Raw genomic sequence first — 57,671 nt, 5'->3', positions numbered from 1 at the left:
CGATTAGGTCCCTTTATCCCTAGGATTTAATATGTATTTTTGCCATCTCTTCAGGGAATATGATGGAAAAAATTAAACAGCGCTGGGAAATACAGCAAAATTGGCAACTTCTATTTCCAATCCTAGGCATCATATTGGTTTTAATAACCGCGTACACCATAGCCAGACGTTTTTTACATGTATTCGATTTGAACAATACTTATTTTGAATGGCCATTCACTATTGGCATAACCGCTATTTTGTACTATATAATGGTTAAATTTTTTCTTTGGTGCTTCAAGAAACTGGAACATAAGTGGAAAGTATCCTACAAATGGGAAATGATTGCCATTTTTATTGTCTTTGCAATTACAGGAAGTGTATCTGGCAAATTAGCCGGGCCAGTTACAGAGTGGATTGGCATTCAGAAAGATGTTACCTCTGCATGGATTTATTGGCCAATTAGAATTCTATTGATTTTCCCACTTTATCAAGTCCTTTTAGTGGCCTTTGGTTGGATTTTTGGACAATTTCGATTTTTTTGGGGGTTTGAAAAGAAAATGCTCAAACGAATGGGGTTAGGTTTTCTCATTCCTTAAATTATGATTTTGTTAACATAATGCTTCTATTCAAATTGTCTAGATTTGTGCGGTAATGTCGGTTATGAGGAAAATTATTGGCCTTCTTTTTTTTACTTCCTTGATGCTCATCAAGGTTTCCGGCTTTCATGCGTACGCACATCATGATGAGGATTCTGATGCCATAGAAAATTGTGATATCTGCGATTTGGCTCTTGAAAACCAGACCTTGGATTTTCATGTGCCCCATAATTCTTATGAGATAGCTGATACAGAATTTTCCATCAAATACCTAAAAACACCCAAGGACGAACAGCTCAAAGAACAATCATTCCATTACTATCTCTTTTCAAGGCCTCCTCCCTATTCGATGGTCTAATCTGTTCGCCCAACATCTTTCTGTTTCGTAAAGAAACAACCCTATTATAAGCAATTTTATTGATTTGATAATGAAAACATTGTTTTTCATAGCATTTTTAGTAGCGTCCCATTTCTTTGTGACCGCCCAAGAGTGCACTAATGTTCTTAAAGGTCGAGTTACCGATTACCATAGCAAATTGGAGTTGGACAATGCGACCCTATTGATCATTGAAAATTTAAAAGAAACCAAAACGGATAAAAACGGCAACTTCAGATTTGAAAATCTATGCGTTGGTGCATACCAAATTGAAGTTTCCCATCCTGAATGCACTACCATTATTGTAGATGTACATGTTCTTCAAGGTACTACCAATATTGACCTTAAACTTGAGCACCATTTGGAAGAATTGGATGAAGTGGACGTAGTTGGCGATGCCATCAGAAACAAAACCAAAAGTGCTCAGGAAGAAAAACTTAGACTTAAAACTCTAGAACAGTACAGTGCCGGAAATTTGGGAGACGCCTTAAAGGAACTAGGTGGGGTTTCTTCCCTAAATACTGGCGCCAATATCGTAAAACCTATCATTCATGGCTTAAACGGTAGTAGGGTTCTTATTCTTAATGACGGTGTTCGTATGCAGGACATGGAATGGGGAGATGAGCACGCTCCGAACATTGATATCAACTCTGCAGGGTCCATTGCTTTAATCAAAGGAGCTTCCGCACTTCAATATGGTGGAGATGCCATTGGCGGAGTCATTGTCATGGAACAGGCCAGAATACCTGCTAAGGATACTCTTTATGGAAAAACCTTGTTGAGTGGAGTTTCAAATGGAAGGGGTGGAAATATAACCTCCGAGTTGACACGTGCTTTTGACGGTGGCTGGTTTATAAAAGGGCAAGGATCCTATAAACGTTTGGGTGATCATGAATCGCCTGATTATATTTTATCCAATACCGGGGTACAAGAAATTGGCACATCACTCCAATTTGGTAAAAATCAATTTACTTGGGGTTGGGATGCGCGCTACTCCTATTTCACTACAGAAATAGCTATTCTAAGGGCTTCCCATATTGGAAATGTAGACGATTTAATCCGAGCCATTAACAATGGCGAACCAGAAATCATAAGACCTTTCACCTATGATTTGCTAAACCCAAGACAAAAAGTAAAACATCATTTGGCAAAACTTAGGCTTTACAAACGTTTTGAAGGTTTGGGCAAATGGAATGCACAGTACGATTTTCAAACTAACCGAAGGTTTGAATATGATATTCGACGCGGGGATGATGATGACAAAGCCTCCATAGACCTAGAATTGACAACCCATACATTATCTACTGACTTTAAATGGGATGCCAAGGAAAATCATAAGCTACATGTGGGTTTGCTAGGTAGGTACCAAGACAATTTTGCCAATCCCGATACTGGAGTAAGGAGGCTTATCCCTGATTATGAAAAATTTGATATGGGTGCCTTTGTTACAGCTGAATACAGAGCCTCTGATCAATTAATTTTAGAAGCAGGGTTTCGTTACGATTTTAGCCGTATTGATGCTCAAAAGTTTTACAGGACTTCTCGTTGGGAAGAAAGAGGGTACGACTCGGAATTTCAGGATTTGATAGTGGAAGACCGGGGTACCGATTTACTGGTCAATCCAGTTTTTGATTATCATAATCTTTCCTCAACAGTAGGATTGAGCAACTTTTTTGAGGACGGCTCTAACCTAAAGTTCAACTATGCACTGGCCCAAAGAGCTCCAAACCCATCAGAACTGTTCAGTGATGGATTGCACCACTCCGCTGCACGCATTGAGCTTGGGGATTTGCGAATAGATAGTGAAACGTCCCATAAGTTTTCAGCATCCTATCGCAAAAGCTTTGACCACTGGGGATTTAGCGTGGAACCCTTTGCTAATTGGATCAAGGACTTCATCCTACTGGAACCTTCGGATGTAGAATTTACTATTCGTGGAGCATTCCCGGTTTGGGAGTATCGTCAGACCGATGCTAGTCTAATCGGTGTAGACTTGAATTTTGATGCCTTTTGGCTTCCCAATCTAGCTTCAGAGCACAACTTCTCGTTGGTAAAAGGAAAAGATATAGAAAATGATGATGAGTTGATCAATGTCCCAGCGGCCAATTTTCGAAATAAAATTACATTCACTAAACCAGAATGGAACAGCTTTGAGGTTTCTTTGAGCAGTAACTATGTGTTCCGACAGAATGAATTTCCAGAAAATATTATGGTCTTCTCCCCAGAACAACAGCAAGAGGTCCTTTTAGAGATAAATACTCCTCCGGACGCCTATCATCTTTTAGGATTAGATTCCCAGATGAAATTTCCATTGGGCAATTCAACAGTTTTGACTACGGCATTACGGGTGGACAATATTTTAGATACCAAATACAGGGATTACTTGAACAGACAACGGTTCTTCTCAGATGATTTGGGAAGAAACATCATATTACAATTAAAATTGAACTATTAACCTTAAGTAAATTATTATAATTCAAATCCTTTAAATCATGAAAACTATTAAATTTTTAGCCGCATTTGTTATAACCAGTTTGGTTTTTGTCTCGTGCTCAAGTGATGACAATTCCCCAGAACCTGTAAACGAGGAAGAAGTCATTACAACAATGACCGTTACCCTACAACCCACAAGTGGAACTACAATTACGTTACAATCCAGAGATTTAGATGGGGATGGACCCAATGCCCCTACCATTACTGTTTCTGGAAATCTGGCTGCCAATACAACCTATACTGGTAGTGTGGCATTATTGAATGAAACTGAAACTCCTGCAGAAGATGTAAATGAAGAAATAGAAGGAGAAGCAGATGTGCACCAATTCTTTTTCGAAGTTGGTACAGGCTTGAATGCGACTACTGACTATGCTGATGACGAATCTGATTATGTGTCCGAAGAAACTGGGGAGAACTTTACAACCACAAATCCTGTTGGTCTGGCATTTACTCTAACCACCTCAGATGCTGGTTCGGGAAATTTCACAGTTACATTACGTCATGAACCTAAGAAGCCAAATGATGGTTCTTTGAGTGATGCTGGTGGTGAAACTGACATCACACAAACTTTTTCACTAACTGTAGAGTAACAATGAATTGTTTTCTGTATGCGTGGAAAATTGGATTAAAATGATCCAAAAAACTAAGGATATAAATATAAGGGTGTTGTTGACAGTCATTTGGCTGTCGCAACTCTCCTTGTATACTTATCATATCCTTACCACACATACGCACAGTAATGAAGAACATAAGAAGTTAAGTACAAATTTTGATGATATAAGTGAATTAAGTTCAAGTTGCGACTTGTGCGTTCATTTTATCATCAAGACTACAGATCTTAATTTCTTTACCATTTTTCTTTTTGTTTTTGTCCTTTTCTTTTTTGTTCCTTATTTCAAGGAAAATAACCTGCCTTTCTTTGTTGCTTCGTATAAATTCCAGAGAGGCCCTCCACTATAGTTTTTTACTTTTTTCCTATTTCACTCAATAGATTTGGGTGAAAATCAGTGTTTTTTACTCAAACTTGTTTTTGAGGTGTTCCGCCATATCTAATCTTAAAACCACTATTATGATAACAACCAATAACCTTACTAAAAAATACGGTGCACAGACCGCACTTGATAACCTTAACCTAAATGTAAAAGAAGGAGAGATCTATTGCCTTTTAGGTGCCAATGGTGCTGGTAAGACAACCACTATAAACCTTCTTTTGGGATTTATAGAACCCACATCAGGCAATGCAATCATCAATCAATTGGATGTTCATAAAAACACAAGGGCAACCAAACAGTTTTTGGCATATATACCTGAAAATTTAATGCTCTACCCTAGCCTCTCTGCTGTAGAAAACTTGGATTATTTCTCAGGAATCGGTGGAAAAAAACTCTCCGCATCTATTTTAAAAGAGTTTTTAGAAGAGTCTGGTTTACAATCAGAAGCTTTTGATAAGCGAATTTCTACCTTCTCTAAAGGAATGCGCCAAAAAGTGGGCATTGCCATTGCGCTGGCCAAAGACGCTAAAGTACTCCTGTTGGATGAACCAACCTCAGGTTTAGATCCAAAGGCAAGTAATGAATTTGGACTGCTCTTACAAAAATTACGAGAAAAGGGAGTTGCTACCTTAATGGCAACCCATGATATTTTTCGAGCAAAAGAAGTCGGTACACACATAGGGATAATGAAAGGGGGACAGTTAAAGCAACAATTCGTTGTCGATGATATTTCACTCAGCGAACTTGAAACATCGTATCTAGAGACCATGAACTATAAAGAGGAAACGGTATGATTTTCAAAACATTTTTAAAGGAAACTAAGGAGTTGTTCCGAGAGGGCAGGGTTAGAATCTCTTTTATAATTGTGTTGCTACTTTTAGGTGTCGCCATATGGATAAGTGCAAAACAATACCAAAACGTAAATGAGCAATATGAAGTTGCGAGAATAGCAGAACGGGATATTTGGGATAATCAAGGCGAAAAAAACCCACATTCCGCGGCCCACTATGGCACTTATGCCTTTAAGCCCAAATACCCACTCGCTTTGGTTGACCAAGGTGTGGATAAATATGCAGGAACTTCAATTTTTCTTGAAGCCCACAATAGAAACGAAGCACAATTCAGTGCTGCGGCAGATCAAACGGGCTTGGCACGTTTTGGGGATCTGACACCAGATTTCATTCTATTGTTCATCATCCCTTTACTCATTATTTTATTGGGGTATAACAGCTTTACCAAAGAAAGGGAAATGGGAACTTTAACACTCCTAAAAAGTCAGGGTATCACCGGTTGGAAATGGTTGCTCGGAAAATGGAGTGCACTCTTCCTACCCATATTTACTATTACGGCGGTTCTTTTTCTTATAGCAGGGATTCTTTTAGGCAATCTTGAGGATTATGGAATCTTCAATTTGAGTTCACTATTGCTAATGTTTTTAGTCTATACCATCTATTACATCATTTTTATCAATATCGTTTTACTGATTTCATCTTTGGCCAAAAAATCGGGTATTTCCTTGGTGGTTTCATTATGTATATGGATTCTCGCCTGTTTAGCAGCTCCAAAAGCGGCAAGCAACATTGCTGAAAATAAGCACCCCTACCCGACTAGGCAAGAGTTTGCCGCCAATGTGCTCAAGGATAAAAAAGAGGGGCTGGATGGGCACAACCCATGGAGCGAAGAGGCCAGGCTATTAGAAGAACAAGTACTGAAAGAATACGGTGTAGATAGTCTACACCAACTTCCCTTCAATTTTGATGCATATCGTATGCAAAAAGGCGAGGAACATGAGGCTGAAGTTTATTTTAAACACTATAATTACTTGAAAGACCAATTTGGTAATCAATCAAGAATATACAGAGGTTTGGCCGTAATTTCTCCCTATCTACCAACTCGTTTTTTAAGCATGGCAATAGCCCATACCGATTATGCCACCCATTGGGATTTTGCCGATGCTGCGGAAGCGTACCGCATTTCTACTCAAAAGTTCTTAAACGATAATTTTAAGGATAATTCCTCCTACGGCGAATGGGGTTATAGGGCTAATGCTGATACTTGGAAAAATTTACCCACTTTTAGTTATGACCCACCAGAACTAAATATAGTTCTTAGTAGAAATGCTTCGAATATGGCCATTTTAGGAATTTGGCTTTTAGCTTCCTTTGGATTATTATTCTTCACCACAAAAACTATTTAACCATGCTATCCTATAATTTTAAGTACGAACTAAAACTGTTACTTCGTAGTCGTTGGATACAGTTATTAAGCATTATTTTACTCCTACTATTCGGGTTTTCGGCATACAATGGTCTACAAAAGGTAGAAAAACGGCAAAAAGGTATAGCTGCGGCTAAAAATGAGGTTGAGCAAAGTGATGCCATGATGCTGAAATTGTTGGACTCTGTGGAGCGTGGTTTGGAAGTCAGTGTTCCCTATTGGACCGTTCCCACAAGTCCTATGGCCGTTGGAAACTACTATCCAAGGGTTGCTGCTATGGATTCAAAGCCCATGGCCTTTATTTCCACAGGTCAGGCAGATATGTTCACGCATTATGTAAAACCTGCGGTCAGTGGTGATGATTTTGCACTCAAGTTTACAGAAATGACCAGCCCAGTTCAATTACTGTTCGGAAGCTTTGATCTGGCCTTTGTTATTATTTATCTGCTACCACTGCTAATCATTGCATTTTCATATAATGTTCTTTCTGCAGAAAAGGAAAGTGGTTCCCTTCGTTTATTGGCTTCACAACCTATTGGTATCCAAAATTGGGTGCTACAAAAATTAGGACTTCGTTTTTTTTGGTTGTCGCTTTTAGTAGTAGGGTCATTGTTGGTTGTTTTCTTCTCACTAGGGCTCAATCCTTTCGATGACACCCCTGTTTTTCTGAGTTTATTGGGTTTAATATTGGCCTATATGCTGTTTTGGTTCGCAATTGCATTTGTTGTTAATCTATGGGTTGGTAGTTCTGCAAAAAATGCTGTTGCACTTTTGGGGCTTTGGGTGGTTTTTGTGCTTTTGGTTCCTTCCGTATTAAACCAATTGGGAAATACATTATATCCCATGCCCTCTCGTAACCTCATGATTAATGAAATGCGAACTTTGAAGGCCGAAGTGACCAAAAAACAAGATGAAATCTTGGATAACTTCCTTAGGGACCATCCAGAATATGCCATTAATGACACTACCCAAAACAGGAGTTTTTGGCACGGTTACATGGCCTCTCAAAAATTAATTCATGAAGAGTTGTCTCCTTTGGTGAATTCCTATGAAGAACAGCTACAAAACCAACAGGGATGGATCGATAAGTTCAAATGGATATCACCTACCATTCTTGCACAGGAATCTTTGAATAAGATGGCGGGGACATCCAAGAAAGACTATGAGGAATACAGAAAACAAGTCGTGGACTTTGCCGAAAAATGGCGTGGTCATTTTATTCCCTTTTTGTACAATAACCAAAGTTTTTCACAGGCTGATTATGATGCACTGCCATCATTTGATTATCAGACCAAGGCAAACAATTATTGGAGGGCTACGTTGGTTATTTTTTTGATTGCCTTTACAGTCTTTGCGGTAGGTATGCTACTTTCTATAAAACGTAGCCGAGTTGGAATCTTAACTCAAGAATAACGAAAATGGCACCTATCAAGAACAAATACATCATTCCCATGGCCATGAACATGGTATTTCTGCTATTGCTCCATTTTGGTATGGTGAATGCACAAGAAAAACCCAAAACAATGGATTGGGAAACTGCAAAAAAAGCAAGGCTAGAAGGTACCAAAAAGTTAGCGTTTCTCATTGGGGAATGGAAAAGTGAGACCTGGTTTTATAAAGAAGGGAAACGGCCCGAGCAGCCCGAAGTGGGAAGTTATAAAGCAGAATGGTCCTTAAATGGAGCTTTCATCTCCGATGACATATCAGCAACGCACCAAGGGAATGTTTATTTGGGCAAAAGCTATCATTCTTTTAACCCATATACCCAACTTTTTGAGACCTGGTATTTTGATAGTGATGGCTTAGTGGTACTATATCCCAATGGCAAATGGGAAGACTCCAATACACTTGTTTTTAGTGGAAAAGATGTAAACCCCAGTGGTATTGTAGCGAAGAAAACCTATTTCAAAATCAATTCTCCTGATTCCTTTGATTTAATCGAAAAGCAAGATTATGGGGATGGTAAAGGGTTTGTCGCAGTACTAGAGGTAAAATATAAAAGGATTTCCAATGAGAAGTAAATATAGTGTGGACAAAAGCTTTTCTTTAAAGCTTCTCCCTTACGTTATTATTTTATTTCTGTCCTCCACGATCATAGTATACGCCCAACAGAATGAAACTGACAACTTCCCTCCTCCTGAAGTACCTGTTAGGATAACGGCTTCCAAAGTTACAGGTATAATAACAGTGGACGGTCGGTTAGATGAACCCGATTGGGATTTGGCCGAACCCATTACCGATTTTTTCCGTGTAGAACCCGTTCAAGGCGGTATCATTAAAAACCCTACGGAAGTACGCATTTTATATGATGACAAGAATCTGTACTTTGGAGTCTTTGCAAAGGATTCTTTGGGTAAGAAAGGGATTCGCATGCAGGATTTGAGTAGGGATTTTGATGGTCGTGAAAATGATGTTTTTGGAATTCAAATTGATGCACAGAATACCAAACAATATGCCGTTTCTTTTCAAACTACCCCCTACGGAAACCAACAGGATGTTCAGAATTTTAATGACAACAATCGTGATGAGGATTGGAATGCTTTGTGGCGCGTTCGTACCCAACGAACGGATAAAGGATACTATGCTGAATTTGCAATTCCCTTTAAATCCATTCGATATGACAGAGCCGTGGAAGGTGAGCCGGTTCAATGGGGCATCACCTTTTTTAGATTGGCACGAAAGGATTATGAAAAAACGGTATTTCCAGACATACCCCAATCGTTTTCAGAAAATCGAATGATCTATGCTGCAAAACTTACAGGACTTGAGGTGCCACCGCCATCTGCAAATATTCGCATTGAGCCTTATTCACTTTTTCAGTATGACCAGAATAAGGAAGGTAACAATTTAATAGATAAATCCAATGACCCAAAGATTGGTGGCGATGTAAAATGGGCCATTAATCCCAACGCAGTGCTGGATTTGACTATTAACACTGATTTTGCCCAAGCAGATGTAGATCGTGCCGTAAACAACCTGGAGCGCTTCAATATTTTCTTCCCGGAACGCCGGCAATTCTTTTTAGAAAACTCTGGAATTTGGGCAGGTGCGAGCAACGAAAGGGTGCGTCCCTTTTTTAGTCGAACAATTGGTCTATCCAATAGTTTTAATGCCACACCGGCACCTTTAGATGTTGGTGCACGATATACCGACCGTACCGAAAACCGTACCCTTGCAGCTTTGGCTGTTAGACAGCGAGAAACCGATAATTCTCCAGGCAGTACTTTTGGAGTGGCACGATATACCAAAAATTATGGTAAGGAAAACAATATTGGAGCCATGGTCACTTACCGAAGGGATAATACTTTAAGTGCTTTGGATATTGAAAATCAAAACAATACCACCATTTCAATTGATGGATTGATTCGTCCAAGGCCAGATATTGAACTAAACTACCTAATATCGACCTCTGTGGATAGTGAAACAGGTGATACAGGCTTTGCAGGGAGAATATCGGCCACATCAACAACAAACAAATATTACGCAGGTTATATTTCTGATATTGTTAGTTCTGACTATACCCCGGGAATGGGTTTTGTTTTTCAAAAAGATGTAGTGGTTCACAGTCCCGGCGGATACGCTATTGTTAGACCCAAAAGCTTACCTTTTATTAGACGCTGGGATCCTGGCGTTTTCCTTAATTATTTTCATGATTTTGAAGATTTTGGGAATTTCCAACAAGCCAACATATACATCTTCCCTATTTTCATGTGGTTTAAGGATAATAGTTTTTTAGAAGCTTCCCTAACCCCTACCTGGCAGAACATAAATTTTGACTTTGACCCTTTGGATATTGATATAGCACAGGGAAATTATAGGTATACCCGATATAAGCTTAACTACAACTCCGACCGATCAAAAAAGTTTTCGGGTTCAATTCAATATGATTTTGGAAAATTTTATAATGGAACAAGAAACACAGTTACTTCTGGATTGCGCTATGCTCCATTTCCCCACACCGCCTTTGCTGTAGATTATGAACACAACAATATTAATGGTTTGGGAATCCTATCTGAAGATTTAAATACAGATTTGTATACCGCAAGTCTCAGATTGGCACTGAATCCACGAGTTCAATTGTCCACGTTTTACCAATACAATAGTTTTGATGAACAAGGTCGATGGAATGTTAGGTTCAGTTGGGAATATATGCCGCTATCGTTCATTTATTTAGTGTTCAACGACACCCAAACCGATGTTTTTGACCCTATTCAGCGAAGTACTCAGTTCATCAGCAAGATTACCCTGTTAAAACAGTTCTGAAATGTAATTGAGAAAGATGAAAAGGGAAGCTAATTAATCAATATTGATGACTTTCTTGCCCTTCTTTCCTGATAAAAGATAAGTATACACCCACATGATGGTAAACGTTGGAATAACGTCCAAACCGGGAACCAACTCTTCCACAAATGCAACTACACCAGCGGCCTGGCCAATTTTTCCTTTGTACAAACGGGTCATGAGCCATCCTGCTACGGGAGCCCAGATTACATCAGAAAACTCCCCTATTCCCGGAATGGCGAAAGAAAGCATGCCAATCCCATCAAATAGTAACCCCAATAGTAGATTACGGTACTTGTTATCCTTTTCTTTTGTCATTGATGAAAAATAGGAAATAGGAATGAGATGAAGAAATTATGTCTAGGATAAATCGGAACTTATCAACTTTAAGAATTCGTTCCTGGTTTCAATTTTCTCAAATTGTCCTCTAAACCCCGAAGTGGTGGTAACTGAATTTTGTTTTTGCACGCCACGCATCATCATACACATGTGAGCGGCCTCAATTACAACGGCAACGCCTTTAGGTTTTAAGGTACTGTTGATGCACTCCAAAATATCATGCGTCAATCGTTCTTGTACTTGCAAACGTCTGGCAAAAACATCCACTACCCGTGGTATTTTACTGAGCCCAACTATATGACCATTGGGGATATAAGCTACATGGGCTTTTCCAAAGAAAGGCAGCATATGGTGTTCGCAAAGTGAATAGACTTCAATATCCTTGATGATCACCATATCGTCATAACTTTCCTCAAACATGGCTCCTTGCAATATTTCAACTGCATTTTGTTTGTAACCCTGAGTAAGAAACAACATGGCTTTGGCTGCTCGTTCTGGAGTTTTAACAAGCCCTTCCCTTGAAACATCTTCTCCTAGATCTTCAACAATTTTTGAAAAATGTTCCTTTACCTCATTCGTGATTTCAATATTGTATTCCTCTAAGTTCCTATATGGTGACATATTAGTTAATGGTATTTAGCTTTTTTGAAAAATGCTTTCTAAGCTTTTTGATTTTTGGATCAATAATGAACTGACAATAAGATTGGTTTCTATGGTCGTTGTAATAGTTTTGATGCTCCTCTTCTGCGTTATAAAACGGTTTTTCCTCAGATATGGCTGTAACTATAGGTGAAGCAAATATATGCTCCTTATCCAATAATGCAATAAACTCCTTTGCTTGTGCCTTTTGTTCTGGTGTTGTGTAAAAAATTTCGCTCCTGTATTGTGTGCCCACATCGTTGCCTTGACGGTTTAATGTTGTGGGATCATGTGTGGCAAAAAAGATTTCCAACAATTCCACAAATGAAATTTGGGATGGGTCAAACGTAATTTTTATGGCTTCAGCATGACCTGTTCTACCGGTACAAATTTCTCTATATGCCGGGTTTTTGATGGTGCCTCCAGTATATCCAGAAACCACTGCTTCTACCCCATCCAATCGTTGAAAAACTGCTTCAGTGCACCAAAAACATCCACCAGCAAAAATTGCAGTCTCTAGATTCTTTTCTTTTTGTTTATTCATTACAGCTCAAAGTTAAACAAAATTATGGTTTTAATAGTATAATTAACTTCATAAGTGTCGTGCAAAAATCAAAATACTTAATTCATATGACAATCTTTGTCCACTGCCAAGTTATCCTTACTTTCACTGCTTGAAGTCAACTTTTATGATAAAAGCCACAAACATTACCAAGAGTTATGGAAACTTGCAGGTTTTAAAAGGTGTTGACCTAGAAATTAAAAAAGGCGAGATAGTTTCGATTGTTGGTGCTTCAGGAGCTGGTAAAACCACATTGTTACAAATTCTTGGCACTTTAGATACACCAACCAGTCAAAATGAAAGTGCTCTGGTCATTAATGGTATTGATGTAACTCAATTGAGTGAGAAGAATTTGGCCAAGTTTAGAAATGAGCATATTGGTTTTATATTTCAATTTCACCAATTATTACCTGAATTTACGGCCATGGAGAACGTTTGTATCCCTGCTTTTATCAAAAAAACACCAAAAGAGATAGCCGAAAAAAGAGCAAAGGAACTCTTGGATTTTTTGGGACTGTCTGACCGCCACAACCATAAGCCCAATGAACTTTCTGGAGGTGAACAACAGCGAGTGGCGGTAGCACGATCATTAATGAACAATCCCTCTGTGGTTTTTGCTGATGAACCCAGTGGTAATTTAGATTCCGAAAGTGCAGATAACCTCCATAAACTGTTCTTTCAACTGAGAGATGAGTTTGGACAGACCTTTGTTATTGTAACCCACAATTTGGAATTAGCTGACATGGCCGATAGAAAGTTGACCATGGTAGATGGATCGATTGTTTCGTAATGCAGAAATGAACCAAAAGGAATTAAAGGCTTTTTTGGATGAGAAGGTGGAACAGTACAATCATCCTAAATTTTTGGAAGATGACCCCTTACAGATTCCGCATCGTTTTTCCACAAAAGAGGATATTGAAATCAGTGGTTTTTTAACGGCCACCATTGCTTGGGGTAACCGAAAGAGTATTATAAAAAATGCAGCCACTTTGATGGAACTTTTGGATCAGTCACCTTATGATTTCGTTAAAAACCATTCCAATGATGATTTAGAAAAACTTTCCAAATTTGTTCACAGAACCTTTAATGGGATTGACCTGCAATATTTTATAGGAAGTCTCAAAAATATCTATCAACACCACGATGGGTTGGAAGGCGTTTTTCAAAAGTACCAGCAGGCAACCTCTTTGCAACCCGCCATTTCTGAGTTTAAATCTATATTTTTTGAGCTACCATATCCCAAGAGAACCGCAAAACATGTTTCCAATCCAGATAAGGGGTCGGCAGCCAAACGCATTAATATGTTCTTGCGCTGGATGGTAAGGGATAACGGTACTGGTGTTGATTTTGGTATTTGGAAAACCATAAATCCCAGCCAACTTTCTTGTCCTTTGGATGTGCACTCGGGCAATGTGGCACGTAAACTGAAATTGCTCAAACGAAAGCAAAATGATGCCAAAGCTTTAGCGGAACTGGACAAAAATCTTAGAAAATTGGATGCATCAGACCCAGTAAAATATGACTTTGCACTTTTTGGCTTAGGGGTTTTTGAAAAGTTCTAGTTATTTCGCAAATCAACCGCCAAATCCGTAGTTAAGGCTAAAATTCAAAGCTATTTTTGCGCCACCTTGTTGAATAGATTGGAGTATAGCTTCAATAATTACCATATCCCTCCTCCCCATTTCTCCGGGGGCCAAATTAGGAGTGCCATATAAAATATGGCTGGCAAAGTCATCCATCTGTAATTTTTGCTGACTCTCGTGTTCAAAGCTTATCTCCCCTCGGGATGTAGTTCCATGTAATGGTCCATAGCTAGTGGCCGGGTCCAAACCATACCAACCATTTTGACAATACGCTTTAAATTCATTGGCACTGATATTATGGGATGTCATCATATTGCCAACAGCACCACTTGGAAACTCAAACTGAGCAGTGATTGTTTCGTCGGTCTCCTTAAAATATTCTGGTCTGGTGCTAAACTCTTGGGCACTGACAGAAGTTGGATTCTCCCCGGTTCCATAAATAAGGGCCTGCATGGCATAGACGCCCATGTTGCCCAAAGCTCCAGTTCCTGCCAATTTTTTATTTAAACGCCATTGATTTGGATATCCACCTGAATAATAACCCGCAGCAGCAGAAATGTAACGCACATCTCCAAACCGTTTCTCGGCAACTATTTTTTTGATTTCTTGTGTATAAGGCTCTGAATGCAAACGATAACCTATGCCCAATTTTACTCCAGCTTTATCGCAAGCCTCAATAATAGCATCGCATTCCGCCACGTTCATTGCCATGGGTTTTTCACAAATGACATGTTTTCCAGCTTTTGCTGCTCTAATGGAAAACTCTGCATGCATGCTGTTCGGAAGCACTACATAAACAATGTCAATAGCATCATTGTTAGCGATTTCATCGAAATTCTGGTAGTTGTAAATACTATTCTTAGGAATTCCATATTTGTCTGCCCATATCTTTTCCTTGGCCGGAGTTCCGGTAACAATTCCGGCTAAATAGCAATGTTGGGTGTCTTGAAGCGCAGGTGCCAACTGATAGGTACTGTAGCTCCCCAAACCTACTAAAGCTATTCCCAATTTCTTTTTTTGTTGACCGCCAACCATGGCACAGGCCATGGGAGCTGCAGTCATTAATGTCGCAGAACCGATACCTTTGACCAGGGTATTATTGAATTTTCTTCGTGTAATTTTTTTCATTGGCTTGATTTTCAGTCATGTTTAAAGTTAGTAAGGATTCATAGCCCTACTTTGGTTTTACCATTCTTTTAACAAAACCATACCCAATGAAAGAGTTGAATCAAATGCTATTGTTACTCATAGGCAAATTCAGAATCAGTAAGCGTTTTCATAAATGCAACAAGGGCACCTTCTTCTTCTTTGGTCAATTTCAGGTTATCAAATGGTAGCGTTTGATAGGGTAAATCAAACCCTAGTCCACCTCCGCCTCCAAGATTATAAAAATCAATCACCTGTTCCAAAGATTCATATACGCCATTATGCATATATGGACCTGTAAGTTCAATGTTCCTGATAGTAGGTGTTTTAAACATTCCTCGGTGTACCTCCAGTTCTTCATTGTGACGCCAATAAAATCCAAGATCGTCATCCAGTTTTTTATTTGAAGTAGTTTCGGGAACACCAATGACTTCCTTTTCATGATCTGTAAAAAAAGGAGGGACAGTTCCATTGGTCAAGGGTATAAAATGACATGTAGCACACAAAGCTTTTCCCATATATAGATTAAATCCTAATTTTTCTTCTTGTGTATATGTATCCTCTTCTCCCCTTATATTTTTATCAAACTTTGAATTGAAACTTTTTAGAGTAGAAATATATGAGGATATAGCCCTAATTATTTCAGTATTTCTCTTAGATATTCCACCGTAAGCTTCGTTGAAAAGTTTAATATAAGTGGTATCCAATAGAATGTCTGAAGAAAATTGGTGCACAGAACTATCAAACTCGTTCTCATTGGTAAATACCGAAGTAATTTGATCCAACAAGTTAGGGGCACGGCCATCCCAAAAGAAACTTTGCTGAAAGGCAACATTGATTAACGTTGGAGTATTCCTTTGTAATAAGTTGCCATTTTTATCCAAATTAAAGGTCATTCCATCTGCCCAAGCTTTATTTGGATTATGACAGGTAACACAGGCCATTTTTTTATTTTCAGAAAGATTGGGATCAAAAAATAATTTTTTCCCCAATGCAATTCTTTTCTCGGTAGGATTCCTGTTGACTGGCGGAGTAAAAAATTCTACATTAAACGAATCTTCTTCAAAGAAAGTTGGTGCATCAAAATTATAGGGCTTATTGTTCACCCCTTCCCAAAGGCCACTTTCTTTACGTATAGACACCCAGTTTCTAGTAATTGGGTTCATATAGTTTCTTATGAATGTATAGCGATCAAATGAATCAAAATCCAAATTCGATTTTACAAATTCTACGGCCCGATCAATATTTTCAATAAATAAGGCATTCAATTCACTGTCCTTTTTTTCAATTGTATTTTGAATGCTAAATCCATACACTTCCTTCAGGCTTTCAAGAGAAATGATGGTCTCATGCAATCCCAATTGACTAACTGGAGTATCAAATCCTGAAATGGAAAGACTTATAATTCGCATCAATTGCTGATGTGTGGCTATAAAAAAACGCTGAGGATTTATTTTTCTGTCGGAAACACCATTTTGAAGGTTTTTCAACAAACCTTTCATTATGGTTATTTCTTGTCTGTACCTATTTATGTTCTCTTCTCCTTCGTATATACTCTCCTCTAATTTTTGAAGACCAATAGGAAGCAAGACTTTTTGACTGTCGTCAGTTACAATTGGAAGTGCAGGGCCATTGGCACGATGTCCTATTTCAGGATTAAGATAAGATGCATAAGGTTCAGCTCTTTTGAAAGAAGCTCTTATGGAAGCAAAGACATTTTTTGTTTCATCACCTGTCATTGGAAGACTGTCCAACTGTTCCATCTTTAAAAGCGCATCTGTAATATGCCTTAGATAATATTCTTGTGTTGGTTTCCAGTCAACATTTTGTTCAATAACGGTTGTAACTTTTGGTTTTTCAGGTTTTTGTTTACAGGAAAGATTAAACAAAACCGAAAGGAGTATAAGCACAAACAAGCGTTTCATACGAAGTATTTAATAGAAAATAATTAGGGATTTCCAAAACCAAAAGATTATGGAAACCCCTATTAATGAAGTGTGTATAAATTATCTTGGAAGTCCCTTTAATATAACTATTTGGCCTCCTTGATCATCTTCTCTAGCACCAGCTGCTATGGCTTCTGCATTAGTTTCCATATCATGCCCGTCCACATTTTTGAAATCATCACTTTCCCAATAGTGTGGTTGTAAGTTCAAAAGAAAAGTATCTGGTTCTCCAATTTTATCGGATATATCCACTAGAGCACCAAATTCACCGCTGAAACCTGTGCTTCCTGCTGGATCTAAATCATTTCTTACAACTAATTCCAATACAACCCGCGTGTTGTTTCCATTTAAATCTGACTGATAGATATATGCAGCATGTCCTCTATCAAAAGAGTTAGGGTCTTCTTGAGTGTAAATAAAGTTTTCAGTGACACAGATATTATCAGGACTTTGTAATTCAGATAAATTTCCATCCATATTATTTGTATCAGTGTTTCCAGAAATAACTTGAGTTATTTTACCTGTCAATGGAGCGTCATCATCCAACTCCAATTTGTAAACAGTGCCCCAGTCGTTGTAAGTCCCTCTTCCCGGACCTCTTCCTGTAACAGCAACAAATACATTTCTTGCGTTTTCATCTGAACCTTTTTGGTAATCTACATCCTCAACCCTCATAAAACCAGAAGCAAAAACAGCTACACAAGCATCTTCCATTTCAGATTTAGTTAGGGAATCTCCATCTGTAATTTCCACGAATTCAAAGTCATAAGCAACCCCAAAATCAAGATCTCCTTCGTTATAAATAGTAGCATCTGCAACATCAGTAACACCTCCTGCACCGTCTGAAACCTGCAACAATTTCAACACATAAATCTTTCCATTATTCAAATCGTCATCTCCTTCTTCTGAATAATATAGGGTGATTTGTCCTTCAGACCCACTGGAATCATCATCTCCACCAATGATAACAGTACTTCCGGAATACGCATTTTTTGGCAGTGGAACTGCATTTTCCCATGAAAATTCACCTAAAGCATCTAAACCAAAATCTGCAGTTGGCGTTGGCGTATCAATATAGGGGTCTATTCCTTTTACATCATAGTGGAAGCTTTCAGAAGCAGACAAAAACAAGTCAGTTGATCCACCATGTATATCAGCTTCCCACATTGTCCCAGAACATTGTCTAGCAAAATCGGCAACACCAGAATTCAAGAGCCAATCTCCTTCAGTAGGATTTAGATATTCATCAAATCTGATTCTAGCAACTGCATAGTCATCTTCCGCATTGACAACATACATGTAGCCATCTCCATCTTTAAGGAATCCTGCTCCATCCTGGGCTCCAACCAATTTAAACCCATTGGACAATTCATCAGTAGAACTAATTAAAGAATATGCCTTTACAAAATTAAATTGAGAAGTAAGCGCCACTAAAGGCTCTAAGCTAGATTTATTTTCAAAAATTGTGGGGTTGTCGGTAAGATCTTCGCCATCTTCACCGTCGGCACCATCAGCACCATTGGTGCCATCAACACCATCAATTCCATCACGACCGTCTTCTCCATCACAGCTGATTAGGCTAAAAGAAACAATGGATGATAGCATCAATCCGAATAATAATTTTTTCAAATTCATAAAGTTTTAGTTTTTAAGGTTACAATGATTCCCAAAACTATTCAGGCAATTTTAGGGTCGGGTTAGCTCTATATGTTTATTGGATTAACTCAATTTTAAGAAAAGGTTAGTATGTAAATTTCACCCATAGTTTACGTTCATTGAAGTTGAACTTAATGTTAATAGCCCATTTTTAGAAGGATTGAAGGGATTCTTGTACAAATTGCCTAAATTTAGTGCTTGACTAATTCAACTAGAAAATGAAAAAAATACTCTTTACCCTCTGCCTCGTTTTAGTGGCGGGCCTTACAAATGCCCAAAACCGAAAATTACCTGTTGATACCACGGTTACAACCCAACATAGCGTTACTATTAATGGCAATCCAATAAATTATACAGCAACCACGGGTACTCAACCCATTTGGAACGAAATGGGTGAGCCTATTGCCTCTTTACACTACACGTATTATACAAGAAACAATGTAAAGAATAGAGCCGAGCGCCCTTTATTGATATCGTTCAATGGCGGACCTGGTTCGGGCTCTGTCTGGATGCATTTGGCATACACAGGTCCACGAGTATTGAAGATTGATGATGAGGGTTATCCTGTGCAGCCTTACGGAGTAAAGCAAAATCCGTTTTCTGTGTTGGATGTTACGGATATTGTATATGTAAATCCTGCTAATACAGGATATTCCAGAACTATTCCTGAAACTGGTGATAAAGTAGACCGGGACAAATTTTTCGGGATAAATGCTGATGTCACCTACCTTGCTGAATGGCTGAATACTTTTGTGACTAGAAATAATCGCTGGCGTTCCCCTAAATATATTATTGGTGAAAGTTACGGAGGAACTCGTGTAATGGGACTTTCTTTGGCGCTTCAAAATCAGCAATGGATGTATCTTAATGGAGTTATTATGGTTTCTCCTGCGGATTATAAGGTCATTCGAGTTGGAGGTCCAGTTTCCAGTGCATTGAATCTCCCCTACTACACAGCTGCAGCATGGCATCATAAAATGCTTCCTGCTGAACTTCAGAACAAAGACCTTTTGGATGTCTTACCTGAATCTGAATCGTATACCATAAATACACTTATCCCTGCCATTGCCAAAGGTGGTTTTATTTCTGGCGCTGAACGTTCCAATGTGGCAAAAAAAATGGCATACTATTCTGGTTTAAAAGAAAAGGACATCTTAGATCATAATTTAGATGTACCTACACAATTTTTCTGGAAAACACTTTTAAAGGAAAACGGAGGTTACAACGTAGGTAGGTTGGATAGTAGATATTTAGGTATTGATCGTCAACTTTTTGGGGAAAGTCCAGACTATTCTTCTGAATTAACATCATGGCTGCACAGTTTTACACCTGCAATCAATTATTATTTGCAGGAAGAGCTAAAGTTTAAAACCGACATTAAATACAACATGTTTGGACCTGTTCACCCATGGAACAATGAAAACGATAATACCCGGGATAATCTTCGTCAGGCCATGGCCCAAAACCCTTATCTAAATGTTTTGGTACAATCTGGATATTATGATGGGGCAACCACATATTTTAATGCAAAGTACACTATGTGGCAGATTGATCCCAGCGGAAGGATGAAAGATCGTTTTGAATTTAAGGGATATCGCTCTGGACATATGATGTATCTGCGCCGGGAAGACCTGAAAAAAGCCAATGATGACTTAAGAGCCTTTATATTAAGAACAATGACCAAAGGAAAAAGTGCAAAATACTAGGAATTATGTTTAAAACTCTAGCTTTTACAGTGTGCATTTTGTTGGTGGGGACAATTTGTACAGCGCAAAAGGCACCTGTCAAGAAATGGCAAATTAAAACCGCGCTAATGGCGGTACCTGCTGACTATAGGGCTAAAGCCAAGGTTTATGGGTATGACGAATCTGGAAACCTTGTGACCTTAAGGGAAGGTTCCAACGATTATATCGCTCTGGCAAGCGATCCTTCCAAAGAGAAGTTTTCTACTGCGGCCTACCATAAAAGCCTAGAGCCCTTTATGGCCAGGGGTAGGGAATTAAAGGCAAAAGGGAAAGAGTTTCAGGAAATTTTTGATATTCGGGAACAAGAGGTTAAATCGGGAAAACTAAAAATGCCAGATAAGGCAATGCTTTGTGTTTTCACAGGTACCATAAACCCAGAATCGATGGAAATTGAAAACCCGTTTGTTAGATACGTATTTTATATACCCTATGCAACGGGAAGCTCCACCGGACTCCCTACCACCCCGACTCCACCCGGCCATGCGTGGCTTATGGATCCCGGGACACATAGGGCGCATATTATGATCACACCTCCTAAAAACTAAGCTTCCTGCATGAAGAAAATAGTTTTTGACAATCCGCATCGAAAAAAGCATTTTGCGTTTTTCAACCATATGAACCATCCCCATTTTAACATCACAGCACCTATTGATGTTACCCCATTCTTGAGCCATATTAAATCCAACCAACTTCCATTTACCTATTCCCTGGTCTATTTACTGTCCAAAGTGGCCAATGATATCAAAGAATTTCGTTGGCGAATTAGAAATGATGAGGTGGTGGAACATGATGTGGTCCATCCCTCCTTTACAGTACCCAATGAAGCAACCGATGTGTTCAGTTTTTGTACCGTCACGTATAAAGAGACTCTTCCCGATTTCATTCAAAAAGCCCACGAAGTGAATGAAATGATGAAGAAAAGCCCCTCAATAGAAGATGAACCCGGTAGGGATGACTATCTGTTCATGTCTGCCATTCCGTGGGTGAGTTTTACAAGTATTCAGCATGCCATGCACTATCATCCGCATGACTCGGTTCCGCGTATTAGCTGGGGAAAGTTTTATGAACAAAATGGCAAAACATTGATGCCGATTTCTGTACAGGCACATCATGCTTTGGTCGATGGAAGGCATATGGGGCAATTTTTTGAAACATTTGAAGATAAACTGAGTAGATTGCAATAAATTCACTTCTCAAATACTGACCAAACCCAATATTTTTTATTTTTAACAAAAACATCGCATGTTAAAAACCAAAATATTGATTGTATCTGCAATTTCCCTTCTGGGGTTTTTACGACAACAAAAGACCGTCGCCCAAGATTGGCCCAATTTAGAGAAATATAAAACCGCCAATGCTCAACTTGAAAAACCAAAGGTCACCGAAAACAGGGTTGTATTTCTCGGAAATTCCATTACAGAAGGATGGTTGGATGCCAACCCGGGGTTTTTCACTCAAAATAACTATATCAACCGAGGAATAGGCGGTCAAACCACTCCACAGATGTTACTGCGGTTTCGTCAAGATGTAATCAATTTAAAACCATCAATAGTCATCATCCTTGCTGGAACCAATGATATTGCCGGGAATACAGGTCCTATGACCCTTGAACAAATAAGGGATAATATACTTTCAATGGTAGAATTGGCAAAAGCAAATGGTATCATCCCTATTGTGTGCTCTGTTCTACCCGCCTACGATTATCCTTGGCGTCCTGGACTCAACCCCAATCTAAAGATTCCTAAGTTAAATGGCCTGCTAATGCGCATGGCTCAAGAAAATGAAGTTCCCTATTTGGATTATTTTTCTAAAATGGCGGATGATCGTAAAGGTCTACCCAAAGAGCTTACTACAGATGAAGTGCATTTGACCGAACAAGGTTATTTGGTCATGGAAGGATTAGTGCAGGAAGTCATTGCTGATGCAATGAAAGGATAGCTCTTTTGGATTAGAAAGTTATATCTGTTAGTGTTTCTATTTGATACATAGCTAAAAAACTAGTATTCTGGCGTTTGTTTGTTCGAACGCATGACATCATTTTGTATATTTAGATATTCAACCGATTTAAAATGGAACTTGTTAGCAACAAAGAGACAACTGTTGCCGTTCTTCCTTTTCGTATTTTGGGAGATATAGATAACCTCAGTCCTGTTATTATGGGCTTTACCGAGGACCTTATCGTCAATTTCTCTAAATTTATTGGACTCTCCGTAATATCCCAATATTCAACACTGGGAATATCCAGTATTTCAGATACCAGCACTATTGACCAATTAGGCACCGATTATATTGTTACAGGTAGTTTTAGACCACTGGGAAATCAATATCGAATAGCTGTGAAACTTATTAGAACTAGAGATAACAAAGTAGTTTTTGCAGGAAATCATGATGTTACTCTAGAATCTATCCTAAACACACAAAATACAGTAACAGAGCAAATTGTAAGTGTACTCCAAAGACAGATTAACCATGATTTGCTTTCCTACTCTTTTAAAAAGGAGTCTGTTGATTTGGCTGCTTATGAAAATTGGTTGCTAGGGATGAATTTATTAAAGAAAGGAACAGTAGAAAGTGATTTAAAAGCTAGGGGACATTTTGAAACTGCATTGGAAATAGACCCTCAATTTGCAAGAGCCTACACTGGCATTTCACTATCGTTCTTCAATGAGTGGAGTTGTCAACTTTGGGATCGTTGGGATGTGAGCCAAAAAGGAGCTCATGACTACGCCTTAAAAGCGATTGAGATTGATGAAAATGATTATGTATCATTAGCAGTTTTAGGACGAACTTACCTGTATTTGGAAGATTACGATAAATCTGAGCATTACCTAAGAAAATCCCTAAGGATGAATCCCAATGATGCTGATAATTTGATTTTGATTGCTTTCTGCATGGTTTATCTTGGTTATGCTAAAGAAGCTGAACAATTGTACCTAAAGGCAAAGGAACTAAATCCATTACATCCAGATGTTTATTATCCCCATGCATCCTTTATTTATTTTGAACTAGGTGATTTTCAGAAATCTGTAGCCTATGCTGAAAGAGTTTCTGATGCCTCAATCTGGACAGACTTTTCTGCATATGTTGCTGCTGCCTATTTCCATCTTTCCGATTACGAAAAAATGGATGCATACTGGAAAAATTATATGGAAACATACTCCCGTAATATATCCAAAGGTGAAAACGCTACAATCCAGGAAGCCCTTGACTGGCAGATAACAGTAAATCCTTATAAAGGAAAATCATACTTAGAACCGTTTTGGAAACATATGGGCAATGTACCTTTCAATGGTTTAGCCAAATTAACCATACAGAACTCTCAAAAAGGCAATTTCACCAATAACGGAGAGTTGTGGGAACTTTCGTATTTAGGGGAAGCAGTTACTATAAAAGATTCTAAAGGACTTCATGACATTGCCAAATTATTGATTCAACCAGAAAAACAAGTGCATTGTACCGAATTGATGGGCACTGTTTTGGATAGCGAAGGAACTGCCCTAACTGACGGTAAGGCATTGGAAGACTACAAAAAGCGAATTATCAGTTTACAAGTTGATATATCTGATGCTGAGGAAATGGGGCATTCTTCAAAGGCTGACGAACTACGGGGAGAATACGATACACTTATTGATTATCTATCCCAAATAACCGGAATGTCCAATAAAACTAGAAAAGTGGGTTCTTCGCTGGAGAAAGCTAGATCGGCTGTAACTTGGAGAATACGAAGCTCCATAAAAAAAATAGGTGCGGCTCACCCAAAATTAGGCAAACACCTTGCTAATTCCATTAAAACGGGTACTTATTGTAGCTATGCACCTGAAGCACCACATGACTGGATAATCTAAACTTACATAGTTTCCTCACAATGTAAGGCCAAAACTTTTGCATTATTATGTGAACAACATAATCAAGAAAAACATTATAAAGCAAAACAATGGAAACTATGTTACAAAATTTACCAAACCCTTGGGAGATTCTTGTGGATCCTATTTCATTAATTGTATTGGGCATATACGGGGTTTTAATGTTATGGGAAGGTCTCTTTCCTGCAAGAAAGCTGCCTAAATTAAAATTCTGGAAGCTAAGGGGATTGACATCCTTTGCAGTCTTCTTTTATCTATCCACCTATTTTCCCTTAATATGGGATACCTATTTAGCAGAAATTCAAATCTTTGATTTGACTGCATTAGGTGCCGGATGGGGAGCATTTGTAAGTATCATGATTTATGAATTTGCCCTCTATATTTGGCATAGGGCCATGCACAAAAATGATAATCTTTGGAAGGTTTTCCACCAAATGCATCACAGTGCAGAGCGTATGGATACCTATGGAGCATTCTACTTTAGTCCCATGGATATGATTGGATTCACTTTATTGGGAAGTCTTTGTTTAGTGGTCATCGCAGGATTTACCCCTGAAGCTGCCACCCTATTTATTTTAATTACTACGTTTTTGGGAATTTTTCAGCACAGTAATATTAAAACTCCAGCTTGGTTAGGCTATATTATTCAAAGACCAGAGGCCCATACTGTACATCATGCCAAAGGAGTACATGCCTATAACTATTCTGATATTCCTCTGTTCGATATCATTTTTGGAACCTTTAAAAATCCATCCAAATACGAACATGAAACTGGTTTTTTTCATGGAGCTTCCACCAAAGTTTGGGACATGTTGACTTTTAAGGATATCAACAAGTCAGAAAATATTGGTTGACATAATTTCAGCCAATGATTTTCAATCTTTAGAATGTAGTCATTTTAAATAGGTCAAATTTTTGAAGAAAATTATATGAATAACCATTATGAACTCAATGACCTAGAGTTTGAAAGAAAATTTGAGGAATGTTCCTTGGAACCTAAACTTTTCAATCATGAAGCCCATTTAAGATTAGCTTGGATTTATATTTTAAAATATGGGGAACAACAGGCAGTAAAAAAAGTTTGCAATGCCATCCGAAGATTCGATACCGTGCATGGTGATGGTTGTAAGTTTCATATAACGGTAACCGTTGCAGCAGTTAAAGTTGTTAATCATTTTATGCAAAAAACCAGTAAAATTGATTTTAAAGGTTTTCTTAATGAATTTCCTAGATTAACCACAGCCTTTCAAGAATTGTTGGGTCAGCATTATGGTTTTGATATCTTTTCAGATGTAAAATCCAAAACCGAATACGTACAACCAGATTTGTTGCACTTTTAAGCAACCTCCATACTTGCCTTGGGATTTTGTTAATTTGTATAATGCAAGATTCCAAGGTAAGTATTCTCATTCCTTTTAAGAACACCGCACATTTTCTTCCTGATTGTTTGAATTCAATTTTAAACCAATCGTATGAAAACTGGGAGGTTTTGGCGGTAAACGACCACTCAGATGATACTAGTTTGAGTTTACTCAATTCTTACGCTAAAAAAGACCCCAGAATTAAGGTTTTTAATAATAAAGGTCAAGGGATAATCCCGGCATTACGTAAGGCTTACTCAAAAAGTACAGGAGATATGGTCAGCCGTATGGATTCTGATGATATCATGAAACCAAATAGATTAAAAATCATGGTTGACTCCTTACATGAATTTGGCATAGGTCATGTAGCCGTGGGCCAAGTCAACTATTTTTCAGATAGAGGCATCAGCAATGGTTATGAACGGTATGAGGCATGGTTAAATGCATTGACCGCTACGGGAAGTAATTATACAGAAATCTATAAAGAATGTGTTATCCCCTCGCCCTGTTGGATGACACATCGGGATGACTTAGAACTTTGTGGGGCTTTTGAACCTAACAGATATCCGGAAGATTATGATCTTACATTCAGGTTCTATGAACATGGTTTAAAAATTATTCCTTGCAATACGATCATACATCTTTGGAGGGATTATGATAGCAGAACATCCCGCACACATGAACACTACGCACAAAACTATTTTCTTGACATTAAATTATACTACTTTTTAAAACTACATCACCAAATAAATAGACCATTGGTAGTTTGGGGGGCTGGATTCAAAGGAAAAACAATAGCCAAGCAATTATTGGAACAGAAGATTGACTTTACCTGGCTTTGTGACAATCCGCAGAAAATTGGCAAGAAAATATATGGGCATGAACTAGTTCATTTTGAAACACTTGCATCTTTAAAAAATCCACAAAGTATCGTCACAGTTGCCAACGAATCAGCCCAAGAAGAAATTCGTGCATACTTTTTAAAATTGGGGCAATTAGCTATGCAAGATTATTTCTTTTTCTGTTGAGTTTTAAAATTACCAAACTCTTAACAGTTCCAATTTTAAGACCAGATGGTTTTAATCCCTATATTTGTCCAATCAAGGTTGGGAATGCAGTTTAAACATCCAGAAATTCTTTGGGCACTTTTTCTACTCATCATTCCTCTTTTAATCCATCTTTTTCAGTTACGCCGATATAAAAAGACTCCATTTACCAATGTAGCAATGCTACAAAAAGTGGTCTCAGAATCCAGAAAGAGCAATACTTTAAAAAAATGGCTACTTTTAGTAACTAGATCATTACTATTGGCAGCATTGGTCATTGCATTTGCGCAGCCTTTTGTCGCCAATGAAACAGCTCTAAAGGAAAAAGAAGTGGTGGTCTATCTTGATGATTCTTTTAGCATGCAGGCAAGAGCAGATGGACTTACTCTTTTGACGAAATCTGTTCAAGAGCTATTGAAAAATGTGCCGCCCAACAGTCCATTTAGCTTATTCACCAATGAAAAAACATTTAAAAATGTTACGTTGGATGACATCCAGAACAATTTATTGTCCCTTACCTTTTCACATCGTCAATTAACCCTAGATGAAATTCAATTAAAGGCCAATACGCTATTTTCAAATTCGAATGCTACCTCCAAAAAATTAATCATTGTCTCAGATTTTCAACAGCGTATTGAAGCAACTAACACTTCTTTTGATTCCATCAATGAACACCATTTAGTTTCTGTAAGACCAGAAACGACTTTAAATATCTCCATTGATTCTGTTTATCTGCAAAATGATACCCAAGGCCAACCCCAACTCGGCATATTGGTTTCTGGAGGAAATCCTGATGATAATTCACCGCTATCTCTTTATAATGGTGAAATTCTCATTGCAAAAAATGGGGCTGAATTTCAAGATGATGGAAAAGCCACAGTTGAATTTACCATTCCTACGGATAACATTTTGGATGGCAAACTCTCTATTGTGGACAATGGCCTTACCTACGACAATCAGTTTTATTTCAACATTAATGAAAAAGAAAAGGTAAAAGTACTTGCTATTAGTGAGTCCAACAGCGATTTTCTTGAACGGCTGTACACCGATGATGAATTTTTATTCACTACATACAACTTAAAAAGTTTGGATTATAGTCAATTGGACCAACAAAATGTAGTAATTCTGAATAATCTCAAAACCATTCCTTCCAGTCTTCAAAACGTGTTGAGAACTTTTAGGGAAAATGGAGGTTCACTCATAATTATCCCTGCTACAGAAAGTGATTTGGAATCGTACAATTCATTGTTATCCAATTTTCAAAATACAAGATTTGAGGAACTCATCAATTTGAACAAAAGAATCACTTCAATTTCGTTTGAACATCCTCTATTTACGAATGTATTTGAAGAAGAGGTCAAAAATTTCCAATACCCTTCAGTAAAACAATATTTTAAATCGCAAACCAATGCCGCCAGCATTCTTTCTTTTGAAGGAAATGATGCTTTTCTGAGCGGATTTGATGGGTTTTATGTTTTTTCTTCCTCATTGGAAACTGAAAATTCCAATTTCAAGAACTCCCCTTTGATTGTACCAACTTTTTATAATATGGCAGTTTCTGGTCTCAAGACCCCTACGCTTTATTATACCACTGGACAATCAAATATTGTTGATCTTTCTATTGATTTGGTGAATGATCAGGTACTGAATGTTTCAAAAGAAGGTTATGATTTTATCCCTCTGCAACAAAGTTTTGCCAATAGGGTAAGGTTGACTTTTGATGAAGTTCCAGAAACAGATGGGATATTCAACATCAATCAAAATAATGAGGTACTACAAAAAATAAGTTTCAATTATCCGAGAACGGAGAGTGAACTCAACTATTTAAACCTAGAGCAACTAGAGCATGTGCAAGTCCATGGCTCTATTGCTTCGCTTTTTGATTATCTAGAAGCAGAAAGCAATATTGCCACATATTGGAAATGGTTTGTTATTTTAGCGCTGCTTCTAGCTCTTATCGAAGTAATCATTCAAAAATTCATTACATGAACATTCTCCTGAAGTCTGCAAAAATTGTGTGTCCAGAAAACAGGGAATTACACTTGAAAAAGCGTGATATTCTCATTAAAAAGGGAATTCTTGAAAAGATTGCTGTTTCCGTTGAGGCTCCTTCCAATACCAAGATAGTTGATGTGAAAAATTTACATGTTTCCCTTGGTTGGTTTGACAGTAGTGTCAGTTTTGGAGAACCAGGCTATGAAGAGCGCGAAACCATTGCGAATGGTCTACAAGTAGCAGCGAAAAGTGGTTTTACGGATATCGTATTGAATCCAAATACCAAACCTATACCAGATACAAGTTCTGACATCGTTTTTTTAAAGGAAAGAAGTGCTGGAAAAATCACAAACCTGTATCCTTTGGGAGCATTGACCAAAAATTCCGAAGGAAAGGACCTGGCTGAGCTTTATGACATGAAAAATGCTGGAGCCGTTGCCTTCTACGATTTTAAAACACAGATAACCAATCCCAATCTGTTGAAAATAGCCTTACTGTACGCCCAGAATTTTGGCGGATTGGTTTGTTCTTTTGCCCAAGACATACACATAAAAGGAAAGGGGATAGTTCATGAAGGGGAAGTTTCAACCACACTGGGTCTAAAGGGAATCCCTGCCATGGCTGAAGAGCTCCAAATAGCACGTGACCTTTTTGTTTTGGAATATACCGGTGGCAAACTACACATTCCCACAATTTCAACTGCAAATGCTGTAAAATTGATAGCTGCAGCTAAAAAGAAAGGCTTGGATGTCAGTTGTAGCGTAGCGGTGCATAATCTTGTCTTTACAGATGAATGTTTAAAGAATTTTGATGCCAACCATAAAGTATCTCCACCGCTCAGAAGTCAAAAGGATTGCAAAGCACTTATCAAAGGATTGAAAGATGGAACCATTGATTTTGTCACTGCTGACCATATTCCTGTTGATGTTGAAGAAAAAAGGGTTGAATTTGACAATGCAAGGTGTGGAAGTCTTGGTCTTGAGTCAGCATACGGAGCTTTAAATCCAATTTTTGGACTGGAAGATACCATTGTTCTGTTAACCAAAGGAAGGAAACGTTTTGGATTGGAAAAAACGAAGTTCCAAGAAGGGGAAAAGGCAAATCTGACCCTATTTAATCCAGATGGGGAATGGACTTTTGCCAAAGAGGATATTTTGTCCACTTCAAAAAATAGTATGTTCTTAGGCGCCCAATTACTCGGAAAAGTTTACGGAATCATAAACAACGATCAAATTTCAATTTAATATTTTGAGCGAAACCAAATCTGGAAAAACCACAGCAATCATAGCATATCTTACCCTTGTGGGGTGCTTAATTGCCATTACAATGAATATGGAACCTAAAAATACCTTTGCAAGGTTCCATATACGACAGGCTTTTGGAATACATTTGTTGTTTCATGCTTTGGCCATTGTACTGACATTTACAGAAGTGGTTTATCTCTCATTACCGCTGTACTTGTTCTATATGGTACTTTGGGGTTATGGATTTATCCAAGCATTGAATGAGAAGACAACTCCCTTACCGGTTTTAGGGCCACATTTTCAAAAATGGTTTACCTTTATTCCATAAGTTTTTAAGTTATGTCCCCCACCCCATTATCTTTAGAATACCTGCTGCGCCCCTCTTCCCTAAAAACGGATAAAATCCCAGCAATTTTTATGTTTCATGGTTATGGTAGCAACGAGGAGGACTTGTTTTCATTTGCTTCAGAGCTTCCTGAGGAATTAATGGTACTTTCAGTTAGAGCTCCATATGATTTGGACCCTTTCGGTCATGCGTGGTACGCCATTAATTTTGATGCTGAATATGGAAAATGGAGTGATGATAAACAGGCTATAGAATCTAGGGGTAAAATTGTAGCTTTTATTGATGAAGCTATTGAAACTTATAACTTGGACGAGAATAACATCACACTTTTGGGGTTTAGTCAAGGTACTATTCTGAGTTATTCCGTGGCACTTTCATTTCCTGAAAAAATTAAAAATGTAATTGCTCTAAGTGGTTACATCAATAAAAATATACTCTCCAGGGATTATGCTGATAAAGACCACACTAGTTTGCATATTTATGCCTCACATGGTCAAGTAGACCAAGTAATTCCTTTGGAATGGGCACAAAAAACCCCAGATTTTCTAAAAAAACTAAATATTGACCATAAGTACGAGGAATTCCCTATAGGTCACGGTGTGTCCCAACAAAATTTCTACTCTTTCAAAAAATGGTTAGAGGATCATATCTAATAATTGCTTCGGGCGTAAAGTAGATGGTCCAATAACGTGAAGTCAATGCTCAAATCATCCTTGAGTTCATATTTTAGTACCAAATCCCCCCAATATTTTCCATCTGAAAAATCAGTCAGAATCCATTTGTGGTTCAACACCTTAATCTTATTGATTTTAAAATCACCCTCCATTCCCTCATAGGGCACTAACGGATTGTTTCCTTTTTTCTCGTTGGTTTCCAGTAATTTATCTTCGATATAACGAGCTGGATTCTCCAAATTGAGATGGTCATAATAGGCCAAAGCATCATCATTGTTCTCTAAACTGAAGTATTGCATATCCAATATCTTCAGTTGGGAACCTTGCAAGGAGTCCTTAAGCTGTTGTACCTGCCCCTGTAAATTTTCAATATCGGCATTTAAAGCTTTTTGCAAGTTATTTGTGCTCACAAATTGAAACAAAGCAATCAGTGCGGTAAAGACAAATAGGTAAAGGAAAATTTTATTCTTCATGGTCTTATAACTTCAATTGTAAATTATCGTAGGCTAAAAAAACATTTTTGGGCAATCTTTTTTCTACTTCTTCGTGAAATCCCAATAAATGACTGATATGGGTCAGATAAGTTTTTTCTGCATCAACCAATTTTGCAAATTCCAGGGCTTCTTCCAAATTAAAATGAGAGTGATGTGCTTCTTCGCGCAGCGCATTGACCACCAGTATCTTTGCTCCTTTTATTTTTTGAATTTCGTTTTCCTCCACACTTTTCACATCGGTCAAGTACACAAAATCCCCAAATCGATAACCAAACACTTGCAATCTATTATGGAAGGCTTCAACGGGAATGACATCCAAATCCCCCAATTCAATGGACATATTGTTCTTCACTTCATAAACTTTGACTGCTGGAGCTCCCGGATAGCGATTTTCACCTGCAAAAATATATTCAAAACGGGTCTCCAAAGAAGTTATTACCCTTTTATGGGCATATATTGGTATATCTCCCTGTCTAAAGAAAAAAGGTCGAATATCATCAATTCCAGCGGTATGGTCGGCATGTTCATGGGTAAAAAGAATGCCATCCAATCTTTCAATGGGGTTGACCAACATTTGCTGTCTAAAATCTGGCCCACAATCAATTACATAATTGTATTCGCTCCAAGAAACCAAAACGGAAACCCTAAGTCTTTTATCCTTGGGGTCATTGCTTAAACATACTGGATGTTTACTTCCAATTACAGGAATCCCCTGTGAGGTGCCAGTGCCCAAAAATGTAACGGTCATCACGTCGTCCATTAAAATCAAAATTATGACTTATTTATTTAATAAATTTATGGAAGAGTGTAACTTTGTTTTCATACAAAATCTGGGATATGTCTAGCGCTACGAGCAACCAAAATGCCTTTGAGAATATACCTTCCCTCAAGGCAAAAACTCTTAGAATAAATTTAAACCCTAACATTTACGGAACCTTTGCAGAAATAGGTGCTGGTCAGGAAACTGCACGTCAGTTTTTTAGGGCCGGGGGTGCTTCCGGTACTATTGCAAAAGCAATGAGTGCTTATGACAAGTCTTTTAGCGATGCTATTTATGGTATAGAAGATGACGGAAGGTATGTGACCCAAGCCAGATTGAAACGCATGTTGGAACATGAAATGCGCCTGGTGGAAGAACGTATAAGCAGAGAAAACAACCCTAATTATTTGTTCTTTACCTATGCCAACACTGTAGCGACGATTGATTTTTCCAAGCGATACAAAGGACACGGATGGGTAGGAATACGTTTTCAGTTAGATCCCAAGCAGAAAGAATATGATGAGATTATTCTTCATGTCCGTTTCAAACAAAATGAAGCAAGACTGCAACAGGAAACATTGGGTACTCTTGGAGTGAACCTAATATATGGGGCTTTCTTTAAGTATGATAAGCCCAAAAAACTACTCAAATACCTTTACGACCACATTGACAAAGACACTTTGGAGATTGACATGGTGAACTTTACTGGCCCCAATTTCAAAGATGTGGACAATAGACTAATGAGTTTGCAGCTTATTAGAAATGATATGACAGATGCCGTTATGTTTGGTCCTGATGGAAATAACCTGTTGCCCGCAGCTGTCTTGTACAAGAAAAATATTTTGGCCTTAAGAGGTAGTTTTAGACCAGTTACCAAGGTAAACATGGACATGTTCCAAAAATCTTATGATATTTTCATTAGGGAACAGACCGTGGAATATGAAAATACCATTGTAGTTTTTGAAATAACATTATCCAACCTTAAGGCTTCTGGTGAGATAGATGAACAGGATTTCATGGACCGGGCAGAGTTATTGAGTTCCTTGGGCCATACTGTGCTCATTTCAAACTTTCAGGAGTACTATAAATTGGTGGAATACTTTAACAACTATACCAAAGCTAAAATTGGTTTGACCATGGGTGTCAACAACTTAGTTGATGTTTTTGATGAAAAATACTATCGTCACCTAAGTGGTGGAATTTTGGAGGCCTTTGGAAAATTGTTCTTTAAGGATTTGAAAGTATACCTCTATCCTATGAAGGATGCTGAGACTGGACAAATTATGACCAGTAATAACGTAAGGGTACATCCAAGAATGAAAGAGTTGTACAAATTCTTCAAGTACAATGGTAAGGTGATGGATATTATTGATTATGACCCAGAAGTAATGAATATTTTCTCCAGAGAAGTGTTGAAGCGAATCACCAATGGAGAAGATGGTTGGGAAGATATGCTCCCAGAGGGTATTGCTGAAATGATCAAAGAGAAGAAACTATTCTTAAGAAAAGAACCAGTTGAGAAGGAAAAACAAGAAACTTCATAAATAAAAAAGGCGCTTTAAAAAGCGCCTTTTTTATGTGTTTAGTTGAGCAATTGTGCTGCGTGATCTTTAGTTTTCACCTTGTCTATCACAGTTTCCACTACCCCATTTTCATCTATTACGAAAGTAGTCCGATGCAATCCATCATACTCCCTGCCCATAAATTTCTTTGGTCCCCACACTCCAAAAGTTTCTATAACGGTATGGTCTTCATCAGCTAATAACGGAAAAGGAAAGTTATACTTGTTCCTAAAGTTGGTTTGTTTTTTTTCAGAATCATCGCTCACACCAAGGATGTGAAACCCTTGTTCTTGCAAAATTTCATAATTGTCCCTTAGATTACAGGCTTCAGCGGTACATCCTGGAGTATTTGCTCGAGGATAAAAAAACACGACTAGTTTTTTTCCTTTGTAATCGCTTAGATTAATTGTATTGCCATCTTGGTCTTTTGAGGAAAATTCAGGTACTTTATCCCCTACTTTCAACATGTTCATATGTATTTTGATTTAGAAAAATGTTTAATAAATATACATCAAAGTTAAACAATAATGACGAAACAAGAAAAGATTGATTTCACCATTACAACTTTGGATGAGTTATATCCCACCATTCCGATTCCTTTAGACCATAAAGACCCTTATACTTTATTAATAGCGGTATTATTATCGGCTCAAAGTACAGATGTGCGTGTAAACCAAATCACTCCGTTACTTTTCAAAAAAGCCGATAATCCCTATGATATGGTGAAGCTTTCAGTGGATGAAATAAGGGAGATCATTAAACCCGTTGGCCTGTCCCCTATGAAATCCAAAGGGATCTATGGTCTGTCGCAAATACTAATTGAAAAATACGAAGGTAAAGTGCCCCAGGATATTGAGTTGTTGGAAGAACTGCCCTCAGTTGGTCACAAAACTGCAAGTGTTGTGGTTTCCCAAGCCTTTGGCACTCCTGCTTTTCCAGTGGACACCCATATTCATAGACTTATGTACCGTTGGGGGTTTAGTAATGGTAAAAACGTAGTGCAAACTGAAAAAGATGCCAAACGACTTTTCCCCAAAGAAATCTGGAACAAGTTGCACCTACAAATAATTTGGTATGGGAGGGAGTATTCTCCCGCTAGGGGTTGGGACTTGGAAAAAGACATTATTACCAAGACTATAGGTCGAAAATCAGTAATCAACGAATATCTTAAAAAACGTAAGTAAGTGCATATAACCAATATTCAAAGATGTCAGGTTGAACACAGTGGAGGCCTATTTGAAAAAACACATTTAAAAGCTTCTTGACTACGCTCGAAGTGACTGGTCAATTTTAATGGGTTATATAATGAGCTTCCGAACCTCATATTAAAAACAAAAAGAGCCGCTAATTGCGGCTCTTTTTGCGTAGTTTTTAAAGTTCCTAATTCAAGGTAACTTCAAATTTGTGTTTTTTGCTGTTAACTACATGAATCGATTTTGAGTAGCTCAACAAGAAATTTATGGTCTCTTGAGTAGCTTTTACCGATTTAACGGTTTCTTGTTCTTCAGAGTAAATGTTTTCCATATTCTAGCATTAATGTTTCAATATAGATAACGGTGCTAGAATGGAAATATTGCAATCCTCGACGGAATGCAGATTAATTCGTTAAAACGATGTTGTTCTTGGCAACAATCTTTCTAAGGTTAATCAAGGCATATCGCATTCTTCCCAAAGCAGTGTTGATGCTTACTCCAGTGTTTTCAGATATTTCCTTGAAACTCATATCCCTGTAGATACGCATCATCAATACTTCTTTCTGATCTTCAGGTAGTTCATCAATCAAATGGCTAAGATCACTTTCAATTTGTTCTTTGATGATTTGTTTTTCTGCGTTCAACTTTTCATCCTTGATTACGGAGAAAATATTGAAATCATCACTTCCCTCAAATTTGGGCATTCTTTTGTTCTTTCGGAAATGATCTATGATCAAGTTATGGGCAATACGCATCACCCAAGGTAAAAATTTCCCTTCCTCACTATAAGAACCACGTTTTAAAGTCTTGATTACTTTAATAAACGTATCTTGGAAGATGTCCTCTGCAACATCCCTGTTCAATACTTTGGAATAAATAAAACTGGAAATTCTCTGGTTATGCCTGTTGATAAGTTCCTCTAGGGCTTTTTCGTCTCCGGCAATGTAGCTCTTTACTAATATCGAGTCATCAATCTGTAGTTCCATACAAATTACTTTTTGGTTAAAAACACCACGCCCTTCTTTACAAGAAAGACACTTTAAGGTTATTAGTTTAATTGTAAAAAGTAATTATTTCTGTATAGGCCTATCAGCTTTTTAATTACAACTCAAAGATAGAAAAACAGTATGCCCGTAAAAAAACTATGTTGTGATTTGGGCATTTTTAGATGTTAACTGTTACAATATACGTATTAACTAGGGGGTATTGTATCTTTGATACCCTAATTTTAACATATGTCCACCATTTCGAATATAGATCCCAAGCAAAATATCATCATAAAAGGTGCCAAACTACACAATCTTAAGAACATAGACGTAGTTATTCCAAGAAATAAGCTTGTAGTTATCACTGGCCTGTCTGGATCTGGTAAATCGAGTTTGGCTTTTGATACCCTTTATGCCGAAGGGCAACGGCGTTATGTGGAAAGTCTTTCTTCCTATGCCAGACAGTTTTTAGGGAAATTGGACAAACCTAAAGTTGATTATATAAAAGGTATAGCTCCTGCCATAGCCATAGAACAAAAAGTAAACTCAACCAATCCAAGGTCAACGGTGGGTACTACCACGGAAATTTATGATTATTTAAAACTTCTGTATGCCAGAATTGGAAAAACCATTTCACCCATTTCAGGCAATGAAGTTAAAAAGCATACTGTAACAGATGTCGTTAATTATATTAAACCCTTAAAGGAGGGCAGCAAACTCCTTTTATTATCGCCTATATATATTAAGGAAGAACGAGAACCATTAAAATCCCTTGAACTTTTTTCCAAACAAGGTTATGCCCGTATCAAATATAAGGGTGAGGTAATACGCATTGATCAGGCGCCAACCGATATCGGTAGGGAATTTGATTTAGTCGTGGATAGAATCATTGTAAAAGACGATGAAGATTTCTACAATCGTTTGGCCAATGCGGTGGACAATGCCTTTTTTGAAGGTAAAGGAAGGTGCACTATTGAAAATCTCGAAAATAATGAAACCAAAACCTTTAGTAGCCAGTTTGAATTGGATGGCAAAAAGTTTTTGGAACCCAATGTACACCTTTTCAGTTTTAACAACCCTTATGGTGCTTGCCCTAAATGTGAAGGTTATGGAGATGTTATTGGTATAGATGAAGATTTGGTAATTCCCAACACTGCCCTATCGGTATATGAAAATGCCATTTTTCCATGGAGAGGTGAAAGCATGTCCTGGTACAGAGATCAATTGGTGAATGCTGCATATAAATTTGATTTCCCTATACATAAACCTTGGTTTGAGTTGAGCGAGGCACAACAGCAACAAGTGTGGGATGGGAATGAGCATTTCACTGGTTTACACGAGTTTTTTCAGCAACTTGAAGAGAAAAGCTATAAAATTCAAAATAGAGTGATGCTTTCCAGATACCGGGGAAAAACAAAATGCACCCTTTGTAAAGGAAAACGATTACGGGAAGAAGCCAATTATGTTAAAGTAGGTGGATATTCCATTTCAGATTTGATTGAACTGCCCATTAAAAAGTTGGTGCCCTTTTTCAATGAACTGCAACTTTCAGAACATGACGCCCAAATTGCCAATAGATTGCTCAAAGAAATTACTACCCGCCTGGACTTTTTAAGCAAAGTTGGACTAAGTTACCTAACCCTCAACCGAAAATCCAATACACTTTCTGGAGGGGAAAGTCAACGTATCAATTTGGCCACCTCTTTGGGAAGTAGTTTGGTAGGATCCATGTATATTCTGGATGAACCTAGTATTGGACTTCATCCCAAAGACACTGAAAACCTGATTGAGGTATTAAAATCCCTTCGGGATTTGGGCAATACAGTAATTGTGGTAGAACATGATGAGGATATTATGAAAGCAGCCGATGAAGTTATAGACATTGGGCCAGAAGCAGGTACTTTAGGAGGAGAAGTGGTCGCTACCGGAAATTTGGATACCATATTAAAGGCTAATTCCCTTACGGCGGATTATCTCAATGGCAATAAAGAAATTGCAGTTCCAACTGAACGAAGGAATTCTAAATACTACATTCAAATAAATGGTGCCCGTGAAAATAATCTCAAAAACATAGACGTCACCTTTCCTTTGAACATGTTAACAGTGGTAACAGGAGTCTCTGGAAGTGGGAAAAGCACCTTGGTCAAAAAAATCCTCTACCCTACCATTCTTAAGGAAGTTGGAGGGTATGGAGAAAAAGCTGGCCAGTTTACAAGCGTTGATGGAAAATACAACCACATAAAACATGTGGAGTTTGTAGACCAAAACCCTATTGGTCGTTCCTCGCGTTCCAATCCAGTGACCTATATAAAGGCGTATGACGATATTAGAGCGCTTTTTGCTTCACAAAAGCTGAGCAAATTAAGAGGATATCAAGCCAAACACTTTTCTTTTAATGTAGATGGTGGTCGATGCGAAAAATGTAAAGGAGAAGGAGAAATTACGGTTGAGATGCAGTTTATGGCCGATGTGCATTTAGAATGTGATGCCTGTGGAGGGAAACGTTTTAAAAAAGAAATACTCGAAGTACAGTTTGAAGGTAAAAACATTGATGATATCCTCAATATGACCATTGATGATGCCGTTGCCCATTTCAAAACCCATAATCAATCCAAAATTGTAAACAAGCTACAACCGTTGCAAGATGTAGGTTTGGGCTATGTAACTTTAGGGCAATCCTCCTCCACCCTCTCTGGCGGCGAAGCGCAGAGAATTAAACTGGCTTCATTCTTGGTCAAAGGAAATACTAAAGAAAAAGCATTGTTCATCTTTGATGAGCCTACCACGGGCCTACACTTTCATGACATAAAAAAACTCCTTAAATCTTTTGATGAACTAATTGCCAAGGGCCATTCCATTATAGTTATTGAGCATAATATTGAGCTGATCAAGTGTGCTGATTATATTATTGACCTAGGACCAGAGGGTGGTGAAAATGGAGGCTATTTAATAGCAGAAGGTGCCCCAGAAGAATTGGCTCAAAAAAAAGAATCAATTACCGCTAAATATCTGAAAGACAAAGTGTAATGCATAAATCCCTTATTTTTTTGAGACATTACCACTTTTAGGATAATGAAATAAAAGTTTCTACGCTTCTAATAGAATAAGAGCTTTTTTACCTAAACCATGTTGGTTTAGCTTTTATCCAACAATCCACTATATAGACTTTCCCTCATCAATTAAAATGATATATCCATCAATTGGAGAGAATGTATCATAAATTGGCGTCGTCTTTTTTTCAGCTAAGAAACTAATATTGTTCAATTTAGGACAAAGCACTAAAATGAACTTAGGTTTTAATAGATGTTATCCGATAGCATCGTAGCAATAAAAACATTTATGATTCCCACCAGAGCATATAAAAGAAAGCATATCGTTATGTGTCTCCATACAACTCTTATTAGAACGGTAATCCAAATACTCCTTATATCCACTGTTCTTATTACAGGAACATCCTTTAGCAGCACTATTGAAAACTTTGATACTGATAATTCCTTAGATACTAAAGCGACATCCGAAGATATGTTTGCTCCCGATATTAGAGTTATCTTAACTGAAGGTACTCCTAATGCAACCATAAATCCTTTTGGTGGAACTGGATGTGAGTTTGCCCTATATCAAATTACTGTAAGAAATTATAGTACAAGTGGTGAATCTCTCAATAACATTGTTTTCCAGGAAATCTTTGAAAATGACCCTGAATTTACAGCTATATTTAGCGGCAGCAACCTAAATGATGATGGTATTTTGGAACCTGGTGAATCTTGGACTTTTAGAGGTATCAGACCCTTAACCCAAACCCATTTTGATGACGGAAAAATTTCCAGCCAAGTTCGTGTGACCGCAAATGTTGTTGGACAAAGTGGTGCTACAGTGGAAGACCTATCCCACCCTACCGATTTTAACATGGACGAAACCACATCAATCGCTGTAAATTGTGTTGAAGGGATTTCAGTTATAAAAACAGGGCAAACCAAAGACGGAGGGGGTGCAGATGGAGGGTGCGCCGCCATAGAGTATACCTATACGGTTACAAATACTGGAGATCCAACATACACCTTTTTTGCAGTTAGTGTATTTGATCCAAATATAGGTGTAGGAGGTATCTCTCTGTCTGCACCTGTTTCTGGGGATGATGGTGATTTTGACCTTGAACCCGGAGAAACATGGGTATTTACAGCAACGTATGTGATAACGCAAGATGATATAGATAATGGCTTTGTCAGCGGTCAAGCTGTTGTATTTGGGGAATTAAAGGATGACCCAGAGGCCAATTTTTCGTCTGACCTTTCGGATTATGATGATTTCCTTCTAGATAGACCTACGGTAACAGATATAACAGATTGCCAACCATCAATAGTCATTTTAAAACAAGGAGGACTTGACCCTATTGGTAGTTGTCAATTTATTAACTATACTTTTAGAGTAGCCAACACAAGCGGTAATGGACAAGTTTTAGAAAATGTCTCGGTTACCGATTTGGATATTCCGGGTCTTATAATAAATGGCCCTCTTAATGGAGATAATAATTCTGATTCAAAATTGGATCCAGATGAAATCTGGGATTATGCCGCAACTTATACCATCACTACTGAAGATTTTAATTTAGGAATGGTCCTAAACCGAGCTGAAGTGACGGCTACGGTTGAAAATCAACTCCCTTTATTGGAAGTTAGTGATATCTCACATCCTATATCAATAAGCGAGGATGATTTTACAGAAGTGGATATTTCTTCATGTGTCGATCCTAATATTGCCTTGATAAAAACAGGGGATACTGAAGATTTAAGTGGTAATGACGGCTGTGATGAAAGCATCGTATATAAATTTAGGGTTGTCAATACTGGTAATGTTGATTTGGAGGACGTGATACTTATGGATGGTATACTTAGTGATGATCCTATACCTGGTCCACTTCCTGGAGAAGATGACAATAATGATGGTATTCTCTCTGTAGGGGAAGAGTGGGCGTATGAATTCATATATCCCATTACCCAAGCAGATATAATTGAAGGGGACGTAACAAACATAGCCTCTGTCACAGCCAATCAAATTAATACAAATATCAGTGTTACTGATTCATCAGATCCTATTGATTTAGCATCAGATGGAGATACTATAACTATTACTGATGATACATGTCCTGCCGGTCCTGCCATAAGCTTGCTAAAAGATTCGAATCTCGTTGACCTTAATAATGATGATTGCTATGAGACTGTACAATATATCTTTACCGTAACCAATACAGGATCTTCCAACCTTACAGATATATCACTTTTGGATACTACCTTATTTGGAGATACTCCTATAGATGGTCTGCTTCCCAATCAAGATGATAATGATGATGGGGTACTTTCTGTTGGTGAAGATTGGGTTTTTGAAGCATTGTACCCTATCACACAAGCTGATATAGATGCAGGGCAGATAGAAAATCAGGCAGAGGTATTTGCCACTGGAGAAGGTATTGATGTTTCAGATGAATCACACCCTACAAGCCAAACCCTTAATGGCTTAACTATCACCCCCACAACAGCGGATGTCTGTGTTGCAGGACCTGCCATAGGGTTGGTTAAAGTAGGTATTTTATTAGACCTTGTGGATGATGATGGTTGTTCCGATACCATACGTTATGTGTTCACTGTGACCAATACAGGTACCACCAACCTTTCACAAATATCCATAGAGGATAATGAATTAGGGAATATCCCAATCAATGGACCGCTTGATGATGACGATGACGATATACTTTCCGTTAATGAAACATGGACTTATGAGGCTTTTTATCCCATATCGGATATTGATATCGCCCAAGGTAATGTAACAAATCAGGCAGAGGTATTTGCCGTCGAAGAAGGTACAGGTGTTCAAATCTCAGATTTATCACATGATGAAAGTTTAGCCCTAAACGGAGATACTGTTACGTCTACCGTAGATGCATGTGATTTTGGGCCTGGGCTGGGTCTTATAAAGGCAGGGCAAATGGTTGATGTAGATGATGATGGTTGTCCCGATGCTATTCAATATACATTTATAGTCCGCAATATTGGAACCTCAGACCTAAACACAATTGTACTTACCGACGAACCACTATTTGGAACTGAACCCTTGGAAGGGCCTATTCTTGGCACTGATGAGGATAATGATGAGATATTATCCGTTGGTGAATATTGGGCTTATGTAGCACTGTATCCTTTTACTCAGGAAGATATCAACCTTGGCGAAATAGAGAACCAAGCCAGTGTTACTGCAATGCAAGAGGGAACAAACAATTCTGTTTCGGATGTATCGGATTATGAAAATAACTTTCAAAACAGACCTACGATAACCATAGTACAAGATGATTGTCTTATAGAATTGGATGAGGATTTTGAAATATACACAGGAATGACCCCAAATGGAGACGGCATCAATGACTATTTCTCAATACGGGGCATTGAAAACTATCCTGAAAATAATTTGAAGATTTTCAACAGATGGGGCGTACAAGTCTACGAAGCAAACCGATATGGAATAGATGATAATATATTTGTTGGCGTCTCATTGGGAAGAGCCACGATATCTGCAGGTAGGGAACTACCCAGCGGAACATACTTTTATATATTAACCTTTACTGATGCAAATCCGGGCGAAGAAAGTTACTCGGGCTATTTATACATCAATAGAGATTAAAGTTTAAAGCACCTAAACAAGATTATGAACCACAAACAACCTTGGATTAAGGGAAGAATCAATACGTCTTTTTTGACCTTTGTAACCCTAGTTTCCATCAGCTTTAATGGTATTGGACAACAAGATTCCCAATATACCCAATATATGTACAATACCCAGGTGATAAACCCTGCCTATGCAGGCTCAAGGGAAACATTGAGTTTTGGACTATTAGGTAGAACACAATGGGTGGGTCTTGAAGGATCACCACAAACTTTAACATTCACAGCCAATGCTCCGGTGGGGCTTTATAATAGCATGGGGCTTGGACTGTCCATTGTTCATGACCAGATAGGTCCGGCAACAGAATCCAATGTTAATATAGATTACTCATATACCATAGATGTCTCACAAACCAGCAGACTATCCTTTGGATTAAAAGCAGGAGCAAGTCTGCTCAATGTTGATTTTAACCAATTGAATCTTGATAATCCCAATGATCCCAATTTTCTAGTCGAAATTGACCAAAAGATACAACCCCAAGCAGGGGCTGGCCTTTATTTTACCAATGATAGGTTTTATGCAGGAATATCGGTACCCAACTTTTTAAATACCAAGCATTTTGATGAGAACTCACTTGAGGATACCGATGTAGAGAGTATTGCTGTTGAGCGACTTCATTATTTTTTAATCTTGGGAAATGTCTTTGATTTAAATAGCAATTTAAAGTTCAAACCTGCAGCTTTGCTAAAAACCGTAAGTGGCTCTCCCTTGCAATTGGATGTATCGGCCAATTTCATGTTCAATGAAAAATTTGTTTTCGGAGCCTCTTATCGATGGGATGCATCGTTTAGCGCTATGACTGGATTCCAAATTTCAAAATCAATATTTGCTGGATTGGCTTACGATTACCAATCCACCAATTTAGAAGCCTTCAGTGACGGATCTTATGAAGTTTTTCTACGATTTGACATCTTCAACAGATCTGATAAAATTCTGATACCAAGATTCTTTTAATATGAAAAGAAGTTTAATACTTAGCATCTTTACTTTCTTGATATATCTTTTACCGCATCACGAAGTCTATACCCAAAAATCCAAGCTAAAACGTGCCAACGAAGAGTTTGACCAATATGAATTTATTGATGCTCGTAAGATTTATTTAAAAGTAGCAGAATCGGGTTATGAATCTTCCCAGTTATACAAAAAGTTAGGTGACACCTATTATTTCAACAGTGAATATGAGGATGCCATTCAATGGTATCAAAAGTTGATTGCTAAATACCCTGATCAACTAGAAGCAGATTATTATTATAGGGCAGCCCAAACCTATAAGAGCATTGGAAATTATCATGAGTCAAAAAAAATGATGGGAGAATACACTTCTCGTACTGCGGGTTCAAAAATTGCAAAGAATTTTATAGAAGGTTACCCCTATTTAGATAGCCTAGTTGATTTTGAATCCACAAAATTCGAGGTCAAAAATATTACCAATACACAATCCGGATCGGATTTTGGCCCTTCACTGTACAAGGACAAAATCGTTTATGCCTCTTCCTCTGGAAACCCAAAAGGGGATAAAAAGCATTATTGGAATAATCTCCCCTATTTGGATTTGTATGAAGCTGAAATAGATGACAATGGTAATCTATCAAAGCCCACTTCTCTTAAAGGGGATGTTAATTCACCTTATCATGAGTCTTCTGCTGTATTTACCAAAAATGGGAAAACAATGTATTTTACACGTAACAACTATATCAATGGTAAGAAAAAAAGCAATAAAGACAGGGTAGTTACCCTAAAAATTTATAGAGCAAAACTCAGTGAAGATGGTCCATGGGAAAATATACAAGAATTACCATTTAATGATGATTCGCATTCCGTTGCCCACCCAGCACTAAGTCCTGATGAAACCCGTCTGTATTTTTCATCGAATATGCCAGGGACTTATGGTGAATCGGATATTTGGTATGTAACCATTGATAGTATTACAAATACATATTCCGCTCCTGTTAATCTAGGTCCTCAAATCAATACAGAAGCTAGGGAAACCTTTCCATATGTTAGCAAAACCAACAATCTGTATTTTTCAAGTGATGGCCATCTTGGTTTAGGAGGACTGGATATTTTCGCAATCTCATTAAATAATGAAGGTAATTTTAAAAAGGTTACCAACCTAAAAAAACCAATCAATACAAATAAAGATGATTTTGGGTTTATCATAGATGAAGAAAAACAAGTAGGTTATCTTTCTTCCAATCGGGATGGAAATGAAGGTAGTAGATCAGATGATATCTATAGTATTAAGGAAAAATGTGGTACAATACAAGTAAAAGGTATGGTCACTGATGCTGCTACTGGGGAACCCATCGAGGCCTCCGTTGTTACTTTAATTGATGAAAACAATAATGAAATTTCTAAAATAAGCTCTGATGCAAATGGCCTTTTCATGTTTAAAGATTCATTGGATTGCGGCAAGCAATATGCCATACGAGCTGAAAATGATACTAAAAAATATGTACCAACCGAAGAGAATATAACTACTCCGGGAGGAACAGAAACATTGGAGGTGAGTATAAAACTAACCCAAGCAGATTGTCCTGTGGATGATTTAGGGTGTCGACTCAACCTTCAACCCATCTATTTTGATTACGGAAAATATACGATTCGAAAAGATGCTGAAGTTGAATTGGCAAAGATTCTACAAGCCATGAAAGAATATCCCCAATTAAAAATACACATAGAATCCCATACTGACTCAAGATCCAGTTACCAATTCAATATGAGACTTTCCACAAAAAGAGCATGGAGCACCAAGGAATGGTTAATTAAACGAGGTATAGACCGAAGTAGACTTTCTTCTAAAGGCTATGGGGAAACACAATTATTGAACCACTGTTCCAGTGGTGTTAAATGTTCGCAAGAAGAACACCAACTCAATCGAAGGTCAGTATTCTTAATCAAAGAATAAAAAATCAATATTAAAATTTTCAAACCCTTGATAATCAATTTATTATCAAGGGTTTATTTTTTTGGCACGCTGCTTGATATTATTTGGGTGGATGTAAATAGTTACATCTGAAATTTAAACCCTTATAATATGAAAAAGTTAGTACTCATTATAGCAGCAGTGCTCTTGGGTGTTCCTAGCATCCAAGCAGCTAAGGAAAGTACGGCTATTGCAAATAGTGCGTATAGATATGGAAACTCATTCATCTTTGTGGAAAATGGGGTAACTTTTTCAGTATACCCAGATGGTGAGTTTGATTTCTACATGGATAGTAGAGTAAATGTTGGAGTTGGTGCCCGTATCGGTAATGTAGGAGTTACATTCAACTCTGGTTATGACTACAACCCTTTCGTTCAGTATGATGATTATGGTGCTGTAATTCAAGTTGAAAACATTCCAATTTATTATGACTATTATGGTCGAGTATCACAAATTGGCGGTGTGGATATCTGGTACAGAAATGGACGTTTACGTCGCGTTGGCGGATTGAATGTTTTCTACAATGGAGCTGTATTCAGTCACTGTACAGGATTCATCAATATCTATAACAGACACTATATATACAGACCTTTCCACAGGTACTTCATTAGACCTTCTGTTGGTTTCTGTAATGTATATACAAATCCTTATAGAAGATATTATTCTCCAGTAAGATATACGTACTACAGACCGTATAGATATAATCAAAGAAGGCATTATGCCAGAATTGGAAAGACCTATAGAAATGACAACCGTTACAGAAGGGATAAAATCTATAGAAATGATAATAGAGTTGCTGTTCGAAAAGATAATCGAACTAGAAGAGACCAAGGAAATTATGGGAGAAGCAACGGTACTATTGGTAGAAATACTTATTACAGAAAAGGAAATACAGTTTCACGCTCCAATAATTCAGTAAAAAGACAAACAGCTACCAAAAGAACTGTAAGACAGGGAAATTATAGAAAAGGAGATGCTGTAGCGCGAGGAAATAACACGGTAACCAAAAGAACAGTTACACGGACACCAAATACAAAAACCGTGACCCGAAGACAGGTTACCAAAACCCCAAACCGTAAGACGGTTACTCGTAGTACAACCAATACCTACAGAAAACCTCAAGTAAAGAGCAATTCTAGTAGAAGAAGTGTTGTAAGTAGGGGAAATACTCCAAAGAGAACTGTTTCTAGAAGCACCAAAACAACAGTAAAAAGGAGCTCAGGAAACACAAATTATAGAAGAAGTAATTCTGGAGCAAAAACAAGAAGTAACTCTAGAAGAAAATAAGATAGTTTTTAGGTTGGTTAGTTGTTTACCCCGTAGTTGGATTTATCCGCTACGGGGTTTTTCTTTTCAACCACTTGGAAAGCGCTCCAGAAACATCCTCTGAAATATCAAAGCGATACAAAATTCCCAAATACATGATTCCTAATAGGGCAGATTTTAAAATGATATTCAATATGGGATGAAAGGAAAATTGTAACAATTGGAACAAAGCACCCAACAAAAGTAAGGTTGTCAAAATTTTAAAGGTGGCACTTGTAAATGGGAAAAAACCGAATTTTACTTTCACCAAGATCAATTTGGAAAAATTGAAGAGAAAAATGGAGATAAAACTAGCCCAAGCCGCTCCTTCTATACCATAAATAGGAATCAACCAAAAGTTGAGCAAAATGGTTGTGATGGCAAAACAGATACCCAGAACCAAAACAGTTTTGTAATATTCCGAATAGTAAAGAATTGCATTGATGTTTCCCAAGAGTGAATCAAAAACCTTAGCTAGGCCAAGAATCAGAATGATGAAAAAGCCACCCCTATACTCTTCAGGGAGCAAAAGGAACAAATCCTCAACATTCAAAATTATCAGTATAAACAAAATTCCAGAAGCAATAAAAGATGTCAGCGAAGTTTTTTTGTATAAATGTTTCAATTCCAATAATTCACCTTGGTTCAGATAATTGGCAGTCATGGGATAAGTAATCTGGTTCATAGCTCTTGCCGGAACTGCTATGCTGGTGGCAATGTATCCTGCTACGCTATAAAAGGCCACATTGTCCAACACAATGAACTGGTTGATCATAAATTTGTCAATTTCCAAGAGAATCAGGGCTACGGAACCTCCCAAGACCATCAAAATCCCATAAACCAACATAGTTTTTGAATCTTTGGGGAACCGGAATGTTAAATTGGGTTTATGTAAAGTAATGGCATATAACTTCATACAAACGGTTCTAAGGAGATACACCCCAACAAGTGCCTTCAAAAAAATATCCAAAGAAATCGCATCAAAATAGAGCAAAAGCAATAGCACAGTAACACAAACTCTTGCAAACACCTCTTTCATCAAGTTGCCAAAGACCGATTTTAGATGGACTTTGCTCCAAGCATAAAAAATCTCAAAATAGGACATAGCCATTCCTACCAGAAAGACATACCAAACATAGTCTTTGACAATAGCATTTTCTTTGGATAAAAATTGGGCTATAGGCTCATAAAATAGCCAAGTAGTGAGTGCCAAAGGTCCAAGAACCATTAAAGGGCTTAAAAGCATTAAGCTTAAGAAACCATCTTTACCAGATTCACCCTGTACAGTATAATATTTAATTATAGTATTGTGGATACCAAGCGCCATCAAAGGCATTAAAATAGCCCCTGTTGCCAAAATAAAATTAACTAGACCGTTATATTTTGGGTCCAAAATATTGGTGCATAGAAACAGCGTATTCACCGCTCCAAATACAAACCCAATAAATGTGGTTACCGTATTTTGAAAGGATTGTTTTAAGACGATTCCCATTGGATATATTTAGCCAACGCTTCGGTCAGTTGTTTTCTATGATACTTTTCAATGCCTTTTGAGTTGCATTGTAATTGCTGTTCTTGGAATTTATGAAACCAATCTAAAAGTACATCTTTTATTGCATTGGCATCTTTGGGAGTATATACTGATCCGGAATTGGTGCTCTTGATAATATCCCCAGCTTCCCAAGCCTCTGGCCCTATGGCCAAAATGGGTCGTTCAGCATTCATGTATTCAAAAAGTTTTCCTGGTATAATGCCTCTGGTTTCTTCGGAATCTATTTCCAACAATAACAACACTTGAGATTGCTGTTGAATGGTCACTATCTGGTCATGGAAAAGATACCCCATCCTGTTTACATAAGGCATCAGATTAAAGTCATGTAACGATTGTAATACTTCCTCCCCCACTACCCCAGCCAATTGAATCTTAAGGGTTTTTGCAAAATCTTCGTTGGCAATTACCAAATCGGCCAAGACTTTCCAGAGTACAACAGGGTTACGCCCTGTCAATAATGAACCGATATGTGAAATGGTAAAGTTTGCGTCTAAAGGTAAAATTTGCGTTGAAATGTCATCATAGCCATTGGTGATGACTTCAACGGGTTTGTCGGTAATCTTCTCAAATTCTTCTTTTGTGGCTGTACTGGTCACCAATAATTTATCTGCAGATGTAAGCACCTGCTTTTCCAACTTTTTATGTTTGGCCTGAGAACTTTGGGACAAGCGTAATCTTTTATGATAGCCAATAGATGTCCAAGGATCTCTGAAATCTGCAATCCATTGGATGGAGTATTGTTGTTGCATTCCCAACCCGATAAGATGTAAGCTATGAGGCGGTCCAGTGGTTATGATAGTTTGTATGCCTTCCTGTTGAATGAATTTAGATAGAAATGTAATAGAAGGTTTTACCCAAAACTTGCGGGCATCTGGAATAAATAAATTCCCCCGGACCCATAACAATACTTTCTCCATTGCAGAAGGTGCCTTCTCTGAAATAATACCGGAACTGATAGTCTTGGTTTTCTTTTTGGACAATATTGAAGCCCAAGCATACGGTTCCTTAATGGGTTGTTTCAATACTTTTATCCCCTTGGGAATTTCATCGACCAGCTTTTCATCCAAAATAGGATAACTGGGATTTTCAGGAACATAAACAATGGGTTCAATACCAAAATCAGGAAGGTATTTTACAAATTTCAGCCAACGTTGTACCCCTGGCCCACCGGCAGGAGGCCAATAATATGCTATGACCAAAACTTTTTGCATTTACGCCTTTTTGGATTTTTTGGGTCGAAATGAAAACCCTAACCCACCTAAAATAACCAATCCCAAAACTATACTACTTGCTAAAGCAATCTGACTTCCTGTTTGAACAACCTCTGGCTCAAACTTAAATTCAATTTCATGTTGACCTGCAGGAATCTTCATGCCCCTAAGCGCATAATTTACTTTGTAAACAGGCTCAGATTTGCCATCTACATATGCATTCCATCCAGAAGGATAGTACATTTCCGAGAGCACCGCAAAACCTTCAGAAGCATTGTTGGATTGATATTTGATATAATTAGGTCGATAATCTGTAACAGTAATAGCAGATGTGGAATCAACAGGATAACTCAACTTAACAACTCTGGGATATGTCTGGGTATCAATGATGGCCTCATGTTTAGAGTCAAAGTTTTTCAAGGCCAAAATTTCTTCATTGGAAGAACTTACAGGCAACAATTTTTCCACAAACCATGCATTGCCATTGGCTTCTTCATTTACAGCCGGAAATCTATTACCCTCCTCATCTTGTTGAATCACGTACTTGACATTCAACATGTTCAACACCTGTAAATTGTTTTGGTACAGATGATAATCGAATAGCTCTTGAAGGTTTCTTGGCTTTGCAGCGTGATAACCTCCAATGGATTTATGAAAATAGGACGTTCGCGCACCATTTAAACCTTCTTGGGGGTCAAACACCCGAAATATGGAATCATCTTGCTGAATCAATTGGTCTATCTGACCCGCTTGAAATGGTGTGTTCACTTGACGTTGACGGACAAAATCATCCTTGTTCACATAACGCAGGTCTACTCCAACTAAATCAAACAAAAGCAAAGCGCCTAAAGCAATTGCAGCTAGATTTTTACCAATTTTTTCTTTAATGAAGAACCATAGAACTGCTGCGGCCAATCCTACATAAATCAAAGACCTAATAGTATCATTAATATAAACGGCCTCCCTATCTCTCTGAATCATCCCCATTAACTCATCACCAAAATATCCGCGGTAAGTTTCATCTCGCAATCCCTCAAAATCAAAAAAGCCTTTCAAAAGAAAAATTATGATTCCTAGTCCCAGAGAAGTGAAGAAACTCCATTTTAGTGCATTCAGTTTTTCTTTTTTCTTGATAGAAGATTTAAAAAGTTCCCGTATCCCCAGAATACCTAAGGCAGGTAGACAAAGCTCCAAAACAACCTGAATGGAAGACACTGCTCTAAATTTGTTGTAAAGCGGGAAATAATCAATCATAAAATTGGTCAAAGCCGGAAAATTCTTTCCCCAAGAAAGCAGTAGTGCCAAAATAGCACCAACCAACAACCACCATTTCTTTTTTCCTTTTACCAAAATTATCCCCAGTATAAACAAAAAGAAGACAATGGCACCAACATAAGCCGGGGCAGCTACTATGGGCTGGTCTCCCCAATATAAGGGAATGCCAGAAGAAAACTCCAAAGCTTTAGTGGGTGGAAGTCCTTGGCTAGTCAAATATTCATAAGCCTTGGATTTCTTGCCCAAATCTTCATTCCCTGAACCTCCAAACAATCGAGGGGAAAACAAATTCAACGATTCTGCGATACCGTAGCTGTATTGTGTGATGTAATCATAGTCCAATCCGGAAGATGGTTCCTTCGGGCTACCATCTGGATTAATAGTGAGCGTAGATGTACCACGTGTACTCCAATCTGCATATTCCTTGGTAGCCATCAATCCAGTAGCATTGGTAGCTATGGATAACACTACTGCCAGTATCAAAATTCCAACGGAAAGAAAGAAATGCTTTAGCTCTTTTTCTTTGATGGCATAAATCAAATACACGAGTCCCAACACCAATACCAACAACATGAAGTAATAAGTCATTTGGTAGTGGTTGGCACTAATTTCCAAGGCCATCGCCAATGCGGTCAAAATAAAGCCCCATATGTATTTTTTTCTAAAAACCAGCACAATTCCGCCTAAAACCATGGGAATATAGCCCAAGGCATGAGCTTTGGCATTATGCCCTACCCCTAAAATAATAATCAGATAGGTGGAAAAGCCAAAGGCCAATGCTCCCAAAATGGCCAACCTGTATTCAACTTTAAGACAAAGCATTAAGATGTAAAAGCCTAACAAATACAGAAAAAGATAATCTGCAGGTCTGGGCAAGAACCGAATAAGTCGGTCCAATTTCTTAACATAATCATGTGGATAATTGGCTCCCAGTTGGTACGTGGGCATTCCTCCAAAAGCACTGTTGGTCCAGTAAGATTCCTCACCGGTGAGCTCTTTGTAATCGTTACGTTCTTTAGACATGCCCTTGTACTGGGCAATATCAGATTGAAAGATGGCCTTGCCCTGTAAAACAGGATAGAAATAGACCAATGAGGCCACAATGAATAAAACTAGTACACAAATGTGGGCGATAATGGCCTTTGGAGAAAGATTCATGGATAGGTTTTGAAAAGACAAATATTAGTCAATTTCTTCAAAATCTATGTATTCTCCAACTTTTTTTGAAGGATTGGATTTACGAAAAGGCTTTTTGGAAATTGTGGTTTCCCCTTCTGTATTTTGCTGACCTCCAAAGTCCTGATAATTTCTAAATTGTTGCCCAAAACGCTCCTGCGTCTTGTTCACAGCATAGTTGAGTACTTTAGGAAGCAACCATTTGGCAAGTAATTTCACCCCGTAGTATACTAATATGAGGATAAAAATCGTTTGTAGTACAACCATATAATTAAACTATTGCATCAAAATTACATTGTAAGTCCGTTTATCAACAGAAACGTTTCATAAAATAGTATTAAAATAGGTTATATGGATAATTCCTCTCTAAAAAAAGCTCTCTTTTTATTCTTTGCCGTACCAAGTGCCATCATGGCTCAATACACTGATGTCATTAACTCCAATAGACCGGGAAGGGCTGTAAGCGCATATGCCGTAGGGAAAAATGTGGCACAAGTGGAAGCTGGTTTGTTCTACGAAAGACAGAACAATGATGCGTTGAATTTTGACTCCAATATTATTGGGACCGATATTGCGCTGCGGTATGGACTATTTTTTGAGCAGTTGGAAATTGTTTACGAGGGTTCTTTTGTAACACAAAGTCTTACTTTTTCTGATCTAACACCTGATGAAACCCGAACCGATTTTACCAGAAATCGTATTGGAGCCAAATATCTCATTTTTGATCCATTTAAAGATCCTGAAAAGAACAAACCCAATCTATATAGTTGGAGGGCCAATAATGTTTTCCAATGGAAAAACTTAATTCCAGCTGTATCACTTTATGGTGGTGCCACATTTACCTTGGGCGACAATCCTTTTTATCCGGGAGATCCCAATCTCTCCTACCGAGGGGCTGTAGCTACACAAAGTAGACTTTCACCCAGGTTTGTACTCATATCTAATATTGCCTACGATCGTATTGGTACGGATTTTCCTGAATGGAGTTATGCTATTTCTGTCACACACGCATTTAGAAATCCTAAATGGAGTGTTTTTCTGGAAAACCAAGGTATTAAAAGTGATAGATATTCCGACCTTTTGGTACGCGCCGGATTGGCCTATTTATTCAGTGAAAATTTCCAAGCAGATTTTCATTTAGGCAGTAATTTTAAAAATTCGCCTTCCCGTATGTTTGGAGTAGCAGGCCTCTCCTATCGATTTGATTTCCATAAAGATGTACTAATCCCCATTGACGAACAGAGTCCAGCTCAAAACGGTCCGAAAATCAAAAAAAGTGATGTAAAAAAGAAGCGGAAAAAGAGCAAAAAGAATAAGAAAAAGAAGGACTTGGACTTTTAACTTTTGTAGTTATCATTTTCATACTTTTTGGAATATTCCTAATATTGAGTATGCAAAAAACTACTTATGATCCAAATTAAAAAGGTTAGCACCAAGGCTGACCTGAAACAGTTTGTAAAGTTCCCCTTTGCACTGTATAAAAATTCCCCCTACTGGGTCCCCCCCCTTATTAAGGATGAAATGGAATCCTTTGACAAAACCAAAAACCCCGTATTTGAGAACGCCGAAGCTTTCTTCTTTTTAGCCTATAAAGAGGGTAAAATAGTAGGTCGCGTGGCTGCTATTATTAATTGGTTGGAGATCAAAGAGCAACAAGTAAAAAAAATGCGTTTTGGCTGGTTTGATTTTGTGGATGATCTAGAAGTTTCCAAAGCCTTATTGGACAAAGTGAAAGAAATTGGCATGCAACACCAATTGGAATATATGGAAGGCCCCGTAGGGTTTTCCAATATGGATAAGGTAGGTGTACTTATTGAAGGATTTGACCATATTGGGACCATGATTACCTGGTATAATCATCCCTATTACCAATCGCACTATGAACAACATGGTTTTGTAAAGGAAAAAGAATACTTGGAAAACAAGTTTTTGGCTTCTAATGCAGACCCTAAACTCTTTTATAAGGCCAATCTATTGATTAAAAAACGCTACGGCTTACGTGAAATGAACTTTAAGAAAAGTGAGGAGATCATGCCATGGGTAGACAAAATGTTTGACCTGTTCAATGAAAGCTATGCCAAGCTTTCCTCATTCGTAAAAATCACCGATACGCAAAAAGAGTATTTTAAAAAGAAATATATCACCTTTATCAATCCAGAGTACATCAAGTTTGTGGTGGATGAAAAAGATGAACTAATTGCCTTTGCCATTGTGATGCCCTCGTTCTCCAAAGCATTGCAAAAAGCCAATGGCAAATTACTGCCTACGGGTATTTTCCATTTGTTAAAGGCCAGAAAAGAAAGTAAGGATGTTATCTTTTATTTGATCGGTATCCGACCAGATTTTCAAAGTAAGGGAGTTACGGCCATTATATTTAATGAATTCTACAAAACCTTTTCCAAAAAAGGCATTGTGAATTGTATTCGAACACCAGAGTTGGAAGATAATATTGCCATAAGGCAAATGTGGAAACATTTTAATCCCGTAACGCACAAACGTAGACGTACATACCGTAGGGACCTATAACTTTTATTGCTTTTTTACGAAAGTCATTTTTGAAAGGTTATATCTTTATGGAAAACATCATATGACCACGGTTCAAATCCTTACCAAACAGACAGAAAATGCATTTGAGTGGACCAATAAATTGATTGTCTCCGTGCCTTTCGAAAAATGGGAAATTCTAGCCAATGGAATTGATTCTAATTTAAGCTGGCAGGTCGGTCATCAAATCATCAGTATATATTACCATACGATGATGACAACAGTGGGACATATTCCAGAATTAATTGAAAAATTAGACTTACGCAAATACACAAAATCTTGTGGCTATGATACCCTTGCAAAAGATATGGTTGGGCAGACAAACCCTCAACAACTTCAGGAAGATCTAGAATACATGCAGGGACAGTCCTTGAAAATAATCAAATCATTGTCTGAAAATGACCTACAAGAAGCTGTTGAACCGACTAAAGTTCCACATCCGGTCGCAACAACCAAATTTGATGCGATAGATTGGAATATAAAACACACGATGTGGCATTGCGGTCAGATTGCAACTTGGAAGCGCATTGTAGACCATGCACATGATTTCGGAGTGAAGAAGCCGAGCTAAAACAAATGCTCCACTATTGATCAATTTCATATTCTTCAGTCTAGCAACTTGGTAATGTAACAAACATACGAGGTTATCGTCTTCCATTGGTAACCAATGATTTAAATAATGAAAATAGTCTCATATTTAAAAAATGCTTTTTCCCCATCTCAAAAATACAAGGGAGTTTGGCCTATTAAAGTCTATGTTCTTAAGCTTTTTTTCTTTCTGATGTTCTTCTTGGCGGCAAAAGAAGCCTGGACCAAATTAATCACCCATGAGGGTGAATGGAATGTAGAAGTGGCAATCGCATGGTGTGCAATAGCTGCTTATACTACATTGTCTGGCTTGGGAATCTTTCATACTTTAAAAATGTTGCCCATAATGCTCTTTATGTTTTTATATAAAGGATTATGGTTGGGGTTTGTTGCGTATCCATTATGGAGAAGTGGAGAACTTATTGGTAGCGAAGCTGCAGACTGGATGCAGGCATTTCTACCTATGATTATTCCTTTTATCTTCACACCGTGGAAATATGTTTTTCAAACCTATGTTTTGGGAAGAGATTAAAATGAAAGAAAAACAATAAATAAATCAGTAATGTTCGTTATACATCTGACTTACAAAGTAAAACTTGAAAAAGTTGACCAATATCTGGACGAACATATTGACTTTCTGAATGAACAATATGCATTGGGTAATTTTCTTGCTTCTGGAAGAAAAGTACCTAGAACCGGGGGAATAATTTTATCAAACAATAAATCTAAAATAGAGCTGGAGAAAATTATTGAAAAAGACCCTTTCAAAAAGCATGAACTCGCAGATTATGAGCTCATAGAATTCGTTCCCAGCAAAACCTGTGAGGAATTGAGTTTTTTGATGAATTGATATAGTTTCCAAAAATAGCTATCATTATGGATGAGGTAGATAAAATAGCCTTTATCGAAACAAAAAATGGGCAAATTTTAAGTACCAAATCAAAGGGGAAAACAAAATATTATATTCCCGGAGGAAAAAGGGAGTTGGGAGAAACAGATGCAGAAACCTTAGTAAGGGAAATAGCCGAAGAATTGGATGTTCGAATCGATAAAACTACAATTGAGTATGTGGGTACTTTCAAAGCACAATCAGATGGTGCCAAAGAAGGTGTGCTTGTGAAAATGACTTGTTACAAAGCCAAGTATGAGGGAATATTGAAACCATCTAGCGAAATTGAAGAAATTAGATGGTTGAACTACGAAGACTTGGGTATGATTTCTGAAGTGGACAAGAAGATCTTTAGGTTTTTAAAAGAAAAAGGAGAATTGGAGTAAATGGGAGATTTAATTACATACAGCCTAACGGTCTTCATGGGCTTTTTTGCCATTATGAACCCAATTGCAAACACTCCTATTTTCTTGGGGCTTGTTGAAGATGAAACCACAGAAAATAAAAAGAAAATTGCCCGGACAGGAACAATTACCGCCTTTATAATTGTTGTTTGTTTTGTAATAGCGGGCAAATATATTTTTGAGCTATTCGGAATTACTATTCCAGCTTTTAAATTGACTGGAGGTATTTTGATTTTTTATGTTGGTTTTGAAATGCTGATGTCACAAAAATCAAAAATTCACCAAAACAACACAGAAACAAACAATAACCTGGCCATCTCCCCTTTGGCCATACCAATTTTGGCAGGCCCTGGCACCATTGTAACTGCCATGAACAGTGTTACAAATGCAGATTACATTCACATTGTAATTGTCATTGCAATTTTTGGACTGCTTATATTCCTTACTTATCTAGCTTTTTATTTCAGTGAAAAAATTGTGGAAATAGTAGGTGCCAATCTAATTTCTGTCATTGGCAAACTAATGGGATTGATTCTTGCCATAATTGGAATGGGGATGATTACTGAAGGAATTAAACTATCTTTTACTATTTAAAAGTAATCTCCTTTAAATATCAACCAAGCCTCTGTTAAAAGAATATTCCATATCAGATATTATTCTATCCAATTCAGAAGATAGGTATTACTATGTTGGAACCTTTGCAGGAACGGAAAACCCTAGTGTAGAATGGCCACACAGGCACGATTTTTATTCAATCATATGGTTTACAGAAAGTCTCGGAATCAATGTAATCGATTTTGAAGAATATGAGATAAAGCCCAATAGACTTTTCTTCATACGCCCCAAACAAGTTCATAATTGATCCTACTCTAAAAAAACAAAAGGCTATATCATTGTTTTTGATGAACTTCATATTTCCGTTGGTAAATTGAATGACATCTGCAAGGAACAGTATGCAAAAGCCCAAAAACTATCATTTTGGAGAAAAAAATTACTGAAACAAAACGTTTACT

55 protein-coding genes (2 of these 55 running past the window's edge) are annotated in these 57,671 nt (G+C 37.8%); 40 read left to right on the top strand and 15 right to left on the bottom strand.

Going from position 1 to position 57,671, the window contains the following annotated elements:
- The 10 genes from HJC33_RS12610 to HJC33_RS12565 form a co-directional block, all read left to right on the top strand.
- Window positions 1-30: the 3' portion of a DUF6146 family protein gene (locus tag HJC33_RS12610; RefSeq protein WP_171659179.1), read on the top strand. The gene continues 429 nt to the left of window position 1, outside the view; the window shows 30 of its 459 coding nt (coding positions 430-459); the start codon falls outside the window, past its left edge; it ends in the stop codon at window positions 28-30.
- A 29-nt stretch (window positions 31-59) separates the two neighbouring features.
- Complete coding sequence (locus HJC33_RS12605) at window positions 60-578, top strand: DUF6787 family protein (protein WP_313777735.1); 519 nt, start codon at window positions 60-62, stop codon at window positions 576-578.
- Between the two features lie 64 nt (window positions 579-642).
- Entirely contained in the window at window positions 643-936 is a 294-nt protein-coding gene (locus HJC33_RS12600) for a hypothetical protein (RefSeq protein ID WP_171659178.1), read from the top strand.
- A 70-nt stretch (window positions 937-1,006) separates the two neighbouring features.
- The gene (locus HJC33_RS12595) at window positions 1,007-3,409 is read left to right on the top strand and encodes a TonB-dependent receptor (protein WP_171659177.1); all 2,403 of its coding nucleotides are present in this window, start codon (window positions 1,007-1,009) and stop codon (window positions 3,407-3,409) included.
- A gap of 37 nt (window positions 3,410-3,446) precedes the next feature.
- The gene (locus tag HJC33_RS12590) at window positions 3,447-4,037 is read left to right on the top strand and encodes a type 1 periplasmic binding fold superfamily protein (RefSeq protein WP_171659176.1); all 591 of its coding nucleotides are present in this window, start codon (window positions 3,447-3,449) and stop codon (window positions 4,035-4,037) included.
- 479 nt (window positions 4,038-4,516) lie between these two features.
- Window positions 4,517-5,233, top strand: coding sequence for an ABC transporter ATP-binding protein (locus HJC33_RS12585; RefSeq protein ID WP_171659175.1), 717 nt, complete (start codon window positions 4,517-4,519; stop codon window positions 5,231-5,233).
- The gene (locus HJC33_RS12580; protein ID WP_171659174.1) at window positions 5,230-6,636 is read left to right on the top strand and encodes an ABC transporter permease; all 1,407 of its coding nucleotides are present in this window, start codon (window positions 5,230-5,232) and stop codon (window positions 6,634-6,636) included. The genes HJC33_RS12585 and HJC33_RS12580 overlap by 4 nt, the downstream gene beginning before the upstream one ends.
- A gap of 2 nt (window positions 6,637-6,638) precedes the next feature.
- Complete coding sequence (locus HJC33_RS12575; RefSeq protein WP_171659173.1) at window positions 6,639-8,069, top strand: DUF3526 domain-containing protein; 1,431 nt, start codon at window positions 6,639-6,641, stop codon at window positions 8,067-8,069.
- A gap of 5 nt (window positions 8,070-8,074) precedes the next feature.
- The gene (locus tag HJC33_RS12570; RefSeq protein ID WP_171659172.1) at window positions 8,075-8,677 is read left to right on the top strand and encodes a DUF1579 family protein; all 603 of its coding nucleotides are present in this window, start codon (window positions 8,075-8,077) and stop codon (window positions 8,675-8,677) included.
- Complete coding sequence (locus tag HJC33_RS12565; RefSeq protein WP_171659171.1) at window positions 8,667-10,919, top strand: carbohydrate binding family 9 domain-containing protein; 2,253 nt, start codon at window positions 8,667-8,669, stop codon at window positions 10,917-10,919. The genes HJC33_RS12570 and HJC33_RS12565 overlap by 11 nt, the downstream gene beginning before the upstream one ends.
- A 33-nt stretch (window positions 10,920-10,952) precedes the next feature.
- Here the strand turns inward: HJC33_RS12565 and HJC33_RS12560 are convergent, their stop codons facing one another.
- Genes HJC33_RS12560 through msrA form a run of 3 tightly spaced genes read right to left on the bottom strand, consistent with a single transcriptional unit; the run spans window position 10,953 to window position 12,459 of the window.
- A complete protein-coding gene (locus tag HJC33_RS12560) occupies window positions 10,953-11,255 on the bottom strand; it encodes a hypothetical protein (protein WP_171659170.1) in 303 nt (100 codons plus the stop codon).
- Between the two features lie 42 nt (window positions 11,256-11,297).
- Window positions 11,298-11,897 (bottom strand): GTP cyclohydrolase I FolE, encoded by a 600-nt coding sequence (gene folE, locus HJC33_RS12555; protein WP_171659169.1) that lies wholly within the window; start codon window positions 11,895-11,897, stop codon window positions 11,298-11,300.
- 1 nt (window position 11,898) lies between these two features.
- Window positions 11,899-12,459 carry a peptide-methionine (S)-S-oxide reductase MsrA gene (msrA, locus tag HJC33_RS12550; protein WP_171659168.1) on the bottom strand — a complete coding sequence of 187 codons (561 nt, stop codon included), beginning with the start codon at window positions 12,457-12,459 and terminating at the stop codon, window positions 11,899-11,901.
- A gap of 145 nt (window positions 12,460-12,604) precedes the next feature.
- On the opposite strand from msrA, the gene HJC33_RS12545 reads away from it, so the two are divergent.
- Together HJC33_RS12545 and HJC33_RS12540 are read left to right on the top strand one after the other, a co-directional pair.
- A complete protein-coding gene (locus tag HJC33_RS12545; RefSeq protein ID WP_171659167.1) occupies window positions 12,605-13,267 on the top strand; it encodes an ABC transporter ATP-binding protein in 663 nt (220 codons plus the stop codon).
- Window positions 13,268-13,274: 7 nt separating this feature from the next.
- Window positions 13,275-14,039, top strand: coding sequence for a TIGR02757 family protein (locus HJC33_RS12540; protein WP_171659637.1), 765 nt, complete (start codon window positions 13,275-13,277; stop codon window positions 14,037-14,039).
- 12 nt (window positions 14,040-14,051) lie between these two features.
- On the opposite strand, the gene HJC33_RS12535 is transcribed toward HJC33_RS12540, so the two are convergent.
- The 3 genes from HJC33_RS12535 to HJC33_RS12525 form a co-directional block, all read right to left on the bottom strand.
- The gene (locus HJC33_RS12535) at window positions 14,052-15,188 is read right to left on the bottom strand and encodes a Gfo/Idh/MocA family protein (RefSeq protein ID WP_171659166.1); all 1,137 of its coding nucleotides are present in this window, start codon (window positions 15,186-15,188) and stop codon (window positions 14,052-14,054) included.
- A 113-nt stretch (window positions 15,189-15,301) separates the two neighbouring features.
- A complete protein-coding gene (locus tag HJC33_RS12530) occupies window positions 15,302-17,131 on the bottom strand; it encodes a cytochrome-c peroxidase (protein WP_171659165.1) in 1,830 nt (609 codons plus the stop codon).
- 81 nt (window positions 17,132-17,212) lie between these two features.
- Complete coding sequence (locus HJC33_RS12525) at window positions 17,213-18,787, bottom strand: PhoX family protein (protein ID WP_171659164.1); 1,575 nt, start codon at window positions 18,785-18,787, stop codon at window positions 17,213-17,215.
- A 239-nt stretch (window positions 18,788-19,026) separates the two neighbouring features.
- Between HJC33_RS12525 and HJC33_RS12520 the strand changes: the two genes are divergently transcribed.
- From HJC33_RS12520 to HJC33_RS12465, 12 genes are all read left to right on the top strand, one after another.
- Window positions 19,027-20,514, top strand: a complete 1,488-nt coding sequence (locus HJC33_RS12520; protein WP_171659163.1) for a S10 family peptidase — start codon at window positions 19,027-19,029, stop codon at window positions 20,512-20,514.
- A gap of 5 nt (window positions 20,515-20,519) precedes the next feature.
- Window positions 20,520-21,098 carry a hypothetical protein gene (locus HJC33_RS12515; RefSeq protein WP_171659162.1) on the top strand — a complete coding sequence of 193 codons (579 nt, stop codon included), beginning with the start codon at window positions 20,520-20,522 and terminating at the stop codon, window positions 21,096-21,098.
- Between the two features lie 9 nt (window positions 21,099-21,107).
- Window positions 21,108-21,737, top strand: coding sequence for a chloramphenicol acetyltransferase (locus tag HJC33_RS12510; protein WP_171659161.1), 630 nt, complete (start codon window positions 21,108-21,110; stop codon window positions 21,735-21,737).
- Between the two features lie 58 nt (window positions 21,738-21,795).
- Window positions 21,796-22,491, top strand: coding sequence for an SGNH/GDSL hydrolase family protein (locus tag HJC33_RS12505; RefSeq protein ID WP_171659160.1), 696 nt, complete (start codon window positions 21,796-21,798; stop codon window positions 22,489-22,491).
- Window positions 22,492-22,622: 131 nt separating this feature from the next.
- Window positions 22,623-24,398 carry a tetratricopeptide repeat protein gene (locus tag HJC33_RS12500; RefSeq protein WP_171659159.1) on the top strand — a complete coding sequence of 592 codons (1,776 nt, stop codon included), beginning with the start codon at window positions 22,623-22,625 and terminating at the stop codon, window positions 24,396-24,398.
- 98 nt (window positions 24,399-24,496) lie between these two features.
- Window positions 24,497-25,270 carry a sterol desaturase family protein gene (locus HJC33_RS12495; RefSeq protein WP_171659158.1) on the top strand — a complete coding sequence of 258 codons (774 nt, stop codon included), beginning with the start codon at window positions 24,497-24,499 and terminating at the stop codon, window positions 25,268-25,270.
- 75 nt (window positions 25,271-25,345) lie between these two features.
- Entirely contained in the window at window positions 25,346-25,756 is a 411-nt protein-coding gene (locus HJC33_RS12490) for a hypothetical protein (protein ID WP_171659157.1), read from the top strand.
- Window positions 25,757-25,797: 41 nt separating this feature from the next.
- Window positions 25,798-26,805: a glycosyltransferase family 2 protein gene (locus HJC33_RS12485; protein ID WP_171659156.1), complete on the top strand. Its 1,008-nt coding sequence runs from the start codon at window positions 25,798-25,800 to the stop codon at window positions 26,803-26,805.
- Between the two features lie 84 nt (window positions 26,806-26,889).
- A complete protein-coding gene (locus HJC33_RS12480; protein WP_246245549.1) occupies window positions 26,890-28,812 on the top strand; it encodes a BatA domain-containing protein in 1,923 nt (640 codons plus the stop codon).
- The gene (locus HJC33_RS12475; protein WP_171659155.1) at window positions 28,809-30,062 is read left to right on the top strand and encodes a dihydroorotase; all 1,254 of its coding nucleotides are present in this window, start codon (window positions 28,809-28,811) and stop codon (window positions 30,060-30,062) included. Before HJC33_RS12480 ends, HJC33_RS12475 begins: the two co-directional genes overlap by 4 nt.
- Window positions 30,063-30,066: 4 nt before the next feature.
- Complete coding sequence (locus HJC33_RS12470; protein WP_171659154.1) at window positions 30,067-30,390, top strand: DUF4870 domain-containing protein; 324 nt, start codon at window positions 30,067-30,069, stop codon at window positions 30,388-30,390.
- A gap of 11 nt (window positions 30,391-30,401) precedes the next feature.
- On the top strand, window positions 30,402-31,061 hold the full coding sequence (locus HJC33_RS12465; RefSeq protein ID WP_171659153.1) for an alpha/beta hydrolase: 660 nt from the start codon (window positions 30,402-30,404) through the stop codon (window positions 31,059-31,061).
- Here the strand turns inward: HJC33_RS12465 and HJC33_RS12460 are convergent.
- Window positions 31,058-31,555: a hydrolase gene (locus tag HJC33_RS12460; RefSeq protein ID WP_171659152.1), complete on the bottom strand. Its 498-nt coding sequence runs from the start codon at window positions 31,553-31,555 to the stop codon at window positions 31,058-31,060. The genes HJC33_RS12465 and HJC33_RS12460 overlap by 4 nt on opposite strands.
- Before the next feature lie 4 nt (window positions 31,556-31,559).
- Complete coding sequence (locus HJC33_RS12455) at window positions 31,560-32,324, bottom strand: MBL fold metallo-hydrolase (RefSeq protein ID WP_171659635.1); 765 nt, start codon at window positions 32,322-32,324, stop codon at window positions 31,560-31,562.
- An 89-nt stretch (window positions 32,325-32,413) separates the two neighbouring features.
- Here HJC33_RS12455 and HJC33_RS12450 point away from each other — a divergent pair, with 89 nt between their 5' ends.
- Window positions 32,414-33,880, top strand: a complete 1,467-nt coding sequence (locus HJC33_RS12450; RefSeq protein ID WP_171659151.1) for a nucleotidyl transferase family protein — start codon at window positions 32,414-32,416, stop codon at window positions 33,878-33,880.
- Window positions 33,881-33,918: 38 nt separating this feature from the next.
- Here HJC33_RS12450 and bcp read toward each other — a convergent pair whose 3' ends face one another.
- Window positions 33,919-34,371, bottom strand: coding sequence for a thioredoxin-dependent thiol peroxidase (gene bcp / locus HJC33_RS12445; RefSeq protein WP_171659150.1), 453 nt, complete (start codon window positions 34,369-34,371; stop codon window positions 33,919-33,921).
- 54 nt (window positions 34,372-34,425) lie between these two features.
- On the opposite strand from bcp, the gene HJC33_RS12440 reads away from it, so the two are divergent.
- Window positions 34,426-35,082 (top strand): endonuclease III domain-containing protein, encoded by a 657-nt coding sequence (locus tag HJC33_RS12440; RefSeq protein ID WP_171659149.1) that lies wholly within the window; start codon window positions 34,426-34,428, stop codon window positions 35,080-35,082.
- A gap of 196 nt (window positions 35,083-35,278) precedes the next feature.
- Here the strand turns inward: HJC33_RS12440 and HJC33_RS12435 are convergent, their stop codons facing one another.
- Entirely contained in the window at window positions 35,279-35,422 is a 144-nt protein-coding gene (locus HJC33_RS12435) for a hypothetical protein (protein WP_171659148.1), read from the bottom strand.
- Window positions 35,423-35,495: 73 nt separating this feature from the next.
- Window positions 35,496-36,077 carry an RNA polymerase sigma factor gene (locus tag HJC33_RS12430; protein WP_171659147.1) on the bottom strand — a complete coding sequence of 194 codons (582 nt, stop codon included), beginning with the start codon at window positions 36,075-36,077 and terminating at the stop codon, window positions 35,496-35,498.
- Window positions 36,078-36,326: 249 nt separating this feature from the next.
- On the opposite strand from HJC33_RS12430, the gene uvrA reads away from it, so the two are divergent.
- From uvrA to HJC33_RS12405, 5 genes are all read left to right on the top strand, one after another.
- Complete coding sequence (gene uvrA / locus HJC33_RS12425) at window positions 36,327-39,104, top strand: excinuclease ABC subunit UvrA (protein ID WP_171659146.1); 2,778 nt, start codon at window positions 36,327-36,329, stop codon at window positions 39,102-39,104.
- A 312-nt stretch (window positions 39,105-39,416) separates the two neighbouring features.
- Window positions 39,417-42,746, top strand: a complete 3,330-nt coding sequence (locus tag HJC33_RS12420; RefSeq protein ID WP_171659145.1) for a gliding motility-associated C-terminal domain-containing protein — start codon at window positions 39,417-39,419, stop codon at window positions 42,744-42,746.
- 24 nt (window positions 42,747-42,770) lie between these two features.
- A complete protein-coding gene (locus tag HJC33_RS12415; RefSeq protein WP_171659144.1) occupies window positions 42,771-43,742 on the top strand; it encodes a PorP/SprF family type IX secretion system membrane protein in 972 nt (323 codons plus the stop codon).
- Between the two features lies 1 nt (window position 43,743).
- Window positions 43,744-45,696: an OmpA family protein gene (locus HJC33_RS12410; RefSeq protein WP_171659143.1), complete on the top strand. Its 1,953-nt coding sequence runs from the start codon at window positions 43,744-43,746 to the stop codon at window positions 45,694-45,696.
- 129 nt (window positions 45,697-45,825) lie between these two features.
- Window positions 45,826-47,001 (top strand): hypothetical protein, encoded by a 1,176-nt coding sequence (locus HJC33_RS12405; protein ID WP_171659142.1) that lies wholly within the window; start codon window positions 45,826-45,828, stop codon window positions 46,999-47,001.
- Between the two features lie 49 nt (window positions 47,002-47,050).
- Here HJC33_RS12405 and HJC33_RS12400 read toward each other — a convergent pair whose 3' ends face one another.
- From HJC33_RS12400 to HJC33_RS12385, 4 genes are read right to left on the bottom strand one after another with little or no spacing between them, the layout of a single operon-like run.
- The gene (locus HJC33_RS12400) at window positions 47,051-48,511 is read right to left on the bottom strand and encodes a lipopolysaccharide biosynthesis protein (RefSeq protein WP_171659141.1); all 1,461 of its coding nucleotides are present in this window, start codon (window positions 48,509-48,511) and stop codon (window positions 47,051-47,053) included.
- On the bottom strand, window positions 48,496-49,782 hold the full coding sequence (locus HJC33_RS12395; RefSeq protein WP_171659140.1) for a glycosyltransferase family protein: 1,287 nt from the start codon (window positions 49,780-49,782) through the stop codon (window positions 48,496-48,498). Before HJC33_RS12395 ends, HJC33_RS12400 begins: the two co-directional genes overlap by 16 nt.
- Complete coding sequence (locus tag HJC33_RS12390) at window positions 49,783-52,215, bottom strand: YfhO family protein (RefSeq protein ID WP_171659139.1); 2,433 nt, start codon at window positions 52,213-52,215, stop codon at window positions 49,783-49,785. It abuts the gene before it with no gap.
- Window positions 52,216-52,239: 24 nt separating this feature from the next.
- Entirely contained in the window at window positions 52,240-52,500 is a 261-nt protein-coding gene (locus tag HJC33_RS12385; RefSeq protein WP_171659138.1) for a DUF4834 family protein, read from the bottom strand.
- An 84-nt stretch (window positions 52,501-52,584) separates the two neighbouring features.
- Here HJC33_RS12385 and HJC33_RS12380 point away from each other — a divergent pair, with 84 nt between their 5' ends.
- From HJC33_RS12380 to HJC33_RS12340, 9 genes are all read left to right on the top strand, one after another.
- Entirely contained in the window at window positions 52,585-53,574 is a 990-nt protein-coding gene (locus tag HJC33_RS12380) for a transporter (RefSeq protein WP_171659137.1), read from the top strand.
- 66 nt (window positions 53,575-53,640) lie between these two features.
- Complete coding sequence (locus HJC33_RS12375) at window positions 53,641-54,759, top strand: GTP cyclohydrolase (protein WP_171659136.1); 1,119 nt, start codon at window positions 53,641-53,643, stop codon at window positions 54,757-54,759.
- A 61-nt stretch (window positions 54,760-54,820) separates the two neighbouring features.
- The gene (locus tag HJC33_RS12370; RefSeq protein WP_171659135.1) at window positions 54,821-55,348 is read left to right on the top strand and encodes a DinB family protein; all 528 of its coding nucleotides are present in this window, start codon (window positions 54,821-54,823) and stop codon (window positions 55,346-55,348) included.
- A 108-nt stretch (window positions 55,349-55,456) separates the two neighbouring features.
- Window positions 55,457-55,897: a hypothetical protein gene (locus HJC33_RS12365; protein ID WP_171659134.1), complete on the top strand. Its 441-nt coding sequence runs from the start codon at window positions 55,457-55,459 to the stop codon at window positions 55,895-55,897.
- A 30-nt stretch (window positions 55,898-55,927) separates the two neighbouring features.
- A complete protein-coding gene (locus tag HJC33_RS12360) occupies window positions 55,928-56,215 on the top strand; it encodes a YciI family protein (protein WP_171659133.1) in 288 nt (95 codons plus the stop codon).
- Window positions 56,216-56,241: 26 nt separating this feature from the next.
- Window positions 56,242-56,640, top strand: a complete 399-nt coding sequence (locus HJC33_RS12355; RefSeq protein WP_171659132.1) for an NUDIX hydrolase — start codon at window positions 56,242-56,244, stop codon at window positions 56,638-56,640.
- Window positions 56,641-57,252, top strand: a complete 612-nt coding sequence (locus tag HJC33_RS12350; RefSeq protein WP_171659131.1) for a MarC family protein — start codon at window positions 56,641-56,643, stop codon at window positions 57,250-57,252.
- Window positions 57,253-57,268: 16 nt separating this feature from the next.
- Window positions 57,269-57,520, top strand: coding sequence for an AraC family ligand binding domain-containing protein (locus tag HJC33_RS17500; RefSeq protein ID WP_171659634.1), 252 nt, complete (start codon window positions 57,269-57,271; stop codon window positions 57,518-57,520).
- Window positions 57,521-57,636: 116 nt separating this feature from the next.
- On the top strand, window positions 57,637-57,671 hold the 5' portion of the coding sequence (locus HJC33_RS12340) for a carboxymuconolactone decarboxylase family protein (protein ID WP_246245548.1). It continues 235 nt past the right edge of the window; 35 of the gene's 270 nt are visible here — the first part of the coding sequence; it begins with the start codon at window positions 57,637-57,639; the stop codon falls past the right edge of the window.

Source organism: Flagellimonas amphidinii (assembly GCF_013090115.1).
Taxonomy (GTDB): domain Bacteria; phylum Bacteroidota; class Bacteroidia; order Flavobacteriales; family Flavobacteriaceae; genus Flagellimonas; species Flagellimonas amphidinii.
Note: the sequence above shows the minus strand (reverse complement) of the source record. Positions and strands in the feature narration are given on the sequence as shown.

Bases quoted from the DNA above. Each gene is read 5' to 3' on its own strand.
- HJC33_RS12605 (WP_313777735.1), top strand. From the start codon at position 60: ATGATGGAAAAAATTAAACAGCGCTGGGAAATACAGCAAAATTGGCAA.
- HJC33_RS12600 (WP_171659178.1), top strand. From the start codon at position 643: ATGAGGAAAATTATTGGCCTTCTTTTTTTTACTTCCTTGATGCTCATC.
- HJC33_RS12595 (WP_171659177.1), top strand. From the start codon at position 1,007: ATGAAAACATTGTTTTTCATAGCATTTTTAGTAGCGTCCCATTTCTTT.
- HJC33_RS12590 (WP_171659176.1), top strand. From the start codon at position 3,447: ATGAAAACTATTAAATTTTTAGCCGCATTTGTTATAACCAGTTTGGTT.
- HJC33_RS12585 (WP_171659175.1), top strand. From the start codon at position 4,517: ATGATAACAACCAATAACCTTACTAAAAAATACGGTGCACAGACCGCA.
- HJC33_RS12580 (WP_171659174.1), top strand. From the start codon at position 5,230: ATGATTTTCAAAACATTTTTAAAGGAAACTAAGGAGTTGTTCCGAGAG.
- HJC33_RS12575 (WP_171659173.1), top strand. From the start codon at position 6,639: ATGCTATCCTATAATTTTAAGTACGAACTAAAACTGTTACTTCGTAGT.
- HJC33_RS12570 (WP_171659172.1), top strand. From the start codon at position 8,075: ATGGCACCTATCAAGAACAAATACATCATTCCCATGGCCATGAACATG.
- HJC33_RS12565 (WP_171659171.1), top strand. From the start codon at position 8,667: ATGAGAAGTAAATATAGTGTGGACAAAAGCTTTTCTTTAAAGCTTCTC.
- HJC33_RS12560 (WP_171659170.1), bottom strand. From the start codon at position 11,255: ATGACAAAAGAAAAGGATAACAAGTACCGTAATCTACTATTGGGGTTA.
- folE (WP_171659169.1), bottom strand. From the start codon at position 11,897: ATGTCACCATATAGGAACTTAGAGGAATACAATATTGAAATCACGAAT.
- msrA (WP_171659168.1), bottom strand. From the start codon at position 12,459: ATGAATAAACAAAAAGAAAAGAATCTAGAGACTGCAATTTTTGCTGGT.
- HJC33_RS12545 (WP_171659167.1), top strand. From the start codon at position 12,605: ATGATAAAAGCCACAAACATTACCAAGAGTTATGGAAACTTGCAGGTT.
- HJC33_RS12540 (WP_171659637.1), top strand. From the start codon at position 13,275: ATGAACCAAAAGGAATTAAAGGCTTTTTTGGATGAGAAGGTGGAACAG.
- HJC33_RS12535 (WP_171659166.1), bottom strand. From the start codon at position 15,188: ATGAAAAAAATTACACGAAGAAAATTCAATAATACCCTGGTCAAAGGT.
- HJC33_RS12530 (WP_171659165.1), bottom strand. From the start codon at position 17,131: ATGAAACGCTTGTTTGTGCTTATACTCCTTTCGGTTTTGTTTAATCTT.
- HJC33_RS12525 (WP_171659164.1), bottom strand. From the start codon at position 18,787: ATGAATTTGAAAAAATTATTATTCGGATTGATGCTATCATCCATTGTT.
- HJC33_RS12520 (WP_171659163.1), top strand. From the start codon at position 19,027: ATGAAAAAAATACTCTTTACCCTCTGCCTCGTTTTAGTGGCGGGCCTT.
- HJC33_RS12515 (WP_171659162.1), top strand. From the start codon at position 20,520: ATGTTTAAAACTCTAGCTTTTACAGTGTGCATTTTGTTGGTGGGGACA.
- HJC33_RS12510 (WP_171659161.1), top strand. From the start codon at position 21,108: ATGAAGAAAATAGTTTTTGACAATCCGCATCGAAAAAAGCATTTTGCG.
- HJC33_RS12505 (WP_171659160.1), top strand. From the start codon at position 21,796: ATGTTAAAAACCAAAATATTGATTGTATCTGCAATTTCCCTTCTGGGG.
- HJC33_RS12500 (WP_171659159.1), top strand. From the start codon at position 22,623: ATGGAACTTGTTAGCAACAAAGAGACAACTGTTGCCGTTCTTCCTTTT.
- HJC33_RS12495 (WP_171659158.1), top strand. From the start codon at position 24,497: ATGTTACAAAATTTACCAAACCCTTGGGAGATTCTTGTGGATCCTATT.
- HJC33_RS12490 (WP_171659157.1), top strand. From the start codon at position 25,346: ATGAATAACCATTATGAACTCAATGACCTAGAGTTTGAAAGAAAATTT.
- HJC33_RS12485 (WP_171659156.1), top strand. From the start codon at position 25,798: ATGCAAGATTCCAAGGTAAGTATTCTCATTCCTTTTAAGAACACCGCA.
- HJC33_RS12480 (WP_246245549.1), top strand. From the start codon at position 26,890: ATGCAGTTTAAACATCCAGAAATTCTTTGGGCACTTTTTCTACTCATC.
- HJC33_RS12475 (WP_171659155.1), top strand. From the start codon at position 28,809: ATGAACATTCTCCTGAAGTCTGCAAAAATTGTGTGTCCAGAAAACAGG.
- HJC33_RS12465 (WP_171659153.1), top strand. From the start codon at position 30,402: ATGTCCCCCACCCCATTATCTTTAGAATACCTGCTGCGCCCCTCTTCC.
- HJC33_RS12460 (WP_171659152.1), bottom strand. From the start codon at position 31,555: ATGAAGAATAAAATTTTCCTTTACCTATTTGTCTTTACCGCACTGATT.
- HJC33_RS12455 (WP_171659635.1), bottom strand. From the start codon at position 32,324: ATGACCGTTACATTTTTGGGCACTGGCACCTCACAGGGGATTCCTGTA.
- HJC33_RS12450 (WP_171659151.1), top strand. From the start codon at position 32,414: ATGTCTAGCGCTACGAGCAACCAAAATGCCTTTGAGAATATACCTTCC.
- bcp (WP_171659150.1), bottom strand. From the start codon at position 34,371: ATGAACATGTTGAAAGTAGGGGATAAAGTACCTGAATTTTCCTCAAAA.
- HJC33_RS12440 (WP_171659149.1), top strand. From the start codon at position 34,426: ATGACGAAACAAGAAAAGATTGATTTCACCATTACAACTTTGGATGAG.
- HJC33_RS12435 (WP_171659148.1), bottom strand. From the start codon at position 35,422: ATGGAAAACATTTACTCTGAAGAACAAGAAACCGTTAAATCGGTAAAA.
- HJC33_RS12430 (WP_171659147.1), bottom strand. From the start codon at position 36,077: ATGGAACTACAGATTGATGACTCGATATTAGTAAAGAGCTACATTGCC.
- uvrA (WP_171659146.1), top strand. From the start codon at position 36,327: ATGTCCACCATTTCGAATATAGATCCCAAGCAAAATATCATCATAAAA.
- HJC33_RS12420 (WP_171659145.1), top strand. From the start codon at position 39,417: ATGATTCCCACCAGAGCATATAAAAGAAAGCATATCGTTATGTGTCTC.
- HJC33_RS12415 (WP_171659144.1), top strand. From the start codon at position 42,771: ATGAACCACAAACAACCTTGGATTAAGGGAAGAATCAATACGTCTTTT.
- HJC33_RS12410 (WP_171659143.1), top strand. From the start codon at position 43,744: ATGAAAAGAAGTTTAATACTTAGCATCTTTACTTTCTTGATATATCTT.
- HJC33_RS12405 (WP_171659142.1), top strand. From the start codon at position 45,826: ATGAAAAAGTTAGTACTCATTATAGCAGCAGTGCTCTTGGGTGTTCCT.
- HJC33_RS12400 (WP_171659141.1), bottom strand. From the start codon at position 48,511: ATGGGAATCGTCTTAAAACAATCCTTTCAAAATACGGTAACCACATTT.
- HJC33_RS12395 (WP_171659140.1), bottom strand. From the start codon at position 49,782: ATGCAAAAAGTTTTGGTCATAGCATATTATTGGCCTCCTGCCGGTGGG.
- HJC33_RS12390 (WP_171659139.1), bottom strand. From the start codon at position 52,215: ATGAATCTTTCTCCAAAGGCCATTATCGCCCACATTTGTGTACTAGTT.
- HJC33_RS12385 (WP_171659138.1), bottom strand. From the start codon at position 52,500: ATGGTTGTACTACAAACGATTTTTATCCTCATATTAGTATACTACGGG.
- HJC33_RS12380 (WP_171659137.1), top strand. From the start codon at position 52,585: ATGGATAATTCCTCTCTAAAAAAAGCTCTCTTTTTATTCTTTGCCGTA.
- HJC33_RS12375 (WP_171659136.1), top strand. From the start codon at position 53,641: ATGATCCAAATTAAAAAGGTTAGCACCAAGGCTGACCTGAAACAGTTT.
- HJC33_RS12370 (WP_171659135.1), top strand. From the start codon at position 54,821: ATGACCACGGTTCAAATCCTTACCAAACAGACAGAAAATGCATTTGAG.
- HJC33_RS12365 (WP_171659134.1), top strand. From the start codon at position 55,457: ATGAAAATAGTCTCATATTTAAAAAATGCTTTTTCCCCATCTCAAAAA.
- HJC33_RS12360 (WP_171659133.1), top strand. From the start codon at position 55,928: ATGTTCGTTATACATCTGACTTACAAAGTAAAACTTGAAAAAGTTGAC.
- HJC33_RS12355 (WP_171659132.1), top strand. From the start codon at position 56,242: ATGGATGAGGTAGATAAAATAGCCTTTATCGAAACAAAAAATGGGCAA.
- HJC33_RS12350 (WP_171659131.1), top strand. From the start codon at position 56,641: ATGGGAGATTTAATTACATACAGCCTAACGGTCTTCATGGGCTTTTTT.